This window comes from Microbacterium sp. OR21 (assembly GCF_047306785.1).
Lineage (GTDB): Bacteria > Actinomycetota > Actinomycetes > Actinomycetales > Microbacteriaceae > Microbacterium > Microbacterium esteraromaticum_E.
Map to the genome: position 1 here is coordinate 739,620 of NZ_JAZEXJ010000002.1, position 57,671 is coordinate 797,290.

At 69.7% G+C, this 57,671-nt stretch carries 47 protein-coding genes and 1 pseudogene (2 of these 48 cut by a window edge); 22 read left to right on the forward strand and 26 right to left on the reverse strand.

The window, feature by feature from the left end:
- Together V2S04_RS08060 and V2S04_RS08065 are read right to left on the reverse strand one after the other, a co-directional pair.
- Positions 1 to 184 carry the 5' end (the start) of a LacI family DNA-binding transcriptional regulator gene (locus V2S04_RS08060; protein ID WP_413637997.1) on the reverse strand. It extends 815 nt beyond the left edge of the window, so only the first 184 of its 999 coding nucleotides appear in the window; the start codon lies at positions 182 to 184; its stop codon lies off the left edge, out of view.
- Positions 185 to 224: 40 nt separating this feature from the next.
- A complete protein-coding gene (locus V2S04_RS08065) occupies positions 225 to 1,643 on the reverse strand; it encodes a GH1 family beta-glucosidase (RefSeq protein ID WP_413637998.1) in 1,419 nt (472 codons plus the stop codon).
- Positions 1,644 to 1,719: 76 nt separating this feature from the next.
- On the opposite strand from V2S04_RS08065, the gene V2S04_RS08070 reads away from it, so the two are divergent.
- Entirely contained in the window at positions 1,720 to 2,238 is a 519-nt protein-coding gene (locus tag V2S04_RS08070; protein ID WP_413637999.1) for an adenine phosphoribosyltransferase, read from the forward strand.
- Positions 2,239 to 2,248: 10 nt separating this feature from the next.
- Here the strand turns inward: V2S04_RS08070 and V2S04_RS08075 are convergent, their stop codons facing one another.
- Entirely contained in the window at positions 2,249 to 3,244 is a 996-nt protein-coding gene (locus V2S04_RS08075; protein ID WP_413638000.1) for a cation diffusion facilitator family transporter, read from the reverse strand.
- The gene (locus V2S04_RS08080; protein ID WP_413638001.1) at positions 3,241 to 3,717 is read right to left on the reverse strand and encodes a substrate-binding periplasmic protein; all 477 of its coding nucleotides are present in this window, start codon (positions 3,715 to 3,717) and stop codon (positions 3,241 to 3,243) included. Before V2S04_RS08080 ends, V2S04_RS08075 begins: the two co-directional genes overlap by 4 nt.
- Before the next feature lie 129 nt (positions 3,718 to 3,846).
- On the opposite strand from V2S04_RS08080, the gene purS reads away from it, so the two are divergent.
- Positions 3,847 to 4,095, forward strand: a complete 249-nt coding sequence (gene purS / locus V2S04_RS08085; RefSeq protein WP_099196545.1) for a phosphoribosylformylglycinamidine synthase subunit PurS — start codon at positions 3,847 to 3,849, stop codon at positions 4,093 to 4,095.
- Positions 4,092 to 4,799: a phosphoribosylformylglycinamidine synthase subunit PurQ gene (gene purQ, locus V2S04_RS08090; protein ID WP_099196546.1), complete on the forward strand. Its 708-nt coding sequence runs from the start codon at positions 4,092 to 4,094 to the stop codon at positions 4,797 to 4,799. Before purS ends, purQ begins: the two co-directional genes overlap by 4 nt.
- 42 nt (positions 4,800 to 4,841) lie before the next feature.
- Here purQ and V2S04_RS08095 read toward each other — a convergent pair whose 3' ends face one another.
- The 6 genes from V2S04_RS08095 to V2S04_RS08120 all read right to left on the reverse strand — a co-directional run bounded on the left by V2S04_RS08095 (position 4,842) and on the right by V2S04_RS08120 (position 10,321).
- Positions 4,842 to 5,291 carry a DUF1761 domain-containing protein gene (locus tag V2S04_RS08095; protein ID WP_413638002.1) on the reverse strand — a complete coding sequence of 150 codons (450 nt, stop codon included), beginning with the start codon at positions 5,289 to 5,291 and terminating at the stop codon, positions 4,842 to 4,844.
- A gap of 65 nt (positions 5,292 to 5,356) precedes the next feature.
- Entirely contained in the window at positions 5,357 to 6,310 is a 954-nt protein-coding gene (locus tag V2S04_RS08100) for a siderophore-interacting protein (RefSeq protein ID WP_413638004.1), read from the reverse strand.
- Positions 6,300 to 7,100, reverse strand: coding sequence for an ABC transporter ATP-binding protein (locus tag V2S04_RS08105; protein WP_413638005.1), 801 nt, complete (start codon positions 7,098 to 7,100; stop codon positions 6,300 to 6,302). The genes V2S04_RS08100 and V2S04_RS08105 overlap by 11 nt, the downstream gene beginning before the upstream one ends.
- Positions 7,097 to 8,167 carry a FecCD family ABC transporter permease gene (locus V2S04_RS08110; RefSeq protein ID WP_413638124.1) on the reverse strand — a complete coding sequence of 357 codons (1,071 nt, stop codon included), beginning with the start codon at positions 8,165 to 8,167 and terminating at the stop codon, positions 7,097 to 7,099. Before V2S04_RS08110 ends, V2S04_RS08105 begins: the two co-directional genes overlap by 4 nt.
- Before the next feature lie 47 nt (positions 8,168 to 8,214).
- Positions 8,215 to 9,264 carry a FecCD family ABC transporter permease gene (locus V2S04_RS08115; protein WP_413638006.1) on the reverse strand — a complete coding sequence of 350 codons (1,050 nt, stop codon included), beginning with the start codon at positions 9,262 to 9,264 and terminating at the stop codon, positions 8,215 to 8,217.
- Positions 9,265 to 9,292: 28 nt separating this feature from the next.
- On the reverse strand, positions 9,293 to 10,321 hold the full coding sequence (locus tag V2S04_RS08120) for an iron-siderophore ABC transporter substrate-binding protein (RefSeq protein ID WP_413638007.1): 1,029 nt from the start codon (positions 10,319 to 10,321) through the stop codon (positions 9,293 to 9,295).
- Between the two features lie 114 nt (positions 10,322 to 10,435).
- Here V2S04_RS08120 and V2S04_RS08125 point away from each other — a divergent pair, with 114 nt between their 5' ends.
- From V2S04_RS08125 to nhaA, 8 genes and pseudogenes are all read left to right on the forward strand, one after another.
- Positions 10,436 to 11,362 (forward strand): 2-hydroxyacid dehydrogenase, encoded by a 927-nt coding sequence (locus tag V2S04_RS08125; protein WP_413638008.1) that lies wholly within the window; start codon positions 10,436 to 10,438, stop codon positions 11,360 to 11,362.
- 22 nt (positions 11,363 to 11,384) lie between these two features.
- Entirely contained in the window at positions 11,385 to 13,046 is a 1,662-nt protein-coding gene (locus tag V2S04_RS08130) for an alpha-amylase family glycosyl hydrolase (protein WP_413638009.1), read from the forward strand.
- A gap of 30 nt (positions 13,047 to 13,076) precedes the next feature.
- Positions 13,077 to 14,081 (forward strand): LacI family DNA-binding transcriptional regulator, encoded by a 1,005-nt coding sequence (locus V2S04_RS08135; protein WP_413638010.1) that lies wholly within the window; start codon positions 13,077 to 13,079, stop codon positions 14,079 to 14,081.
- Between the two features lie 99 nt (positions 14,082 to 14,180).
- Positions 14,181 to 15,641, forward strand: a complete 1,461-nt coding sequence (locus V2S04_RS08140) for an alanine/glycine:cation symporter family protein (protein ID WP_413638012.1) — start codon at positions 14,181 to 14,183, stop codon at positions 15,639 to 15,641.
- Positions 15,642 to 15,862: 221 nt separating this feature from the next.
- Positions 15,863 to 17,905: an APC family permease gene (locus V2S04_RS08145; RefSeq protein ID WP_413638125.1), complete on the forward strand. Its 2,043-nt coding sequence runs from the start codon at positions 15,863 to 15,865 to the stop codon at positions 17,903 to 17,905.
- Between the two features lie 35 nt (positions 17,906 to 17,940).
- Positions 17,941 to 19,383, forward strand: a pseudogene (locus tag V2S04_RS08150) (ATP-binding protein); the annotation flags it as partial.
- Positions 19,380 to 20,060, forward strand: coding sequence for a response regulator (locus tag V2S04_RS08155; RefSeq protein WP_413638013.1), 681 nt, complete (start codon positions 19,380 to 19,382; stop codon positions 20,058 to 20,060). The pseudogene V2S04_RS08150 and the gene V2S04_RS08155, both read left to right, overlap by 4 nt.
- Before the next feature lie 100 nt (positions 20,061 to 20,160).
- On the forward strand, positions 20,161 to 21,441 hold the full coding sequence (gene nhaA, locus V2S04_RS08160) for a Na+/H+ antiporter NhaA (protein ID WP_413638014.1): 1,281 nt from the start codon (positions 20,161 to 20,163) through the stop codon (positions 21,439 to 21,441).
- Positions 21,442 to 21,501: 60 nt separating this feature from the next.
- Here nhaA and V2S04_RS08165 read toward each other — a convergent pair whose 3' ends face one another.
- A complete protein-coding gene (locus V2S04_RS08165) occupies positions 21,502 to 21,705 on the reverse strand; it encodes a cold-shock protein (protein WP_363478389.1) in 204 nt (67 codons plus the stop codon).
- A 283-nt stretch (positions 21,706 to 21,988) separates the two neighbouring features.
- On the opposite strand from V2S04_RS08165, the gene V2S04_RS08170 reads away from it, so the two are divergent.
- Positions 21,989 to 23,203 (forward strand): amidohydrolase, encoded by a 1,215-nt coding sequence (locus tag V2S04_RS08170; protein WP_413638015.1) that lies wholly within the window; start codon positions 21,989 to 21,991, stop codon positions 23,201 to 23,203.
- Between the two features lie 9 nt (positions 23,204 to 23,212).
- Here the strand turns inward: V2S04_RS08170 and V2S04_RS08175 are convergent, their stop codons facing one another.
- Positions 23,213 to 23,791, reverse strand: coding sequence for a TetR/AcrR family transcriptional regulator (locus V2S04_RS08175; protein WP_099196888.1), 579 nt, complete (start codon positions 23,789 to 23,791; stop codon positions 23,213 to 23,215).
- A 96-nt stretch (positions 23,792 to 23,887) separates the two neighbouring features.
- Here V2S04_RS08175 and V2S04_RS08180 point away from each other — a divergent pair, with 96 nt between their 5' ends.
- Positions 23,888 to 24,730 (forward strand): alpha/beta fold hydrolase, encoded by an 843-nt coding sequence (locus V2S04_RS08180; RefSeq protein ID WP_099196889.1) that lies wholly within the window; start codon positions 23,888 to 23,890, stop codon positions 24,728 to 24,730.
- Between the two features lie 88 nt (positions 24,731 to 24,818).
- Here the strand turns inward: V2S04_RS08180 and V2S04_RS08185 are convergent, their stop codons facing one another.
- Together V2S04_RS08185 and V2S04_RS08190 are read right to left on the reverse strand one after the other, a co-directional pair.
- The gene (locus tag V2S04_RS08185) at positions 24,819 to 25,487 is read right to left on the reverse strand and encodes a GTP pyrophosphokinase family protein (protein ID WP_099196890.1); all 669 of its coding nucleotides are present in this window, start codon (positions 25,485 to 25,487) and stop codon (positions 24,819 to 24,821) included.
- Between the two features lie 55 nt (positions 25,488 to 25,542).
- Positions 25,543 to 26,427: a 3,4-dioxygenase subunit beta gene (locus V2S04_RS08190; RefSeq protein ID WP_413638016.1), complete on the reverse strand. Its 885-nt coding sequence runs from the start codon at positions 26,425 to 26,427 to the stop codon at positions 25,543 to 25,545.
- A gap of 488 nt (positions 26,428 to 26,915) precedes the next feature.
- Here V2S04_RS08190 and V2S04_RS08195 point away from each other — a divergent pair, with 488 nt between their 5' ends.
- The gene (locus V2S04_RS08195; protein ID WP_413638017.1) at positions 26,916 to 27,503 is read left to right on the forward strand and encodes an NADPH-dependent FMN reductase; all 588 of its coding nucleotides are present in this window, start codon (positions 26,916 to 26,918) and stop codon (positions 27,501 to 27,503) included.
- A gap of 143 nt (positions 27,504 to 27,646) precedes the next feature.
- Here V2S04_RS08195 and V2S04_RS08200 read toward each other — a convergent pair whose 3' ends face one another.
- The 4 genes from V2S04_RS08200 to V2S04_RS08215 all read right to left on the reverse strand — a co-directional run bounded on the left by V2S04_RS08200 (position 27,647) and on the right by V2S04_RS08215 (position 33,417).
- Positions 27,647 to 29,686, reverse strand: a complete 2,040-nt coding sequence (locus V2S04_RS08200; RefSeq protein WP_413638126.1) for a heavy metal translocating P-type ATPase — start codon at positions 29,684 to 29,686, stop codon at positions 27,647 to 27,649.
- Positions 29,687 to 29,791: 105 nt separating this feature from the next.
- Complete coding sequence (locus tag V2S04_RS08205; protein WP_413638127.1) at positions 29,792 to 31,987, reverse strand: heavy metal translocating P-type ATPase; 2,196 nt, start codon at positions 31,985 to 31,987, stop codon at positions 29,792 to 29,794.
- A gap of 92 nt (positions 31,988 to 32,079) precedes the next feature.
- The gene (locus V2S04_RS08210; protein WP_413638018.1) at positions 32,080 to 32,295 is read right to left on the reverse strand and encodes a heavy-metal-associated domain-containing protein; all 216 of its coding nucleotides are present in this window, start codon (positions 32,293 to 32,295) and stop codon (positions 32,080 to 32,082) included.
- 93 nt (positions 32,296 to 32,388) lie between these two features.
- Positions 32,389 to 33,417 carry a diguanylate cyclase gene (locus V2S04_RS08215; protein ID WP_413638020.1) on the reverse strand — a complete coding sequence of 343 codons (1,029 nt, stop codon included), beginning with the start codon at positions 33,415 to 33,417 and terminating at the stop codon, positions 32,389 to 32,391.
- A 155-nt stretch (positions 33,418 to 33,572) separates the two neighbouring features.
- Between V2S04_RS08215 and V2S04_RS08220 the strand changes: the two genes are divergently transcribed.
- On the forward strand, positions 33,573 to 34,286 hold the full coding sequence (locus V2S04_RS08220) for an EAL domain-containing protein (protein WP_413638021.1): 714 nt from the start codon (positions 33,573 to 33,575) through the stop codon (positions 34,284 to 34,286).
- Here V2S04_RS08220 and V2S04_RS08225 read toward each other — a convergent pair.
- Both V2S04_RS08225 and V2S04_RS08230 read right to left on the reverse strand, forming a co-directional pair.
- Complete coding sequence (locus V2S04_RS08225) at positions 34,248 to 34,451, reverse strand: hypothetical protein (RefSeq protein ID WP_313366267.1); 204 nt, start codon at positions 34,449 to 34,451, stop codon at positions 34,248 to 34,250. The two genes, V2S04_RS08220 and V2S04_RS08225, sit on opposite strands and share 39 nt — an antisense overlap.
- Complete coding sequence (locus V2S04_RS08230; protein WP_413638023.1) at positions 34,448 to 35,875, reverse strand: glycosyltransferase; 1,428 nt, start codon at positions 35,873 to 35,875, stop codon at positions 34,448 to 34,450. Before V2S04_RS08230 ends, V2S04_RS08225 begins: the two co-directional genes overlap by 4 nt.
- Before the next feature lie 248 nt (positions 35,876 to 36,123).
- Between V2S04_RS08230 and V2S04_RS08235 the strand changes: the two genes are divergently transcribed.
- The 3 genes from V2S04_RS08235 (at position 36,124) to V2S04_RS08245 (ending at position 39,446) form a co-directional block, all read left to right on the forward strand.
- A complete protein-coding gene (locus tag V2S04_RS08235) occupies positions 36,124 to 37,443 on the forward strand; it encodes an ABC transporter substrate-binding protein (protein ID WP_413638024.1) in 1,320 nt (439 codons plus the stop codon).
- Between the two features lie 216 nt (positions 37,444 to 37,659).
- Positions 37,660 to 38,523: a carbohydrate ABC transporter permease gene (locus V2S04_RS08240; protein WP_413638128.1), complete on the forward strand. Its 864-nt coding sequence runs from the start codon at positions 37,660 to 37,662 to the stop codon at positions 38,521 to 38,523.
- Positions 38,520 to 39,446 carry a carbohydrate ABC transporter permease gene (locus V2S04_RS08245; RefSeq protein ID WP_413638025.1) on the forward strand — a complete coding sequence of 309 codons (927 nt, stop codon included), beginning with the start codon at positions 38,520 to 38,522 and terminating at the stop codon, positions 39,444 to 39,446. The genes V2S04_RS08240 and V2S04_RS08245 overlap by 4 nt, the downstream gene beginning before the upstream one ends.
- 75 nt (positions 39,447 to 39,521) lie before the next feature.
- On the opposite strand, the gene V2S04_RS08250 is transcribed toward V2S04_RS08245, so the two are convergent.
- Positions 39,522 to 41,276, reverse strand: a complete 1,755-nt coding sequence (locus V2S04_RS08250; protein WP_413638026.1) for a glycoside hydrolase family 35 protein — start codon at positions 41,274 to 41,276, stop codon at positions 39,522 to 39,524.
- A gap of 97 nt (positions 41,277 to 41,373) precedes the next feature.
- On the opposite strand from V2S04_RS08250, the gene V2S04_RS08255 reads away from it, so the two are divergent.
- The gene (locus V2S04_RS08255) at positions 41,374 to 42,405 is read left to right on the forward strand and encodes a LacI family DNA-binding transcriptional regulator (RefSeq protein ID WP_413638028.1); all 1,032 of its coding nucleotides are present in this window, start codon (positions 41,374 to 41,376) and stop codon (positions 42,403 to 42,405) included.
- Positions 42,406 to 42,489: 84 nt separating this feature from the next.
- Here the strand turns inward: V2S04_RS08255 and V2S04_RS08260 are convergent, their stop codons facing one another.
- Entirely contained in the window at positions 42,490 to 46,263 is a 3,774-nt protein-coding gene (locus tag V2S04_RS08260) for an endo-alpha-N-acetylgalactosaminidase family protein (protein WP_413638030.1), read from the reverse strand.
- A 266-nt stretch (positions 46,264 to 46,529) separates the two neighbouring features.
- On the reverse strand, positions 46,530 to 48,044 hold the full coding sequence (gene putP / locus V2S04_RS08265; protein ID WP_413638032.1) for a sodium/proline symporter PutP: 1,515 nt from the start codon (positions 48,042 to 48,044) through the stop codon (positions 46,530 to 46,532).
- Positions 48,045 to 48,151: 107 nt separating this feature from the next.
- On the opposite strand from putP, the gene V2S04_RS08270 reads away from it, so the two are divergent.
- Positions 48,152 to 48,817 (forward strand): DNA alkylation repair protein, encoded by a 666-nt coding sequence (locus tag V2S04_RS08270; protein WP_413638033.1) that lies wholly within the window; start codon positions 48,152 to 48,154, stop codon positions 48,815 to 48,817.
- A 246-nt stretch (positions 48,818 to 49,063) separates the two neighbouring features.
- Here the strand turns inward: V2S04_RS08270 and V2S04_RS08275 are convergent, their stop codons facing one another.
- Positions 49,064 to 50,113 carry a DUF998 domain-containing protein gene (locus tag V2S04_RS08275; RefSeq protein ID WP_413638035.1) on the reverse strand — a complete coding sequence of 350 codons (1,050 nt, stop codon included), beginning with the start codon at positions 50,111 to 50,113 and terminating at the stop codon, positions 49,064 to 49,066.
- Positions 50,114 to 50,263: 150 nt separating this feature from the next.
- Here V2S04_RS08275 and V2S04_RS08280 point away from each other — a divergent pair, with 150 nt between their 5' ends.
- Complete coding sequence (locus V2S04_RS08280) at positions 50,264 to 51,298, forward strand: FUSC family protein (protein ID WP_413638036.1); 1,035 nt, start codon at positions 50,264 to 50,266, stop codon at positions 51,296 to 51,298.
- 48 nt (positions 51,299 to 51,346) lie between these two features.
- On the opposite strand, the gene V2S04_RS08285 is transcribed toward V2S04_RS08280, so the two are convergent.
- Complete coding sequence (locus V2S04_RS08285) at positions 51,347 to 54,910, reverse strand: alpha-L-fucosidase (RefSeq protein WP_413638037.1); 3,564 nt, start codon at positions 54,908 to 54,910, stop codon at positions 51,347 to 51,349.
- Positions 54,911 to 55,093: 183 nt separating this feature from the next.
- On the opposite strand from V2S04_RS08285, the gene V2S04_RS08290 reads away from it, so the two are divergent.
- Entirely contained in the window at positions 55,094 to 57,607 is a 2,514-nt protein-coding gene (locus V2S04_RS08290; protein ID WP_413638039.1) for a DEAD/DEAH box helicase, read from the forward strand.
- Between the two features lie 13 nt (positions 57,608 to 57,620).
- Here V2S04_RS08290 and V2S04_RS08295 read toward each other — a convergent pair whose 3' ends face one another.
- Positions 57,621 to 57,671: the 3' portion of a glycosyltransferase gene (locus V2S04_RS08295; RefSeq protein WP_413638041.1), read on the reverse strand. 1,257 nt of this gene lie beyond the right edge of the window; the window shows 51 of its 1,308 coding nt (coding positions 1,258-1,308); its start codon lies beyond the right edge, outside the window — the gene reads right to left on this strand; its stop codon occupies positions 57,621 to 57,623.

Below are 57,671 nucleotides of genomic sequence, written 5' to 3' on the forward strand. Positions count from 1 at the left end.
GCGTCTGCCTGCTGGCCAGCGACCTGGCGGCGCGGTTGGGTGCGTACCCGAGCTCGGCGATCGCGGCCTGCACGGCGGCGAGCGCCTCGGCGCTGACCGCCGTCGAGCCGTTCACGACGCGCGACACGGTCGATCGGGAGACCCCGGCGCGGGCGGCGACCTCTTCGATCGTGGAGCGGGGCATCGGGCGTCCTTGCGGGATGGTCTCAGGCCGACGGGGCGACTCAGATCGCGCGGTCGGCGATGATGCGAGCGTACTCCCGGCCGCTCGGCTTGAGGGTGCGCTGCTGCGTCTCGTAGTCGACGCGCACGATGCCGAAGCGCTTGGCGTAGCCCCACGCCCACTCGAAGTTGTCCATCAGCGACCAGTAGAAGTAGCCGCGCACGTCGACGCCCTGCTCGATCGCGTCGAGCGTGGCCGCGACGTGCGCCCGCAGGAACTCGGTGCGCTCGACGTCGGCGACCTCGCCGTCGGGGCTCACCTCGTCGTCGTAGGCCGCACCGTTCTCGGTGACGTACAGGGGCACGTCGCCCGAGTAGTCGTTCGCCACGTGCACGAGCAGGCGGGTGAGGCCTTCGGGCTGCACCTCCCAGCCCATCCCGGTGCGCGGCAGGCCGCGCTCGACCCAGTGGATGCCCTCTTTCGACGGGAACGGCGAGCGCGTCTCGCGCTGCTGCCCCTCGGTCTGGTGCGGGTCGCCGCCGCCGGGCTGCGGATGCCCCGACAGCAGCTCCCCGTGGTAGTAGTTCACGCCCAGCGCGTCGAGCGGTGTCGAGATCACCTCGAGGTCACCGGGCTGCACGGCCGCCTGCCACTCGGCGATCGCGGCGGGATCCACCTCGCGGATGTCGCGGACGATGTCGGCCGGGTACTCGCCGTGGAAGAGCGGGCTGAGGAACCAGCCGTTGAACTGCCCGTCGACGCGACGGGCCGCGTCGACGTCGACCGGGTCGTCGACGTCGGCGGGGTCGGCGACGGTGAGGTTGAGGGTGATGCCGAGGTCGAGCGAGGCATCGCGCTCGCGCAGCGCCTGCACGGCGCGACCGTGCGAGAGCAGCAGGTGGTGGGAGGCGAGCAGTCCGTCGCGGATGCTCGTGCGGCCCGGTGCGTGCACACCTGCGGTGTAGGAGAGGAACGACGAGCACCACGGCTCGTTCATGGTGGTCCAGTGCTGCACGCGGTCGCCGAGGGCGTCGTGCACGCTGAGCGCGTAGTCGGTGAACCGCTCGACGATGTCGCGGCTGGTCCAGCCGCCCTGCTCTTCGAGCGCCTGCGGCATGTCCCAATGGTGCAGCGTGAGCCAGGGCACGATGTCGGCCTCGAGCAGCTCGTCGACGAGGCGGCTGTAGAAGTCCAGGCCGGCGGCGTTGACCGGACCGCCATCGGGGCGCACGCGCGACCACGAGGTCGAGAACCGGTACGTCTGCAGCCCGAGCTGCTTCATCAGCGCGACGTCGTCGGCGTGCCGGTGGTAGTGATCGCAGGCGACGTCGCCGTTCTCAGCCCCCACGACAGCACCGGGAACACGGGCGAAGGCATCCCAGATGGATGCCGTGCGACCGTCTTCGAAGGCCGCTCCCTCGATCTGGTAGGCGGCGGTGGCGGCGCCGAAGAGGAAGCCCTCGGGAAAGGATCGCGTCATGAGGACAATGATGCCACGACTGACGTGGGAGCGCTCCCACCATGTCGCCCGCAAGCCGGTTCGGTACCCTTGACCGGTGAATCCCGAACTGGCCCGCGCCGAGTCCCTGATCGCGTCGATCGCCGATTACCCGCAGCCGGGCATCCTGTTCCGCGACATCGCACCGCTGCTCGCGGACGCGGGGGCACTGCGCGCGACGACCGAGGCGCTCGTCGCCCCCTTCGCCGGATCCTTCGACGTGGTCGCGGGCATCGAGGCGCGCGGATTCATCCTCGCCGGCGCCGCCGCGATCGCCGCCGGCGTCGGGTTCGCCCCGATCCGCAAGGCCGGCAAGCTGCCACGCCCGGCGGCGGCCGTCGACTACGCCCTCGAGTACGGCACGGCCACAGTCGAGATGCACGACGACCTGCCTTCCGGCACGCGCATCCTGCTCATCGACGACGTGCTCGCCACGGGCGGCACTCTCGCCGCCGGCCGCGAGATCGTCGAGAGCCTCGGCTACGTTGTCGCGGGCATCAGCGTGCTGTTCGAGATCGAGGGTCTCGGCGGTCGCGACGTCATCGGCGACCTGCACACCGTCTTCCGCTCCGCCTGAGCGGCGCCTCTCACTCGTTGCGCTCCGATTGGTGCGCGCGGCGTCCGCCGACCTCCTCGGGCAGCTGATCGATCGGCACGATGACGATGTCCTGCACCTTCCAGTCCAGGTCGAGGCAGGCATTGCGAGCCTCCATCAGATCCTTCAGCTTCGGTGTGCGTCCCCGGTGCGGCACGACGAACGACTCCACGTGCAGCACGTGGCCCTGGTCGCGCACCCGCGATCCGACCTGCTCGGTCCACGGCAGTCGGCGCAGCAGCTCGTCGATCTCGCCGGTCAGGGGATGCACCCGCCCGTCGTCGAACGTCGTCGCGGCGGTGTCCATCAGGTCGGTGATCGCCGCCCGCATGTTGCGGATGCCGTCCCAGAGGATGCTGCCCGCGATGAGCAGCGCCGCCACGGCATCCGTCCACCACCATCCGATGCCGATGCCGAGCACGCCGACGATGGATCCGACGGCAGTCTGCCAGTCGGCCTTGTTCATGTCGGCATCGGCGTAGAGCACCTTGTCGTGCAGCTCTTTCGCGAGGCGCATCTTCACCCGGCCGAAGTAGATCGGAAGCGGTATGGTGAGCGCCATCACGATGACCATCAGCCAGCCCAGCCAGATCGGCTGCCCGAACAGCACGACCGTGCCGATGGGCGGATGCTCGCCCCCGATCAGACCGGTGAGCGAGTCGATGATGAGGAACGCGCCCATGGCCATCAGCGCCACCGCAGCCACGAGGTGCGCCACGCCGACCGCGCGGTGGAAGCCGTACGGATAGCGTCCGCTGGGCGGCCGGTTGACGATGCGCACCGCGATGAGGAAGGCGATCGGCGGGGCGAGCGAGAGCAGATCCTCGATCCAGGCAGCTTTCATCGCCTGTGAGCTGCCCATCACCAGATAGACCATCGTGATGGCCACGGCGAGGAAGATCAGCGTGTACCACTCGAAGCGGATCGCCTTGCGCAGCGCCTGCTCCTGCCGCGGGGGCAGCTCGGCGCGCCCGAACCGGGTGGTCATGATCCGACCTCCTCGTGCAGGAACGTCTCGAGCTCGGTGAGCAGGGCGTTCTCGCCCATCCGCACGATCATCACGTGCTTCTGCGTGCCGTGCTCCGTGCTGCGCTCGGCGTACGGCCGCGTCACCGCGCCGCGATCGGTCCACGGCGTGTCGTCGAGGAAACCGCCGACGACCACATCGAGCTCGCCGCGCTCGAGCGCCGTGAGCAGATCGGCCTCGCTGCCCGTCGTCCACTCCACCGTGGCGTCGAGCTGCTCGGCGAACTCCTGAACCAGCTCGGGCTCGGAGCCGGTCGGCTCCCCGTCGTCGTGCACGTCGACCCAGGGCGGCTGCTCGGTGGCGCCCGCGCGCAGGGTGCCGCCCTCGATCCGCTCGATGCTGCCGTGCGGATCAGCGGGGATCCGCAGCCCGCAGCCCGTCAGCGCGACGAGCAGCACAAGCGCTGCCGCACCCGTAATCCGTCGTCTTCTCATAGCGCCGACCATAGCGAGGCGCCTGGGCGGCGACCACTTTCAGGCGCACCCTTGACAACGTTCAGGCCGCGCTTTCTCGCCCCGACTCACGCGGCATGGAGTGCGGCCGCATCGCCTAGAATCGGGGGTATGCCCACCATCGTCGTCGACGTCATGCCCAAGGCCGAACTGCTCGACCCGCAGGGGAAGGCCGTCTCAGGCGCCTTCGCCCGCCTGGGCGTCGAGAGCTTCAGCCAGGTCCGCATCGGTAAGCGCTTCGAGCTCACCGTCGACGGCGAGGTGACCGACGACGTGCTCGCCGAGGCGCGGCGCCTGGCAGAGGACGTGCTGTCGAACTCCGTCATCGAGGATGTCGTGGGAGTCGAGGTCGCGCCGTGAGCGTGCGCATCGGCGTCATCACCTTCCCGGGCTCGCTCGACGACCGCGATGCCCAGCGCGCGGTGCGCATCGCGGGCGCCGAGCCCGTCGCCCTGTGGCACGGCTCGCACGATCTGGAGGGCGTGGACGCGCTGGTGCTGCCCGGCGGGTTCAGCTATGGCGACTACCTCCGCTCGGGTGCGATCGCGGCACTCTCGCCGATCATGGCCGAGGTGAAGGACGCCGCGGCGAAGGGGATGCCCGTGCTGGGCATCTGCAACGGCTTCCAGATGCTCGTCGAGGCGCACCTGCTGCCCGGCGGCCTGATCCGCAACGACCACCAGCACTTCGTGCGCCGCGACCAGCGCCTGATCGTCGAGAACGCCGACACCGCGTGGACCAGCGCCTTCACGGCGGGCCAGGAGATCGTCATCCCGCTGAAGAACGGCGAGGGCGGCTACATCGCCGCCGATGACACCCTCGACCGGCTCGAGGGCGAGGGACGCGTCGCGTTCCGCTATGCCGGTGTCAACCCGAACGGGTCGCTGCGCGACATCGCGGGAATCACGAACGAGCGCGGCAACGTGGTCGGCCTCATGCCGCACCCCGAGCACGCGACCGAGGCCGGCTTCGGCCCCGACACCCGCGCCGCGATGCGCTCCGGCGTCGACGGACTCGGCTTCTTCGAGAGCGCCGTCGCCGCCGTCGCACGCGTCGCCGCGTAGGGCGGACCTCCCGCGGGCTCGCGCGGGTCAGCGGGTTGCAGGTCAGAGCGCTTGCGCCGACTGCCAGAGGGCTTCGGGCGGCCACGCCCCGATGATCAGCGCCATCACGACGACGGTGAGCAGCTCGTGCCCGATGTTGAGCGTGGTGAGCCGGGTCGAGCGCCCTTCGAACGCATCGTGCGTGATGAAGCGGGCGGCGGTGAAGCCGGCCCACAGCGTCACCGACGTGACGACGGATGCCCATAGGTACGAGCCCTCGTAGAAGTGCCAGGCGATCGTCGCCGCACCCGCGAGCACCCAGGCGGTCACGAAGCTCATCAGCACCGTCGTGATCATCGGCCACAGGGGCCGTCGGGACGGATGCTCGAGGTCGACGCCCGCGAGGCGAGCCCAGCGCTCGCCCATCACTCCCCTCGCGTACCAGACCGCTCCGATCAGCATGCTCGATGCGGTAGCGACCACCACCGCCCAGTAGTTGATCTCGGGAACCATGACGCCTCCTCGCTCGGTTGCGGTCAGGATACTCCCGGCCCGCGACCCGGCGAGGCGAGGCGAGTTCAGCCGCGCATGGCGACGCCGTGGCGCCAGTACCCCATGAACGCCACCTGTGCGCGGTCGACCCCGATGTCCTTGACGAGGTGACGGCGCAGCGTGGTCACCACTCCGCTCTCGCCGGCGATCCAGAAATACCGGTCGGCGGGAGCGTGCGTCGCGGCGATCTGCTCGCCGAGGCTGGAGTACGCCGGCGTCTCCCAGAGAAGGTCCTCGGTGTCGACATCGCGCACGTCGACGTGCGTGTGCGCGTCGCCGAGATGGCTGAGCACCGCCGGGATGAGCGCCGATCCGTGCGCGTCGCCGTCGGCGCGGGGCAGCCAGGTGATCTCCACGCCCGCGGGTGCTGCGATCTCGAGCACGTCGGCCGGCTCGGGCACCTCGATGAACGCGGTGCCCCGCAGGTCGCGCGGAGCGTCTTCGAGGATGCGCGCGATCGCCGGTGCCGCCGTCTCGTCACCGGCGAGCAGCACCGAGCGCGCTTCGCCGGGTGCGAACTCCGCGCCGCCGTGCTCGCGGGCCGACACCCCGCGGCGGGGGCCGACGATGAAGATCGGCTGCCCCACGCATGCGTCGGCCGCCCACTGCGAGGCCGGGCCGGTGAGGCCGGGGCTCAGGTGCAGCACGAAGTCGATGACGATCTCGGTGCCCTCATTCGTCACGGTCAGCTCACGCACCGAGTAGGTGCGCATCGACCCTCTCTCTCCCTCCGGAACGGCGAGGTACGACCCCCACCAGTCGTCGCCGTCACGGTCGATCGGCGGCACCGCATCCGGCCGGGGCGGGAAGATCAGCTTGATGCGAGAGTCGAACGTGTCGCCCGGGGTGCCGAGCTCGTCGAGGTCATCGCCGCCGAGGGTGATCCGCACGAAGTTCGGCGAGACGCGCTCGACAGCGCGCACCTCGGCGAGCGCCAGCAGGTAGGTGGGCCGGGTCTTCGTCGTGGTGTCAGCGGACATGATGCCTCCCGATGGGCGTGACCATCGGCTTGCCCGAGACGGGGTCGACGGTGATCTGATTGGCGAGGCCGAAGACCTCCTGGACGAGTTCTGCGGTGACGATCTCTTCCGGGGCGCCGACGGCGTGCACCCGGCCGTCCTTCATGGCCACCAGCTCGTCGCTGTACCGGGCGGCGAGGTTGAGGTCGTGCAGCACCATCACGATGGTGGTGCCGCGCGAGGCGCTCAGGTCGGTGAGCAGATCGAGCACCTCGACCTGGTGGGCGACGTCGAGGAACGTGGTCGGCTCGTCGAGCAGCAGGATGTCGGTCTGCTGCGCGAGCGCCATCGCGATCCACACCCGCTGGCGCTGACCGCCCGACAGCTCGTCCACGCTGCGATCGGCGAGATCGCTGATGCCGGTCGCATCGAGCGCATCGGCGACGACCGCGTAGTCCTGAGCGCTCCAGCGCGCGAGCATCCGCTGATGCGGGTGTCGCCCCCGCCCCACGAGGTCGGCCACCGCGATCCCCTCAGGCGCGACGGGCGACTGCGGCAGCAGCCCGAGAACGCGCGCGACCTCCTTCGACGGGCGCGCGTGCACCGAGGTGCCGTCGAGAACGATCCGACCGCCGGCGGGGCTGAGCAGGCGCGCCAGCGCCCGAAGCAGGGTCGATTTGCCGCATCCGTTCGCCCCGACGATCGAGGTGATGCGGCCGGGCGCGATCGACAGGTCGAGCCCCTCGATCACCGTGCGGTCGCCGTACGCGAGCGTGACGGATTCGGCCGCGAGAGTGTGCGCCGCGGTCACAGGGAGCCTCCCGAGCGGTTGGTGCGGATGAGCAGGTAGATGAGGAAGGGCGCGCCGAGCACGCCGGTGACGACCCCGACCGGATAGCGGGCACCGAGGGCGAACTGGGCGAGCAGGTCGCTGCCGAGCACGAGTGCCGCGCCGACGAAGGCGCTGGGCAGCAGCAGGTTCGCGCCAGGGCCGGTGATGCGCGCGGCGATCGGCCCCGCCATGAACGCGGCGAAGGCGATGGGTCCGGCGGCGGCGGTGGCGAAGGCGAGCAGCGCGACCGCCCCGAGGATGAACAGCATGCGCGTCGCGTTGACGCGCACCCCGAGGCCGGCGGCGGAGTCGTCGCCCAGCTGCATGGCACCGAGCGAGCGCCCCTGCGACAGCATCAACGGCATCACGATCGCGGCGGCGATCGCCATCGGCAGCACGCGCTCCCACGAGGCGTTGTTGAGGCTGCCGCTGAGCCACTGCATGGCGGTCTGGATGTCCCAGCTCGCCGCGCGCGAGAGAAGGTACGAGATCACGCTCTGCAGCACCGCGGCGACCCCGATGCCGATGAGGATCAGCCGGGTGCCCGCGAAGCCGCCTCTGATCGAGAGGGCGTAAATCGACGCGGCCGTGGCGAGCGCGCCGCCGAGTGCGAGCAGCGACACCGCCGGGCCGTCGAGTGAGAGCACGATGATGCCGATCACCGCTGCGGCACCGGCGCCGTGCGAGATGCCGATGATGTCGGGCGAGGCGAGCGGATTGCGCAGCAGCGTCTGGAACGTCACGCCAGCCGTCCCGAAGCCGAGCCCGGTCAGCACCGCCAGCACGGCCCGGGGCAGCCGCAGCTCGCCCACCGTGAACGAGGCCCCCGGCACCGATTCGCCGAGCACGACCCGCACGATCTGATCGGGAGTGTAGAACCGGTCGCCGACCATGAGCGCGACAGCGAAGAGCACGCACACCAGAGCGCCCAGCAGGATCGTGGCGACGGCGTGGCGACGGTGGCGCGCGCGGCGGCCGGCGATGATGCGCACGACGCGCTGCGCGCCGGTGTCGGCCGGCCGCTCGAGCGTGTGCGCGGTCGGGATGCTGGTCTCGATCGGGGCATGTGCGCCTGCCGTGCGCTCGCGTGTGCTCACAGCTCGCGCACCTTCTGCCTGCGCACGATCCAGATGAAGAAGGGCGCCCCGACGATCGCCGTGATGATGCCGACCTGGATCTCCTCCCCGGACGGGGCGATGACGCGGCCGATGACGTCGCTCGCGGTCAGCAGCACCGCTCCCGCCATCGCCGAGAACGGCATCAGCCAGCGATGGTCGGTGCCGATCAGCATCCGGCACACGTGCGGCACGACCAGACCGACGAAGCCGATAGGGCCGGCGATCGCGGTGGCGGCGCCGGCGAGGATCACGGCGCCGAGCGCTGCGAGCATCCGCGTGCGGGCGACGTTCTCGCCCAGGCCCCTGGCCATGTCGTCACCGAGCGCGAGCGAGTTCATCCCCCGTGCGCTCAGCAGGCAGATGAGGGCGCCGAGCGCCAGCACGGGCGCGGTGACCGCGATGCGCGGCCATTCCGCACCGCCGACGCCGCCCACCTGCCACGACTGGAACGTCTGCAGCAGATCGACTCGCGGCAGCATGATCGCACTGATCAGCGAGGCGAAGGCGGCCGAGGTCGCCGCACCCGCGAGGGCGAGCTTGAGCGGGGTGGCACCGCCACGGCCCAGCGAGCCGACCGCGTACACGAAGACCGCCGCGCCCGCGGCGCCCGAGATCGCGAAGGCCATCTGCCCGAACGGGTCGCTCAGCCCGAACGAGGCGATGCCGACGACCACGGCGAGGGAGGCGCCGTTGGAGACGCCGAGGATGCCGGGTTCGGCGATCGGGTTGCGGGTGACGGCCTGCATGGCCGCGCCCGCCATGGCGAGCGCGGCACCGATCAGCAGGGCCAGCGCGGTGCGCGGCATCCGCTTGATGATCGCGGCCTGCTCGATCGTCTCGTTCTGCCCCGACAGCGCGGCGAGCAGATCGTCGATCGTCACCGCCCGCACGCCGAACGAGATCGACAGGATGCTGAGCACGACCAGCGCCGCGACGCCCGCCATCAGCCACGACGCGCGCACCAGCACCGGCCGGCGCAGGTGCGCGGCGGCCGGTGCTGGTGCGGCGGTGGTGGTGGAGGTCACGAACGGGGTCTCCGCAAACGGAAGGGACTTACTTCGCCAGCGGCGCGGCGAGGATGTCGAAGTAGTCGTTCAGGCCCCACGGGATCGACAGCGGCGACGGGTTGGCGGATGCGGCGATCGGCGTCGCGTCGGGCAGGATCGCAATGCGCCCCTCGGCGATCGCGGGGATCTTCGACAGCAGCGGATCGGCTTGCAGGGTTGTCACGGTGGAGTCGTCGCCGTAGGTGACGAACAGGTCGACGTCGTCGAACCGCTGCGCCTCCTCTGCCGACACCTCGAGGTAGAACTGGTCGCTGTCCGCGCTGTCCTCGACGATCTGCGGCAGCGGCAGGCCGAGCTCGTGCAGGTAGCCGGGGCGGGTGTCGGCGGCGGTGTAGTAGCCGATCTTCGACAGGTCGCTCATGTCGAAGTAGCCGAACAGCACCTTCGCGTCCTTGAGCGCCGGATGTTCGGCGAGCGCGGCCTCCGCGTCGGCGTCGAGCTGCTCGATGAGGGCGTCGCCCTCCTTCTCGAGGCCGAGCGCCTCGGAGTTCATCTCGATCATGTCCTTGACCGAGGTGCCCCATGCGACGTCGTGGTATGCGACGACGGGAGCGATCTTCGACAGGGTGTCGTATTCCTCCTGGGTGAGCCCGGAGTACGCGGCGAGGATCACGTCGGGGGCGGTGTCGGCGACGGCCTCGTAGTCGATGCCGTCGGTCTCGTCGAACAGCACCGGCGGCTCGCCGCCGAGCTCGTCGAGCTTCTCCTCGACCCAGGGCAGGATGCCGTCGTTGTCGTCGTCTCCCCAGGTGGCCTTGCTCATGCCGACCGGGACGATGCCGAGCGCCAGTGGCACCTCGTGGTTCGCCCAGGCGACGGTCGCGACCCGCTCGGGCTTGGCGTCGATCACGGTCTCGCCGTAGGCGTGCTCGATGGTGACGGGGAACGACTCGCCCGACGACCCGGCGGAGGCGCTCGAGTCGTCGGAGCTGTCATCGGCTGCGGAGGCGCAGCCCGCGAGACCGACGGCGAGGGCTGCGGCGGCTGCGAGGGCGAGGAGACGGGAAGATCGCACGGGCGTTCCTTCGGGTGGGTGGCAGCGTCACACCGAGATCCGGTGCGCACTTTGGTAAGGCTTGCCTAAGGTAGCACGCGAACCTCGGAGGATGCACGCCGGTAGGGTCGAAGCGTGAGCCTTCTCGTCACCGTGCCCACCGACCGTCTCGCCGCGGGCCTCGGCAATCTGCCCGACGGTGTGAAGCTGGAGGTCTGGGATCTGCGTTCCCCCGCCCCAGCTGAGCGCATCGACATCGTCGTACCGCCGTACATGGGCGGCAGCAGCGTGCTCAGCGCGCTCGAGGGCCTCGACGTCGGCCTCGTGCAGGGCCAGTCGATCGGCTACGACGGCGTGGCCGACTCACTGCCGGAGGGCATCCCGTTCGCGAACGCCGCGAGCGTGCATGAGGCCTCGACCGCCGAGCTCGCAGTCGGCATGATGATCGCCGCGCAGCGACAGCTGCCCCGATTCGTGCGCGCGCAGGAGCGGGGTGAATGGTCACCGGTCTTCGCCGAGAGCCTCGCCGACCGGCGGGTGCTGCTGGTCGGCTTCGGCGGGGTGGGCAAGGCCATCGCCCGGCGTCTGGCGCCCTTCGAGGTCGACCTGACCGCAGTGGCCCGCACCGCCCGCGCCGAGCAGGTCGACGGCGTGGGCGAGGTGAGGGTGCACGGCATGGACGAACTCGACGCCCTGCTGCCACAGGCCGAGATCGTGGCCCTGAGCCTGCCGGCCAGCGACGAGACGCACCATCTGTTCAACGCCGAGCGGATCGCCCGCATGGCGCCCGGCGCCCTGCTGGTGAATGTCGGCCGCGGGCCGCTGGTCGACACCGATGCGCTGGTCGCCGCCCTGAACGCGAACATGATCCGGGCGGCATCCGATGTCTTCGAAGAGGAGCCCCTGCCCGCCGGGCATCCGCTCTGGACCGCCCCCAACCTGCTCATCACGCCACATGGCGGCGGCGCATCGACGGCCATGAATCCGCGGATCGCGCGACTGATCCGACGCCAGATAGACCGGATGCTGGCGGGCGAGCCGCCGGTGAACATCGTCCTGTAAGCGCTTGCATTAGGGTAGGGGCATGGCACAGCGAGAGCAGATGGCAGCACCCGGTTCCGAGTGGTGGCGCACCGCCGTCATCTACCAGATCTACCCCCGGTCCTTCTCCGACGCCTCTGGCGACGGGATCGGCGACCTGCCGGGCATCACCAGCCGGCTGGATGATCTGAAGAACCTCGGCATCGACGCCATCTGGCTGAGCCCGTTCATGACGAGCCCGCAGCGCGACGCCGGCTACGACGTCGCCGACTACCGCGACGTCGATCCGCTGTTCGGCACGCTCGACGACTTCGACGTCATGCTGAACGCGGCGCACTCCCGCGGTATCCGGGTCATCGTCGATCTCGTGCCGAACCACTCCTCCGACCAGCACGTCTGGTTCCAGGAGGCGCTGAAGGCGGGCCCTGGCAGCCCCGAGCGCGCCCGCTACGTGTTCCGCGACGGCCGGGGCGAGAACGGCGAGCTGCCCCCGAACAACTGGCAGAGCGTGTTCGGCGGCGGCATGTGGGAGCGCGTGACCGAGCCCGACGGCACTCCCGGCCAGTGGTACCTGCACATCTTCGACGCCACCCAGCCTGACTTCGACTGGACGAACGAAGAGGTGCGCGAGGAGTTCCGCAGCATCCTGCGCTTCTGGCTCGACCGCGGCGTCGACGGATTCCGCGTCGATGTGGCGCACGGGATGATGAAGGAGGCGGGGCTGCCCGACTACGCCCCCGTCGCCGACGCCGACTCGATGGGCGGCGGCGAGGAGAACGTGCCGTACTGGGGTCAGGACGAGGTGCACGACATCTACCGCGACTGGCACAACGTGCTCGCCGAGTACGACGGCGACCGCGCGCTGTGCGGCGAGGCCTGGCTGCCGACGCTGAAGAAGACCGCACTCTGGGTGCGTCCCGATGAGATGCACCAGACCTTCAACTTCCCCTACCTGATGACGCCGTGGGATGCCCAGGAGCTGCGCCTCGTCATCCGCGAATCGCTCGACGCGTTCGGAGCGGTGGGCGCACCCAGCACCTGGGTGCTGTCGAACCACGACGTGATCCGGCACGCCTCGCGTCTCGCGCTGACCGCCGACAGCCCGCAGGGCGACGGCATCGGCCCGAACTCGCAGGGCAAGCCCGACCCGGCCGTCGGTCTGTCGCGCGGCCGCGCCGCGACCACCGTGATGCTCTCGCTGCCCGGCTCGGCGTACGTCTACCAGGGCGAGGAGCTCGGCCTTCCCGAGGCGATGGAGATCCCCGACGAGTTCCGACAGGACCCGACGTGGTTCCGCACGAACGGCGAGCGCTACGGTCGCGACGGCTGCCGCGTTCCGCTGCCGTGGACGGCCGAGGGCCCCGCGTTCGGATTCAACGACACCGGCGCCTCGTGGCTGCCGCAGCCGGCGGAGTGGGCGAGCTTCGCGCGCGATGCCGAGGAGCGCGAGCCGGATTCGACGCTGAACCTCTACAAGAGGCTGCTCAACGAGCGCGCCGCGCGCGGCCTGGGCAGCGGATCGCTCGTGTGGGACGACGTGGCCGACTCGGCCGTGGCCTTCCACCGGGGCGAGCTGCACGTGGTCGCGAACCTCGGCGACGAGCCGATCGAGCTCGGCGACGACGTCACCTTCGTGGTGCAGAGCGAGCCGTTCACCGGCACCGCACTGCCGCCGAACACGGCCGCCTGGTTCACCCGCGCCTGATCGGGTCGACGGCCGGGATAGGCTGACGTCGTGGTGAGCATCGACGAGGTCGCAAGGCACGCCGGAGTGTCGACGGCGACCGTATCGCGTGCGCTCAGCGGGCGCGGACACGTGTCGGAGCGCGCCCGGGAGCGTGTGAGATCCGCGGCCGACTCCCTCGGGTACGTGGTGTCGTCGCGGGCGTCGAGCCTGGCATCCGGACGCACGCAGAATGTCGGGGTCATCGTGCCCTTCCTCGACCGCTGGTTCTTCAGCACGGTGCTCTCCGGCGCGACCAGCGCGCTGATGCGCGCCGGCTACGACGCCACGCTGTACAACATCACGGCCGATGCCGCCGTACGCCGGGAGGTCTTCTCGACCTTCCTGCGGCGCCAGCGAGTGGATGCCGTGATCGCCGTCGCCATCGAGCTCGACGAGCACGAGACCTCGCAGCTGCGGGGTCTGGGCCTGCCGGTGATCGGCATCGGCGGCCCGACCCCGGGCCTGCGCACACTCTCCCTCGATCAGACCGCGCTCGCCCGCCTGGCCACCGAGCATCTGATCGGCCTGGGGCACCGCGACATTGCGCACATCGGCGCCGCCGCCGAGTTCGAGGCGGACTTCCGGGTGCCGTCGCGCCGCCGGTCGGGTTTCGAGCAGGCGCTCGCCGAGGCGGGCATCACTCCGGATCCCGCGTTCTTCGAGCCGGCGGACTTCACCGTCGACGGTGGATACCGTGCGGCCGGGCGGCTGCTCGGCGGCGCCGGTCCCCGGCCGTCTGCGATCTTCGCCGCTTCGGACGAGATGGCCATCGGCGCGCTGCTCGCCGCCCGCGATCTGGGCATCCGCGTGCCGCAGGACCTCTCGATCATCGGCATCGACGGCCACGAACTCGGTGAGTTCTTCCGGCTGACGACGGTCGATCAGTTCCCGATCGCGCAGGGCGAGCGGGCGGCGTCGGCGATTCTCGCGCAGCTCGAGGGCGCTTCGGATGCCACGGCCGTGGCCGACTTGCCCTACGAGCTCATCGTGCGCAGCACGACCGCGCCCGTCTAGCGTCCACCCGCATCAGGCGGGAGCAGAACCAGACCCCGGTCTGGCCGATTCCGCTCGGCGTTGTCTCGATCCCGCGCCGCTGCACGGAATACTGGTCGGATGGACGCGCTCAACGACTTCGTGCTCTTCTTCGGCGACAAGCTCTGGACGTGGGCAGTGCTGCCCATCCTGGTGCTGCTCGGCCTCTACTTCACGTTCCGCTCCGGTGTCGTGCAGTTCCGGCTGATCCCCGAGATGTTCCGCACGCTCACCGACCGCACCCCGACGGATGCCGAGGGCCGGCCGCAGTCGGTGTCGGCCTTCCAGGCGTTCACGATCTCGGCGGCCTCCCGGGTCGGCGTCGGCAACATCGCCGGCGTCGGCACCGCGATCGCGATCGGCGGTCCCGGAGCGGTGTTCTGGATGTGGACGATGGCGTTCATCGGCGGCGCATCCAGCTTCATCGAATCGACGCTCGGCCAGACGTTCAAGGTGCGCGACCAGGACGGGTTCCGCGGCGGACCGGCGTACTACATGCAGTACGGCCTCAAAGCTCGGTGGATGGGCATCGTGTTCGCCGTCATCCTGATCCTCTGCTTCCCGTTCTCGTTCAACTCGCTGCAGGCGAACACCATCAGCGCCACCGTTTCGGGCAGCTTCGGCGGCGAGGTCGGCTGGATCCCGTGGGTGGTCGGCGCCGTGCTCGCGATCCTCACCGCCCTGGTGATCTTCGGCGGCGTGCGCCGCATCGCCAGCGTGTCGTCTGCGGTCGTGCCGCTGATGGCGCTGGTGTACCTGCTGCTGGGTCTCGTGATCGTCGCGATCCACATCGAGCGACTGCCCGAGGTGTTCGCCTCGATCTACACGCAGGCGTGGGGCACGAAAGAGGTAGCCGGCGGCGCCCTGGGCACGATCATCATGGTCGGCGCGAAGCGCGGCATGTTCTCGAACGAGGCCGGTCTCGGCTCGGCCCCCAACGCCGGCGCCACCGCCGCGGTCACGCACCCCGTGAAGCAGGGCCTGGTGCAGACGCTGGGCGTGTACTTCGACACGTTCCTGGTCTGCTCGATCACCGCCTTCATCGTGCTCGTCGCGACGCCCGACCTCGCGAACGCCGAGCAGGGCATCGTGCTCACGCAGAACGCGCTGGTCAGCTCGCTCGGCTCCTGGTCGAACATCGTGCTGAGCGTGATCATCTTCCTGCTCGCGTTCAGCTCGATCCTCGGCAACTACTACTACGGCGAGTCGAACATCGAGTTCATCCGGGCCAAGCGCGGCGTGCTGCAGACCTACCGCGCGCTCGTCGTGGTCGTCGTGTTCCTGGGCTCGATCGCCTCGGCAGACCTGATCTGGAACACCGCCGACAGCATCATGGGCGTCATGGCGATCGTCAACCTCATCGCGATCGCGCTGCTCTCGGGCGTCGCGTTCAAGCTGCTGCGCGACTACCTCGATCAGCGTCGGGCGGGCCTCGACCCGGTGTTCACCCGGGAGCGGATGCCCGAGGTCGCGGGCATCCAGTGCTGGGAGGACGCGCTGAGCGTCACCGGACCCATCCCGGTGGCCGCCCGGAAGCGGTGAGCGAGGCCGGAAGCGCCGAGCCGGCCGTAAGGATCGTGTGAGGACGCCGGTCCGACCCGTAGGGAAAGCGTGAGGATCCGAGATCGGCGACGCGGGCGCGCGTAGCGTCTAGGGCCGTGGATGGAAAAGACCGCTCCGAGGCGCCGCAGATCGCGAAGCGCCTGGTCATCGGCGACCCGCTCACCAGTGAGCAGGTCGACGAGCAGCTGCTGCCCAAGCGCATGGCGCTGCCGATCTTCGCGTCCGACGCGCTGAGCTCGGTGGCGTACGCCCCGCAGGAGCTGCTGATGATCCTCGCCCTCGGTGGGCTGGCTTTCCTCAGCTTCACCCCCTGGGTGGCGGGTGCCGTCGTCGTGCTGCTGACTGTCGTGGTGCTGAGCTACCGGCAGCTCATCAAGGCGTACCCGTCTGGCGGCGGTGACTACGAGGTGGCGTCGAAGAACCTGGGCGAGATCCCCGGCGTGACGGTCGCCGCGGCGCTGCTGGTCGACTACGTGCTCACGGTCGCCGTGTCGGTGGCATCCGGAGTCGACAACATCATCTCCGCCCTCCCCGCCCTCGACCCCGCGCGGGTCGAGCTCGCGGTCGGGTTCGTCGTGCTCATCGTCGTCATCAACCTGCGAGGTGTGCGCGAGGCGTCTCTCGTGTTCGCGATCCCCACCTACGTGTTCATCGGCTCGGTGGGGATCATGATCGTCACCGGCCTGATCCGCACGTTCCTCGGCGATCCGCCGGTCGCCTCCAGCGCCGAGTTCGGTGTGCAGGCCGAGGACCTCAGTCAGGCCGCCGTCATCCTGCTCGTGCTGCGGGCGTTCTCGAGCGGATGCTCGGCGCTCACCGGCGTCGAGGCCGTGTCGAACGGCGTTCCCGCCTTCCGCGCGCCGAAGGTGCGCAACGCCCAGATGACGCTCACCCTGATGGGCACCATCGCGATCTGCCTGTTCGCCGGGCTCACCGCTCTCGCGCTCATCTCGGGGGTGCACTACGCCGAGAACCCCTGCGAGCTGATCGGCTTCGACTGCGACTCACCGCAGCCGAGCCTGATGGCGCAGGTCGCCTCGGCGACGTTCGGCGGCGGGAGCATCCCGTTCTATCTCATCCAGGCGGCGACCGCGTGCGTGCTGCTGCTGGCCGCGAACACCGCGTTCAACGGGTTCCCCCTGCTCGGGGCGGTGCTCGCCCGCGACGGCTACGCCCCGAAGGCGCTGAACACTCGCGGCGACCGTCTGGTGTTCTCGAACGGCATGATCCTGCTCGGCATCGGCGCGATGGCGGTGCTCGTCGTGTTCCGCGCACAGCTGACCACGCTCATCCAGCTGTACATCATCGGCGTGTTCGTGTCGTTCTCGCTGGGGCAGATCGGCATGGTGCGGCACTGGCGACGCCTGCTGCGCGAGACCCGCGACCTCTCGACGGACGAGGCGACGATGACGCGGCGCTCGGCTCGAACCGGCCTCGTGATCAACTCCGCCGGTGCGACGCTGACCGTCCTGGTGCTCGTGATCGTCACGATCACGAAGTTCACGCACGGCGCCTATCTGGTGTTCTTCGCCATCCCGATCCTGGCGCTGCTGATGATGGGAGTGAAGCGGTACTACCGCGACGTCGAGCACGAGATCGCGATCGACGACTCCGTCCACTTCGGATCGAGCGGCGACGTCGCGCTGATCCTCGTCAATCGGCTGCAGAAGCCGGTTCTGAAGGCGATCGACTACGCCATCGCGGCCGAGCACTCCAAAACCCTCGCGGTGCACGTGGCACTCAATGCCGAAGACGGCAAGCAGCTGCAGCGCGAGTGGCGGGAGCGCCGGATGCCGGTGCCGCTGGTGATCCTCGATTCGCCGTACCGCTCGTTCGCGCAGCCGGTCGCCGAGTTCATCGACAGGTATCGCGAGAAGCACGGCTCGAGCGTGGTGACGGTGTACCTGCCGCAGTACATCGTGGGGCACTGGTGGGAGGCGCTGCTGCACAACCGCCGCGCGCGGCGGCTCGCGAGCCAGCTGATGCTCGTGCACGGGGTGTCGATCACGCTCGTGCCGTGGCTGCTCGACTCGTCCGAGCTGATCTACGGCCGACGCTCCCGGCCGGTGCCCGGTCAGGAGCGGGCCGGGCGCCCGATCGTCGCGTCCGGCCGCCGGGTGCAGCGCCCCGCCGGTCCGCCGGATGCCGGAGAGCGGTCGGATGCCGGGCATCAGGATGCGGGTGCGGATGCCGCGCGCGCGACGAGGGAGCGCGCGTCTAGTATTCGAACGGGAGGGCACTGATGAGCAGCGGGAGCGGTCTCGGCGCGCTGGGCATCCTGCCTCAGGTGACCCGCGACGCCCTGGGCTGGCGTCGTCAGGCGGCCGGCTTCGCGGTCGCGCTGATCGGCGGGCCGCTGCTGACCTGGATGCTGTTCCTGCTGCGCAGCCCCGAGTCGATCACGGCCGAGGTGCTCTGGTACCAGCTGCTCGTCGTCGTCGTCGCCCTGATCGGAGGCCTGTTCCCGGCCGTCTTCGCGGCCGTGCTCTCGGGACTCACGCTCGATCTGCTCTTCGTCGCCCCGCAGTTCTCGATCACCGTCGCTCACCCGCTGCACGCCGTCGCGCTCGCGCTCTACGTGGTGATCGCGGTGCTCGTCGGCCTGATCGTGAGCGTCGCCGCCCGTCGCGGCCGTGCCGCGGTGCGCGCGACTGCCGAGGCCGAGCTGCTCGTGTCGGTCGCGGGCAACGTGCTGCGCGGCGAGCACGCCGTACAGGCGCTGATCTCCCGCGCCCGCGAGGCATTCGGACTCAGCGGCGTGCGCCTGGTCTCGCGCAGCGGCGAGGTGATCGCCGCTGACGGAGAGCCGGTGCGAGACGGCCGCTTCACCAGCGTCGACGTCGGCCGCGACGCCCGCGGAGCGCCCGAGGCGGTGCTCGAGCTGCACGGCGGCCCCCTCGACGCCCCCGCCCGACGCCTGCTCGAGGTGATCGTCGCGCAGCTGGGGGCCGCGATCGAGCACACCGACTTGAGCGCCACCGCGCAGCGGGCCGAAGCGCTGGCCGAGACCGATCAGGTGCGCAGCGCCCTGCTCTCCGCCCTGAGCCACGATCTGCGCCGCCCCCTCGCGTCGGCCATGGCGGCCGTGGGCGGTCTCCGCGCCGCGCACGGCCTCTCGCCGGCCGACCGCGACGAGCTGCTCGCGACCGCCGACGAGAGCCTCGCCACCCTGTCGACCCTGATCACGGATCTGCTCGATGTGAGCCGGGTCGAGGCCGGGGTGCTGGCCGTGTCGCTGAGCGACACCGATGCCGAGACCACGGTGCTCGCCGCCCTCGACGAGCTCGGTCTGCCACCGTCCGAGGTCGAGCTGCAGCTCGATCCGACCCTCGCTCCGCTGCGCGCCGATCCGGTGCTGCTGCAGCGGGTGATCGTCAATCTGCTGGCGAACGCGCACCGGCACGCTCCGGAGGGCCGGCCGGTCGTGGTCTCGACTGCACGACGTGGCGGATACGGCGAGATCCGGATCATCGATCACGGCCTCGGTGTGCCGGCGGTGAAGCAGGAGCGGATGTTCGCCCCGTTCCAGAGGCTCGGCGACACCGACAACAACACCGGCCTCGGGCTAGGCCTTGCGCTGTCGAAGGGCTTCACCGAGGGCATGTCGGGAACGCTCATTCCCGAGCAGACGCCCGGCGGCGGGCTGACGATGGTCGTCTCGCTGCCGCTGGCCGCGGCATCCTCATCCCGCAGTGCATCCCGCGGAGAGGACACCGAGTGAAGCTGCTCATCGCCGACGACGATCCGCAGCTCGTGCGCGCGCTGCGGATCACCCTGGCCGCGCACGGCTACGACGTGATCGCCGCGTCGGACGGCGCCGAGGCGGTCACCCTGGCCGCGCAGTCGCACCCCGACATCATCCTGCTGGATCTCGGGATGCCCCGGCTCGACGGCATGGAGGTGATCCACGCGCTGCGCGGCTGGACCCGGGCGCCCATCATCGTGGTCTCCGGCCGCACCGGCTCGGCCGACAAGATCGACGCGCTGGATGCCGGTGCCGACGACTTCGTGACCAAGCCGTTCCAGGTCGATGAGCTGCTGGCGCGGCTGCGCGCCCTCGCCCGCCGCGTCACGCCCACGGGCGAGGCGACGGATTCGGTGGTGCGGTTCGGCGACGTGGTCGTCGACCTCGCCGCGACCCTGGTGACGCGCGGCGGGTCACCCGTCCACCTCACCCCCACCGAGTGGCGGATGCTCGAGCATCTGTGCCGGCATCCGGGAGCCCTCGTCACGAGGCTCGAGTTGCTGCGCGAGATCTGGGGCAGCGACCAGGTGACCGACTCGGGCTACCTGCGGCTGTACATGTCGCAGCTGCGCAAGAAGCTCGAGCGCGAGCCCGGCAGGCCGGAACACCTGCTCACCGAGGCGGGCATGGGCTACCGGCTGGTTCTCGGGTGAGCCGACGACAGCACCGCCTCCGGTCGTCGCCAAGGTAAACTGGTCGAGGAGTGTCGGGAAGCCTGGTCGACGTCATCGTCCGTCGACCGGAAAGAATCCCATGACACGCTCCCCGTCGCGGTTGCGCCGCACCCTGTTCCCTCTGTCGTCCCGTGCGGAGTCCGCACGCATCGGCGAGATCCTCCGCAAAGAGACCGTCGGAGGCCTGCTCCTCGTCGTCGGCGCCGCGCTCGCCCTGCTGTGGGCCAACTCCCCATGGGCAGAGGGATACTTCGCGCTTCGCGACGTGGAGTTCGGCTATGAGCCCTGGCACCTGCGGCTGACCATCGGGCAATGGGCGGCAGACGGCCTGCTGGCGATCTTCTTCTTCCTCGTCGGGCTCGAGCTGAAGCGCGAGTTCGTCGCCGGCGATCTGCGCCGGTTCAGCACGGCGATCGTCCCGGTCGTGGCCGCGCTGGGTGGAGTCGCGGTGCCGGCGCTGATCTATGTCGCCGTCACCTCCGGCACCGCCGGTGCGGCGAAGGGCTGGGCCATCCCGACCGCGACCGACATCGCGTTCGCCGTGGCGGTGCTGGCGATCATCGGCTCGCACCTGCCGTCGGCGCTGCGCATCTTCCTGCTCACCCTCGCCGTAGTCGACGACCTCGTCGCCATCGCTATCATCGCGATCTTCTACACCGAGAGCATCCAGATCCTGCCCCTTCTGCTGGGTCTGGCGGCCATCGCGGTGTACGGCGCGATCGCCCAGCGATACCGGCGGTTCTTCCATCTGCGCCCGTCGGCGGCGTGGTTCATCCTGCTTCCACTCGGCTTCGTCGCCTGGGCGCTGGTGCACGCATCCGGTGTGCACGCGACGATCGCCGGCGTGCTGCTCGGCTTCACGATCCCCGTGCTGCACCGCCGGAGCGACCGGCGAGACGACAGCGACCCCGGTCTCGCCGAGGTGTTCGAGCACCGCTTCCGGCCGATCTCCAGCGGCATCGCCGTGCCCGTCTTCGCCTTCCTCTCCGCCGGAGTGGCGATCGGCGGCGCCGACGGATTCGCGTCGGCGCTCGGCGACCCGGTCGTGCTGGGCATCATCGCCGGCCTCGTCGTCGGAAAGCCGCTCGGCATCGCCGCAGCGACGTGGTTGGTGACCCGTGCGCGAGGGATCGATCTCGATCCGTCGCTGCGATGGATCGACCTGATCGGCGTGGGGCTGCTCGCAGGCATCGGCTTCACGGTCTCGCTGCTCGTCGCCGAGCTGAGCTTCAGCGTCGACGACCCGCATCACGACCAGGCCAAGGTGGCGATCCTCACCGCGTCGGTGGGCGCCGCGCTGCTGGCATCCGCTCTTCTCGGTCTGCGCAACCGCCGGTACCGCAGACTCGACGCGGACTGATCGCAGACGCAGAACCGGCCGGGACCCCATGGGTCCCGACCGGTTCGCGTGTCTCTGAGATCAGAGCGGGCGGATGTTCGCCGCCTGCATGCCCTTGGGGCCGCGCTCAGCGTCGAATTCGACCTTCTGGTTCTCGGTGAGCTCCTTGTAGCCGTTGCTCTGGATCGCCGAGAAGTGCGCGAACAGGTCGTCCGAGCCGTCATCGGGAGCGATGAAACCGAAGCCCTTCTCCGAGTTGAACCATTTCACAGTGCCAGTGGCCATGTGCTTCTGCTTTCTTTCGATGGGGCCGCTGTCGCAGCCGAAGTGCCCCCGCTGAATTGTCCGGCGGGTACGTTATGACGATGCCGATGAGGTGACGCGATGCGTGCGACCCGACGGGATCGTGGGGATCCTGTTCCGCGGAACTCACACGCGGGATGGGATCGGGGTGATGGGCTGCAGCGAGATTCGCGAGCCTTGTGAGAGTGGGCCCTCCGGCGGAGGGACACCTCACCGTACCACGCCCGACGGCTCTCCCGGCAGTGCCCCCGGCTAGGCTCATCGCATGACCGTCGACCTCGAAGCGCTCTACATCGATCTGCACAGGCACCCCGAGCTGTCGTTCCAGGAGACGCGCACCGCCGGCATCGCCGCGACGCACCTGCGTGATCTCGGGCTCGAGGTGACCGAAGGTGTCGGCATCACCGGCGTCGTCGGTGAGCTGAGGAACGGCGAGGGGCCGACCGTTTGGCTGCGCGCCGACATGGATGCCCTGCCCGTCGTCGAGGAGACCGGGCTCGCCTATGCGTCGACCGCGACCGGCGTCGACCCCGACGGCAACACCGTGGGCGTCATGCATGCCTGCGGGCACGACATGCATGTGACCGCCATGATCGGCGCGGTCGAGCGGCTGGTCGCCGAGCGCGAGCAGTGGAGCGGCACGGTGGTTGTCGTGATCCAGCCCGCCGAGGAGTACGGCGCGGGTGCTCGCGCGATGCTCGACGACGGTGCGCTCGACCGCTTCCCGCAGCCCGACGTGGTGCTCGGCCAGCACGTCACTCCCCTGCCGGCGGGCACGATCGGGGTGCGCCCCGGGCCGCAGATGTCGGCATCCGACGGCATCCAGGTCGTGCTGCACGGTCGCGGCGGTCACGGATCGCGCCCGCACTCGACGGTCGACCCGATCGTCATGGCCGCAGCGACGATCATGCGGCTGCAGACCGTCGTCTCACGCGAGGTCGACCCGCGCGACCTCGCCGTCGTGACGGTCGGCGCAATCCACGCCGGCACGAAGAACAACATCATTCCGGCCGACGCCACGCTGCAGCTCAGCCTGCGCTATCCCGACGAGCAGCTGCGCGAGAAGGTCCTCGAGCGGGTCGAGCGCGTCATCCGCGCCGAGGCCATGGCATCCGGGGCCGAACGCGAGCCCGAGATCTCGACCCTGCACCGGCTGCCGGCGACCATCAACGACGCCGACGCCACCGCCCGGGTGGTCTCGGCGTTCCAGGGCGTCTTCGGCGAGCAGTCGGTGATCGATCCGGGGCTGTTTACGGGCAGCGAGGACGTGTCGTGGTTCGCCCGCGACGCCGGCGTGCCTCTGGTGTTCTGGTTCTGGGGCGGCGTCGACCCGAAGGTGTACGCGGATGCCCTGGCCGGCGGCACGGTGGACAAGGACGTCCCCACGAATCACTCGCCGTTCTATGCCCCGGTGATCCACCCCACGATCGAGGTCGGCGTCACCGCCATGGCGACCGCGGCGCGGGCGTTCCTCGACTGACGACTTCCGTCAGGCCCGCGCGCTCGACGAGCTGAGAGCGGCGTCGATGAGCACCTCTGCTGCGGCTCGCGCCTGAGCTGCGACCTGCGGGTCTGCGGAGATCGCCGCGGTGCTCTGCGCGCCCTCGGCGAGGATCGAGAGCTGAGCGGCGAGCGCGGCGCTGCCACCGGATTCGGCCGCGAGGGTCGCCATCTGACTCTGGAACGACGCCTTGTGCTCTCTGACCAGCCGGGCCACGACAGGGTTCGTACCGCCCAGCTCGCCGAAGGCGTTGATGAACGCGCAGCCGCGGAAGTCGTCGGCGCAGAACCAGTTCTCGAGGTAGGTGTAGACCGCGAGCAGCCGGGCGCGCGGGTCGTCGCCCGCATCGGCCACCGCGGCGGCGAGTGTCGTCTCCCACTCCTCGTGCTTGCGCTGCAGCACGGCCGCGATGATGTCGTCTTTCGACGGGAAGAGCGCGTACAGCCGGCGCAGCGACACGCCGGCGGCGGCCCGCAGCTCGTCCATGCCCACGGCCGCGTATCCCTTGCGGTAGTAGAGCCGTTCGGCGGCGGAGAGAACCTGCTCGCGTGCGTCATCTGCGGTCATGTGACGAGTCTAGTTGACACGAGAACGATCGTTCCCCTATGGTTGAGCACAGCAGCGAGAACGACCGTTCTCACTCCCACTGGAAAGGATCTCATCATGGGCACCATCACCGTTGGCACCGAGAACAGCACCCCCATCGAGCTCTACTACGAAGACCAGGGACAGGGTCAGCCCGTCGTGCTCATCCACGGCTACCCGCTCAACGGCCACAGCTGGGAGCGCCAGACCCGCGAGCTGCTCGACCAGGGCTACCGCGTCATCACCTACGACCGCCGTGGCTTCGGCCAGTCGTCCAAGGTCGACACCGGCTACGACTACGACACCTTCGCCGCCGACCTCAACACCGTGCTCGAGACGCTCGACCTGCGCGACGTCGTGCTGGTGGGCTTCTCGATGGGCACCGGCGAGCTCGCCCGCTACGTCGCCCGCTACGGTCACGACCGCGTCGCGAAGCTCGCCTTCCTCGCCTCGCTCGAGCCCTTCCTCGTGCAGCGCGACGACAACCCCGAGGGTGTGCCGCAGTCGGTCTTCGACGGCATCGCGGCCGCGGCGAGGGGCGACCGCTACGCCTGGTTCACCGACTTCTACAAGGACTTCTACAACCTCGACGAGAACCTCGGCTCGCGCATCAGCCAGCAGGTCGTCGACGCGAACTGGAACCTCTCGGTCACCAGCGCGCCGGTCGCCGCCTACGCGGTCGTGCCCGCCTGGATCGAGGACTTCCGCGGCGATGTCGACGCCGTGCGCGAGGCCGGCAAGCCCACGCTGATCCTGCACGGCACGAACGACAACATCCTGCCGATCGACGCCACCGCCCGCCGGTTCCACCAGGCTGTGCCCGCCGCCGACTACGTCGAGATCGAGGGCGCCCCGCACGGACTGCTCTGGACCCACGCCGGCGAGGTCAACGCCGCACTGACCTCGTTCCTCGCGAAGTAAGACCCGCTTCACCCCTGAAGGACGATCGCGATTCTGAAGGATGCTGCCGCCCGCGGCATCCTTCAGAATCGCGCTCGTCCTGAATCCGTCAGACCTGGATCGCGCGCTGATTGCTCTCGTGCGCCTCGCGGTGCAGTCGCTCCATGCGCACGTCGAGCTCACCCGCCGCCTCGGCCGCGTCGGTCAGGCTCTGCACGAGGTGCGCGGGCACCCGGCCGGCGAATTTGTAGTGGATCTTGTGCTCGAGGCTCGCCCAGAAGTCCATCGCGATGGTGCGGAACTGCACCTCGACGGGGATCGCGACCGGTCCGGTCGAGAGGAACACCGGCACGTCGATGATCGCGTGCAGGCTGCGGTAGCCGTTGAGCTTGGGCGTGGCGATGTAGTCCTTCACCGTGCGCACGGTCACGTCGTCCTGCTGCGTGAGAAGGTCGAACAGGCGGTACACGTCGCTGACGAAGCTGCAGGTGACGCGCACACCGGCGATGTCGGTGATCTCCCGGCGGATCACCTCGAAATCCGGTTCGATGCCCTTGCGCGCGATCTTCTCGACGATGCTGTCGGGCGTCTTGACCCGGCTCTTGACGTGCTCGATCGGGTTGTACGCGTGCATGTGCGTGAACTCGTCGCGCAGGATCGAGATCTTCGTCTCGACCTCGCGCATCCCGAACTCGTACTCGCGCAGGAACCGCTGGAACGCGTCGCGCAGCTGCTTCGCCTCGGCGATCGCGGCGTCGTCGACGGGAAGGGTCGTCATGCCCTCGACGTTACGTCGAAGCGTTCGGAATCGGCTGGGCACGACGACCCCCCGCTCACACCGCGACCGACAGCGCGGCGGTGTAGCCCTTCTCGACCGACCCGGTCATCGTCGCCAGCTGCAGCACGCCGCCGTCGTCGCCGAACACCATGTCCTGGGTCAGCGTGACCTGGGACGCGTTGCGCACGCTCTTCTCGTAGCCCTCAGTCGCGTAGACCTTCGCGTTGGTCTCGTCGGGCAGCGCGATCTGCGACGTCTTCACGATCGGTCCGGTGGCCACCGCGGTGGCCACGTCGTCGTAGACCTCGAAGTGGATGTGCGGCCAGCGACCCGAATAGCAGGCCGGGTAGATGGAGGTGAAGCGCACTGTGCCCGTCTCGTCGGTCTGCTGCACGCCTCGCAGATAGTTCTCGTCCTTCGCGGCGTCCGAGTACAGCGAGTAGTCGCCGGATCGGTCGCAGTGCCAGAGGTAGACCCCGGCTCCGGTCATCGCCGCGCCGGTGGCGGCGTCGCGCACGGTCAGCACGATCTCGAGCGGCACGCCCTGCGCGGTCGTCGTCGACGATCCGAAGCTCGAGCGGATGTCGCTGCGCACGATGCCCGAGTCGTCGAGCACGTTCACGCCGTTGGAGCCGTCAGCAGGGTACGGGCCGGCGGTTTCGTCGGGCACCTCGCCGTCGAGCAGCTCGCCGGCGTCCTGCTCGGCTGGGGCGCCGCCGGGGCCACCCTGCGGCGGCTGTCCGGAGCCGGGTGCGCCCTCGGGAGACTCAGCGGATGCGGTGGGCGCGCACGCCGCGAGCAGCGCGGTCGCCGCGACGCCGCCGAAGATCCCCAGCGCGCGCCGCCGATCGATCAGCGTGCGGATGTCGTAGACGAGCCCGCGGTGGTCCTCGTCGATCTCGTGGCCGTCGGCGTCGATCCAGCGGGTGTCGGTGTTCATGGTGGGATCCTCTCGTCGGCCCGTTCGGCCATGGTGAGAGGCAACCAGCCCGCCCTGATCGATGCTCATGGCTGGGGCGGGAAGGTTCGATGAACGACCTGTGCTTCTTCTATGATCCGCATCATTGAATGAGGAACCACGCTGCCAGGGGGGGATCCCGTGCCGCAAAGGCTGTTCGCGCCGAGCGCCCGGGCGGTCCGCTCCGGAAAGGCAGACCTGTTGCGCCGAGGGCTCGGCGCTGTTCGCCCGCGGTGAGCATGTGGCATTCGCTGCGGTCAGACCCGCACGACCGGCCAACGCCGTCGGCGCCGTTGCCGTCGAGGATCCGTCTTCCCGCCTGCGCCTCGGGCGCCTCGCCGACTGCCTGCCCGCCTCCGACGCCTGAGCATCGCCCCGGCTGCACCGTATAGGCGCTCGCGCGCAACCCCCGTTGTCGTGCGCCCGCCGGGCGGGTAGACCTGAGGCACCCCCGAAGATCGGAGAACGACATGGTCCACCGCATCGGATACATCGTCGGCAGCCTCGCCGGCGACTCGATCAACCGCGTGCTCGCCGGCGCACTGGTTCGTCTGGCGCCCGACAGCCTCGAGCTGACCGAGATACCCATTCGCGATCTCCCGCTGTACAACCGCGACGACGAGCAGTCGCCGGTCGCCGCGGTCACCGATTTCAAGCAGGCGATCGAGGCATCCGACGGCCTGCTGTTCGTCTCACCCGAGTACAACCGCTCGATTCCCGGCGCCTTGAAGAACGCGATCGACTGGGGCTCGCGCCCCTGGGGCCACAACTCGTTCGCCCGCAAGCCCACCGGCATCATCGGCGCATCGACCGGCGCGATCGGCACGGCCGTCATGCAGTCGTCGATGCGCGGAGTGCTGAGCTTCCTCAACGCGCCGCAGCTGAACGCGCCGGAGGCGTACATCACCTTCAAGCCCGAGCTCTACGGCCCCGACGGCGAGGTGCACGACGAGGCGACCGCGAAGTTCCTGCGCCATTACATGGACGAGTACGCGGCATTCGTCGAACGTGTGCTCTCGAGCACACTGCCCGGTCACGTGGGCGACCGCGACGAGTGACCGCCCCCGCCCGCTCTCTCGCCTCTCCGACGTCGAGAGCACGGGACCTCGCCGAGTCCACCGCTTGTTCACGTGGATGAGCCGTGCACTCGGCGAGATGTGGTGCTCTCGACGCGCAGGCGGGGGCGGGGGTGCGGGGTGGGTCAGGCGCGTGCGGGGCGCAGGTCGAGCCGGCGCAGCGTCTGCGCGTTGAGCGCCACGACGATCGTCGACAGGCTCATCAGCACGGCGCCGACCGACATGGGCAGCACGAAGCCGACGGGCGCGAGCACGCCCGCGGCGAGCGGCACCGACATCAGGTTGTAGCCGGCGGCCCACCACAGGTTCTGCTTCATCTTGCGGTAGCCGGCCCGCGACAGCTCGATCACCGAGACGACCGCGCGCGGGTCGTCGGATGCCAGGATCACCCCGGCCGATGCGATGGCGACGTCGGTGCCGGCGCCGATCGCGATGCCGACGTCGGCCTGCGCGAGCGCCGGAGCGTCGTTCACCCCGTCGCCGACCATCGCGACCTTCTTGCCCTCATGCTGCAGCTCGGCGACCTTCGCCGACTTGTCTTCCGGGCGCACGCCCGCGAAGACGCGATCGATGCCGAGCTCTCCGGCGACCGCATGCGCCACGGCCTCGGCGTCGCCCGTGATCATCACGACCTCGACGCCCCTGTTCTGCAATGCGGCGACCGCCTTGCGCGACTCGGCGCGGATCTCGTCTGCCAGCTCGAGCCCGCCGATCACCCGTCCGTCGCGCACCACGTGCAGGATGATAGCTCCCTCCGAGCGCCAGCCGGCGGCATCCGGGATCTCGGCCTCCCCGACGTCTTCGAGCAGTCGCGGGCCGCCGACGCGGATCTCGTGACCGTCGACCGTCGCCGTCACGCCGACCGCAGGAGACGACGTGAACCCCGTCGCCCTCGCGATCGTCAGGTGCGACGCCGCGCGCACGATCGCCTTCGCGAGCGGGTGCTCGCTGTCGGCCTCCGCGGATGCGGCGAGCGCCAGCACCTCGTCAGAGCTCCAGCCATCGACGGGCGCGACCGCGGTGACGGTCGGCTCGCCCTTGGTGAGGGTTCCGGTCTTGTCGAAGAGCACGGCGTCGATGTCGCGCATGCTCTCGAGGGCGAGGCGGTCCTTCACCAGAACGCCGGCACGTGCCGCGCGCTCGGTGGCGATCGAGACCACGAGCGGGATGGCGAGGCCCAGCGCGTGCGGGCAGGCGATCACGAGCACCGTGATGGTGCGGATGACGGCCTCATCGGGCGTCCCGGACACCGTCCAGACCAGCGCCGTGATCACGGCGGCGCCGAGCGCGAACCAGAACAGCCAGGCGGCGGCGCGGTCGGCGAGGCGCTGCGCGCGCGAGCTCGACGCCTGAGCGTCGGCGACCAGCTTGCGGATGCCCGCCAGCGCCGTGTCGTCGCCGGTCGCGGTGACCTCGACGCGCAGACCGGAGTCGGTCGCGACGGTGCCGGCCGTGACCTGATCGCCCGTGCCGCGGCTGACCGTGCGGGATTCGCCCGTGAGCATCGACTCGTCGAGATCGGCGCGGCCGTCGACGATCACGCCGTCGGCCGGGATGCTGCCCCCTGGCCGCACGATGACGATGTCGCCCCTCTGCAGGTCGGCCGGGCTGACCTTCGTGATGTCGTCGCCGTCGACGCGCTCGGCCTCGTCGGGCAGGAGAGCGGCGAGGGAGTCGAGCGCCGAGGTGGTCTGCGCGAGCGAGCGCATCTCGAGCCAGTGACCGAGCAGCATGATCACGATGAGCAGCGCCAGCTCCCACCAGAACTCGAGCTCGTGATGCAGGATGCCCAGGCTCGCACCCCACGAGGCGAGGAACGCGACGGTGATGGCCAGGCCGATCAGCAGCATCATGCCCGGCTTGCGCGTCTTCAGCTCCGCGACCGCGCCGGTGAGGAAGGGCCGGCCGCCCCACACGTACATGACGGTGCCGAGCAGCGGCGCCACCCAGCGCGCCCACCCGGGGACCTCGTAGCCCAGGATCATCGCGAACATGCCGCCCGTGGCGACCACCGGGATCGCGATCAGCAGGTTGATCCAGAACAGCCGGCGGAACTGCGCAACATGATCGCCGTGACCGCCGTGGCCGCCGTGACTGCCGTGGCCGTGTTGATCACCGTGGCCATGCCCCGCGTGGTCACCCGATCCGGAGGAGTTCTCCTGGATTGCAGGAGCTTCCGCGCCGGCTCGTCCTGCGTTTCGAGAGAACTCCTGCGTTCCGCGCGCGTGGTGCGGGTGGTCTTCGTGCGAGTTCACGATGGATCCTCCGAATCAGCGGAATGTGCGCAGCCGCAGGCTGTTACCCACGACGAACACGCTCGAGAACGCCATCGCGGCGCCGGCGAGCATGGGGTTCAGCAGCCCGAGGGCCGCGAGCGGGATCGCCGCGACGTTGTACGCGAACGCCCAGAACAGGTTGCCCTTGATCGTGCCCAGGGTGCGCCGCGAGAGGCGGATGGCATCGCCGGCGGCCCGCAGGTCGCCCCGGACGAGGGTGATGTCGGATGCCTCGATCGCGACGTCCGTGCCTGTTCCCATCGCCATGCCGAGGTCGGCCTGGGCGAGCGCCGGCGCATCGTTCACGCCGTCGCCGACCATCGCGACCACTCGGCCTTCGCCCTGCAGCCGGGAGACGAGAGCGACCTTGTCGGCGGGCAGCACTTCGGCGATGACCTCGTCGATGCCGACCTGAGCGGCGATGTGCCGCGCCGCGGCCTCGTTGTCTCCGGTGAGCAGCACTGGCCGCAGGCCGAGGGCCTTGAGGGAGGCCACAGCCTCGGCGCTCGTCGCCTTGACCTCGTCGGCCACGACGATCGCGCCCTTGGCAGCACCGTCCCAGGCGACCAGGATGACCGTCTGCCCCGCCCGCTCGGCATCGGCCTTCGCCGCCAGCAGCTCGGCCGAGGGCTCGATGGCCCAGTCCTCGAGCAGCGACAGCCGCCCGACCACCATGGCGTGGCCCTCGACGACGCCCGTCACGCCGCGGCCGTCGTGATTCTGGAACGAGTCGACCGCAAGCAGGCCGTGCGACGCGGAGTCGGTCGCGGCAGATGCGATGGCGCGGGCGATCGGATGCTCGCTGGCGTGCTCGACGGCGCCGGCGAGCAGCAGCAGCTCATCGGCATCCGTTCCCTGCTCCGGCATCACCCGGACGACCGACATGCGCCCCTCGGTGACCGTCCCGGTCTTGTCGAGCACCACCGTGTCGACCCGGCGGGTCGACTCGAGCACCTCGGGCCCCTTGATCAGGATGCCGCGCTGCGCTCCCCGCCCGGTGCCGACCAGCAGCGCCGTCGGGGTGGCGAGGCCCAGCGCGCAGGGGCAGGCGATGATGAGCACGGCGACGGCGGCGGTGAAGGCGACGGATGCCGGGAAGCCGGCCACCAGCCAGCCGACCAGCGCGGCGACCGCGATGACGAGGACGACCGGCACGAAGACGCCCGCGATGCGGTCGGCGAGCCGCTGCACCTCGGCCTTGCCGGTCTGCGCGTCCTCCACCATCCGCGCCATCTGAGCCAGCTGCGTGTCGGCGCCGACACGGGTGGCGCGCACGACCAGCCGACCGCCGTCGTTCATGGTCGCCCCGGTGACGGCATCCCCCACGCCGACGTCGACGGGCACCGACTCGCCGGTGATCATCGACCGGTCGACGGCCGATGCACCCGAGGTGACGACTCCGTCGGTGGCGATCTTCTCGCCCGGACGCACGACGAACTCGTCCCCCACCCGCAGCTCGGCGATCGGGATGCGCGTCTCCGCACCGTCTCGAAGCACCGCGACGTCCTTCGCGCCGAGTTCCATCAGGGCGCGCAGCGCCGCACCCGCCTGCCGCTTGGCGCGCTTCTCGAAGTAGCGGCCGGCCAGCACGAACATCGTGACTCCGGCGGCGACCTCGAGGTAGATGTTGCCGGCCCCGTCGCTGCGGGTGATCGCGAACGAGAAGCCGTGCGTCATGCCCGGGTGCCCCGCGGTGCCGAGGAAGAGCGCGTACAGCGACCACAGGAACGCGGCCGATGTGCCGAGGCTGATCAGCGTGTCCATCGTCGCGGCGCCGTGGCGCAGGTTGACCCACGCCGCCCGGTGGAAGGGCCAGGCAGCCCAGACGACGACGGGGGCGGCGAGCGCAAGTGACGCCCACTGCCAGTAGGTGAACTGCAGCGCGGGGATCATGGCGAGCAGGATGACGGGCACCGACAGCACGACCGACCCGATCAGCCGCTGCCTGAGCGCGCGCAGCTCGGGGTCGACCGCGGATCCGGCATCCGGATGCTCGGAATCCTCCGCGGGCGGCGCGGGCAGCGTCGCCGAGTATCCGGCGTTCTCGACCTCGGCGATCAGCGCTGCGGCGTCGACGGGACCGTCGACGACGACCTGCGCCTTCTCGGTCGCATAGTTGACGCTCGCGCTGACGCCGTCGAGCCTGTTCAGCTTCTTCTCGATGCGCATCGCGCACGACGCGCACGTCATGCCGGCGATCTCGAGATCGATGCGGGTCTGCTCAGCGCCGGTCGGCGCCGTGTCGGTGCTCACGATGTGCTCCTCAGCGGATCGGCCGCGCCTCAGCGGCCGACCGGCACCGCCTTGTACCCGGCTTCATCGACGGCGGCGACCACGGCGTCGGTGTCGACCTCAGCGGCGGACGTGACGACGAGGCGTCCGGTCTGCGCGCTGACGTCGATGCTCTCGACGCCGGCGATCTTCTCGACCTCTTCGCGCACGGACATCTCGCAGTGACCGCAGGTCATCCCGGTCACCTGGAACTGGCTGGTGCTCATGGTGTCTCCTTCACTCGGGTACCCCCAAGGGGTACTCTCACCAGAGTACTACCAGATACCCCACCGGGGTATTCCAGCGTCGTGCGATCGCGCTCAGCGATCGCGCTTGTGGCGATACATCTCGGCATCCGCACGACGAAGCGCCGATTCGAGCGTGTCGTCGGCCCGCACCTGGGCGACACCCCACGACCATGGGTGCGTGGCGTACTGTCGCATCCGGCCAACCATCGCCATCGCCCCGGCCTCGGCGGTGTCGGGCAGCAGCATGACGAACTCGTCGCCGCCCAGCCGGGCGACGAGATCGCGCTCGCGTGACAGCGATATCCACTGCGCGACGAGCGTCTTCAGCACGGCGTCACCGGCCTCGTGCCCCTCGCCGTCGTTCACGGCCTTGAAGTCGTCGAGATCGAGCACCGCGATGCTCAGCGGTCTGCCCGAGCGCTGCGCACGGCGCAGCTCCTCATCCATCCGGTGGTTCAGCCCGCGGCGGTTGAGCGCTCCGGTGAGCGGGTCGGTGTGCGCCTCCACGCGCACCCGGTGGCGCACGAAGAAGCCGATCTCGAGGCACAGCCAGCTCATCGCCACGACACCGAACACGTTCGACAGGCCGAACAGCCCCGGCGCCGCAGCGCCGGGAACGGCGTCGCCGCCGAACGGGCCGACCACCATCGCCGCGCCCACCGACAGCAGGATGACGAGCTCGACGACACGGCCGATGCGTGCCCCGTAGAACCAGGCGAGGAAGATCGCCATCACGGGCAGCTCCTGGATGCTGGCGACCGCGTTCTGCCGCTCATCCGAGAACCCGATGTAGTAGACAGCGACCAGCGCGTGCAGCAGCACGAGCAGCAGGCCGCCCCATCTCGGCAGACGCCGCCCGAACACCAGCACCGCCGCCCCGCAGCCGAACCCGCCCACCATCAGGACGGCCGAGAGCAGGATCTCGAAGAGCGAGATGTCGGTCTCGAAGAGCTCGAGCAGCAGCAGCATGGAGAAGAACACGCAGGCAACGGCGGTGGCGATCGAGTAGATCGACGTGCGCGCCCGCGCGCGTCTCAGCCAGGAGGCGTTCAGCCACCCCAGCTCCTCGGCGTCGGCAGCGCGGATGCCCTGTACGACCACGATTCCCCTCTCTTCCCCGTCGCTCCGGCCGACTCCGACCGGTGCGTCCCCCGGTTTCAGGCTACCCCGGTATATCGCACCACTCCCAGAGATCCCGTACGGCATACACTGAACCGTGATCTCCCCCCGAGCAGTGACGTCGAAGCCGAAGTCCGATGACTGACGCCGTGAGCGCGCGAGCGCACTTCCAGCCCATCGTCGACGTGCCGCGCATGCGCGTGGTCGGCTTCGAGGCGCTCGCCCGGTTCGACGACGGTGTATCGCCCCTCGAGCACCTGCGCGTCGCGGAAGAGGAGGGTCGTCGCGAGCAGCTCGAGCTGCAGCTCATCGAGGCCGCCGTCGACGCCGCCGCCGCTCTGCCCGCCGAGGGCTTCGTCACGCTGAACGCCTCGGGCCGGACGATGTCCTTCCCCGAGCTCGCCGAGCTGCTGCGCCGCGTCGAGCGCTCGTGGGGCCTCGAGCTGTTCGAGGGCGCCGAGCCTCGTGAGTGCCGAGCGGTGCGGGAGCAGGTCGACCGCCTCGGCGGTTTCCTGCTGATCGACGACGCCGGGGCCGGCTTCGCCGACGAGACGCGGATCCGCGATCTGCGTCCCGACATCGTCAAGATCGACCGCGCCCTGTTCTGGGAGTCGCTGTCCGGCTCCGAGGGCCGGCGCCGCATCGAGAGCATTCTCGCGACCGCTCGCGAGGTCGAGGCGCGCACCCTGGTCGAGGGGGTGGAGGATGCCGAGCAGCTCGACGCCGTGCGGGAGCTGGGGGCCGATCTCGCTCAGGGCTACCACCTGGGCCGGCCGACCGCCGTGGATGCGGTCGCCGAGATGCTCGCCGACCTACAGCGGGGCGTCGGGGTGGATGCTGCGGGTCTCTGACCTGCGGCTCGCTCCCAGATGCGCGGGGCGGCGCCACTGCGGCAGCACCTTGATCAGGCCGAGCACGACGTAGATCAGCGTGTTGATCGCCACGAAGGTGGCGAGCACCCCGAACCAGTCGCCGTACAGGATCGACTCGGGCAGCAGGATTCCGGTGCGGATCACGCCGACACCTCCTTCTTGCTGTGATCGACGTGCTTCCAGGTCGCGCTGCGCCCGAAGGCGATCTCGAAGACGCCCTTGAGGAACGCGAGGTTGAGGAAGCAGTCGTAGACGAGCTCGGGGAAGACGAGAGCCGCGACCACGCGTGCCCGCCAGCCGCCCTTCCAGGCGGTGACCACCCGCTCGACGGCGAAGAGCAGCCCGATCAGGATCCAGAACGGGAACCACACCCAGGTGTCCATCGCGAGGATCATGATGATCAGCAGCGCGAAGTAGGCGAACAGCGCCAGCACGCCGTAGCCGATGCCGATCTGCTGAGCCCAGTAGCGCATGGTCTGCGGGGTGACGCCGTAGGCGCCGAGGTTCTCGAGCGCGCCGCGCTGCCAGCGCAGACGCTGCGCCCACAGCATCCGCCAGGTGGGCATCAGCTCGGTGATGACGCTGCACGCGGTCGGCGAGATGGTGAGTCCGCCGAGCGACTTGATCGCGATGGTGAGCTCGTTGTCCTCGGTGAGGGCGAGGGTGTCGTACACCTCGCCGGGGATGCCGGGCAGGTGCTTCCCGCGGGCGGCGGCGACCTCGCGCAGCGCTGCCGAGCGGAACACGGATGCGGTGCCGGTGAGCACGAAGACGCGTCCGCGGCGCCGGCGGATCTCACGCTGGTAGCGGATGTACTCGTTGCGCTGGAACTGCCCGATCAGCCCGTGCCCGTCCTCCCCCTCGAAGAGCCCGCCGACGGCCATGAGCGCACGGTCGTCGGTGAAGCGCCGCGCGGCCTCGGCGAGGAAGTCCTCGCCGATCTGACTGTCGGCGTCCATCACCATGACCGTGTCGTTGTCGCCGAGGGTGGGCAGCAGATCGGTGAGCGCCTGGTTGAGCGCACCGCCCTTCTTGTGCGTGTTCCCGACGGTCTCGAACACGTCCGCGCCGTGGCGGCGTGCGACCTCGACGGTTCCGTCGGTGCAGTTGTCGGCCACGACGATCACTCGCTGCGGCGGGCGCGTCTGCTGCTGCAGCGAGGTGAGCGTGTGCGGCAGCGAGCTCTCTTCGTTGTGCGCGGGGATCAGCACGGTGACCGACACCTCGCCGGCGAACACACCGCGGGTGCGGGCCATGACCACGCGCGGGGCGAGGGGCAGCTCGGTCACGTCGGCGCCGGCGCGGCGGTAGCGCGCTGCGACGACGCGCTCGCTGATGACGACGAAGGCGACGAAGAGCAGGGCGAGCCCCAGAGCCACCGCCATCACGCCGACGTTCGGCAGGTCGGCGCTGTAGAACAGGCGCCAGGCCCCGGCGAGGGAGACCTGCACCGGATGCCAGAGCTGGGGCGGATCGGTGACGGCGATGCCCCACCAGAGCAGTGCGGCGGCGGCGAGGACCACGACGATGACGACGAGCCCCACGGCGCGCTGGAAGAACCGACCCACGACATCCCTTTCCGCTCCCCAGCGTCCTCCCACTCTAACGGCGGCGGCCGACAGAGGCACCCCCGAGGCCGATATCGGGCCGAGCTCGTCGGGCGCGCTCCTGGCAGCGCAATCGACGGCGTGCTCAGGAACACGGAAAATCGCATCCGCCGAGGTTGTGAGCGCAAACATTCTGAGGTTTAATGGCTTCCAGGCCGTCAAACCCGTGACGGTCCCCACCCTCATCTGACCTCAACGGGGAGCACAGCATGGCATCCACGTCCCGCACCATCCGCACCGCAGCCGTCATCGCCGTCGGCGCCATCTCGGCCTTCGGGCTCGCCGCCTGCAGCAGCGGCGACACCGGCTCGGGCGACGCGCCCGCAGACGGCGAGGCGATCACCATCGAGTACATGCACCGACTGCCCGACGGCAAGGACATGACCGCCGTCAAGGACATCGTGCAGCGCTGGAACGACGAGAACCCGTCCATCCAGGTCAAGGCGACGAAGTTCGACGGCGCCTCGAGCGACATGATCCTCAAGCTCGAGACCGACGTGAAGGCGGGCAACGCACCGTGCCTGGCGCAGACGTCGTACTCCGAGGTTCCCCAGCTCTTCGTGAAGGGCATGCTGCAGGACGTCGCCGACGAGGCGAAGAAGTACGAGGACGACTTCTCGGCCGGTGCGTTCAGCGGCATGAAGGTCGGCGACGCCATCGTCGGGCTTCCGCAGGACACCGGCCCCCTGGTCTACTTCTACAACGAGGCCGCGTTCACCGAGCTCGGCCTCGATGCGCCGGCAACGCTCGACGACCTCGTGGCCGACAGCGCGACCGCCGCCGCCGCCGGCAAGTTCGTCACCGCCTTCACCCCCGACGAGGCCTCGAACTGGCTGTCCGCCCAGTCGGCCGCCGCGGGCGACACCTGGTTCTCGAGCGCGGGCGACAAGTGGAAGGTCGAGACCGAGGGCGAGGGCTCGCAGCGCGTGGCCGCGTTCTGGCAGGGCCTCATCGACAGCAAGCAGACACTCACCACCGAGCGCTGGGGCGAGGGCTTCACGGCCGCTCTGAACGACGGCAGCCTCATCGGCCACGTCGGTGCCGCCTGGGAGGCCGGCTTCCTGCTCGACTCGCTCGACGGCACCCCCGCCGAGGGGCAGTGGCGCGTCGCGCAGCTGCCCGACTTCGGTGCGGGCGAGATGAGCGGCCCCGACGGCGGATCGGGCGTCTCGGTGCTGAAGGGCTGCGAGCACCCGGCCGAGGCGATGAAGTTCAACGCCTGGTTCAACACGCAGGTCGACGACCTCGCCTCGCAGGGTCTCGTCGTCGCGGCCAAGGGCGAGGTCGAGACGCCCGAGAAGATGCAGCGCCAGTTCGGCGGTCAGGATGTGCTCGCCGAGCTCGCCACCGCGACCGAGAACCTCAACCCGGACTTCCCGTACGCTCCCGGCTTCTCGACGCTGTCGAAGATGAACGAGGTCGCCGCGGGCGCAGCCGACGGCTCCGTGCCGGTCGCCGACGTCTTCGCCACCGCGCAGAAGACCGCCGTGGCCTCGCTGAAGGACCTGGGTCTGCCGGTCGCCGAGTGACCGGCGAGCACCACACAGTATGACGCCGACGGCGGAGAGCACCCAGTGCTCTCCGCCGTCGTCCTGGATCAGGAGGAATGAGCCGTGACCGACACAGCCATCGCACCGCCCGCGGCGGCAGCAGGCACCGCTGCACCGGGGCGCTCCGGGCCGAAACGCTCGGCGAAGAGAGGACGACGGGGCACGGGCATCCGCCGCGAGGGTCTGACCGGGTGGATGTTCCTCGCCCCGTTCGCGATCCTGTTCGCGATCGTCTTCATCGTGCCGATCATCGTCTCGATCCGGGCGTCGTTCTTCGCCCAGCTCCCGTCCGGCGAGGGACTGTACGGCGGGGGCGAGCTGGTCGACACGTTCGTCGGCTTCGACAACTTCGCGCTCGCCATCGGCAACAGCGCGTTCTGGGCCGGCATGGGCCGGGTCGTGCTCTATGCGGCGTTCCAGATCCCGGTGATGATCATCGTCGCCCTCGCCCTCGCCCTGCTGCTCGACTCGTTCATCGTGCGCCGGCCGGGCCTGTTCCGGCTGTCGTTCTTCCTCCCCTACGCCGTGCCGGGCGTGATCGCGGCGATGATGTGGCTCTACCTGTACACGCCCGAGGTCTCGCCGTTCCTGCCCTTCCTGCCCGAGGGGACGAACTTCCTCGCGCCGAGCACGGTGCTGCTGTCGATGGCGAATATGACCACCTGGACCTACACCGGGTACAACATGCTCATCTTCCTGTCGGCGCTGCAGGCCGTGCCGCGCGACCTCTACGAGGCCGCGCGCATCGACGGCGCCAGCGGCTGGCAGATCGCGACGCGCATCAAGGTGCCGATGGTGCGCGGCGCCGCGCTGCTCGCGGTGCTGCTGTCGATCATCGGCACCATCCAGCTGTTCAACGAGCCGGTCGTGCTCGAGAGCCAGAACCAGTGGATGGGCAAGGACTTCACGCCGATGATGCTGACCTACAACTCGATGATGGGTGAGATCTCGCCGTCGGGCAGCGGCCCGGCATCCGCCTACTCGCTGCTGATGGCCGTGATCGCCGGCGTGCTCGCGATCGTCTACGCGCTGCTGCAGCGCCGCAAGGGGGACGCATGACCACCACGACACTGATCGCCGCCGAGACCGCGGCGACACGACGTCCGCGCCGCCGCTCCCAGCCGCCGGCCGACCTGCCTCCCCGCTCCATCGCGCCCGGCCGGCTGGCGCGCACCTTCGGCGTGATCGCCCTGGTCGTCGCGATGCTGTACTTCCTCGTGCCGGTCTTCTGGCTGCTCGTGGCCTCGACGAAGAACAACGCCGACCTCACCTCCACCTTCGGCTTCTGGTTCGCCGAATGGAACCTCGGCGCGAACTACGACAGCCTGATGGGCTGGACGCAGGGGCTGTTCTGGCGCTGGGTGGGCAACTCGCTGCTCTACTCGATCAGCGCGGGGGTGATCGGCACGCTCGTGGCCGTGATGGCCGGGTACGCGATCGCGAAGTTCGCCTTCCCCGGTCGGCGGATCGCGGTCGGCGTGATCATGGGCGGGCTGCTGCTGCCGGTCGCGCTGCTCACTGTGCCGCTGTACATCGAGTTCCACGCGCTGGGGCTGACGAACACGATCTGGGCCATCATCATCCCGTCGGCGGTGTCGCCGTTCGGCGTCTTCCTCGGCATGGTCTTCGCTCAGTCATCGGTGCCCACCGAGCTGCTCGAGGCCGCACGCATCGACGGCGCAGGCGAGATCCGCATCTTCTTCACGATCGTCCTGCGGCTGCTGGGCCCCGCGATGGTGACCATCTTCCTGTTCATCTTCGTCGCGACCTGGAACAACTTCCTGCTGCCGCTGCTGATGGTCTCCAGTGCCGAGCTCAAGCCCGTCACGCTCGGCCTGTACGGGATGATGAGCTACTTCTCGCCCGACAAGGGCGCGGTCATGCTCGGTGCGCTGCTGGGCGTGGTGCCGCTGGTCATCCTGTTCTTCTCGCTGCAGCGCTACTGGCGCTCGGGTCTGACGGCAGGCGCCGTGAAGGGCTGATCCGCGCCCTCTGAACGAAAGAGAACCTCCCCCGCGCGGTGCGCGGGGGAGGTTCTTCTTCGTCTGTGGGGCGGATCAGGTGCCGATGAACTCCTCGGTCGGGCCGAAGTCCGGCTGCTCGCGGATCTCGACGCGCGACGGCAGGTTGTCGGTGTCGAGCACGACGATCTCGTTCTCGCCGGCGCGCCACAGCGGAGCGGGAGCGTAGAGGGTCACCTGAGGACCGCGCTCCCAGTAGCGTCCGAGCAGGAACCCGTTCAGCCAGACCATCCCCTTGGCCCCCTCGGGGAAGGCGAGCCAGGCGTCCAGCGGCTCGTCGACACTGAGGGTCGCGGTCGCGAGCCCCCGTCCGGTCTGCGTCGGCGCAGTGCTTCCGGCCGTGGGGATGCCGTCGCCGAGCACCCGGTGCGTCCAGCCGTGCTGGTAGCGACGTCCGTCGATCACCACACCGCCGAGGATGCCCTTGCCCTGGCCGGTGAGCGGACCGTAGTTGATGCGTCCGAGGCTCTCGACCAGGATCAGCAGGCGCCCGCTGCCGCCGGCGGCGGGCAGCGGGAGCGTGTGCTCGCCGTCGTGCTCGAGCGTGCCCAGCAGCTCGCCGTCGAAGAAGACGGTGGCGCGGTCGTGCAGCTGCCGGATGCCGAGGGTCGCACCCGCCGGGAAGACGAGGTCGCTCTCGTAGGCGACCAGGCCGTCCTCGGCGCCGAGCTCTTCGAAGGCGAGCGGCTGGGGCGCCTCGGCGCGCACCGGTGCCGCCGCGATCACGTCGAGCAGCTCGGCGGCGATGCGGAGGTCTGCGGATGCCGCGGACTGGCGGCGCGGGGCATCCGGAACCGCCGGCAGCTCGCCGTCGTGGAAGCGCGCGAACCGCTCGCGCAGCGCGTGGAACTTCTCGTTCAGCGTGCCGTCCTCGCCGATCGGGGCGTCGGAGTCGTAGCTGGTGACGGTCGGCTGGATCACGCCGTCGTGGTTCGAGCCGTTCCACAGGCCGAAGTTCGTGCCGCCGTGCGCCATGTACAGGCTCACCGAGCCGCCCGCCTCGAGCAGCTCGTCGACGGTGCCGAGCATGCTCGCCGCCGAGCGGATGTGGTGCTGCTCGCCCCAGTGGTCGAACCAGCCGCCCCACAGCTCGCTGCACATCAGGTGCTCGCCGTCGCGCTGCAGCTCGCGGGCGCGCGCGACGCCGGTGCCGAAGGTGAAGGTGCTCATCGCCCCGGGCACGCTGCCGTGCTCGATCATGTCGGAGGTGATGCCGTCGGCGGTGGTGAGCATCTCGACCATGCCCCGCGAGCGCAGGCCGTCGCGCAGGTGGGCGAGGTAGCCGGCATCGGTGCCGAACGAGCCGTACTCGTTCTCGACCTGGATCAGCCGGATCGGCCCGCCGTGCGCGGCCTGCAGGGGCGCCAGCTGCGGGATGAGCTGGTCGTACCAGGCGTCGACCGCGGCGAGGAAGTCGGCGTCGACGGTGCGCAGCGCGCGGGTGCGACCGCTGAGCCAGAACGGGATGCCGCCGTTCGACCACTCGGCGCAGATGTACGGGCTGGGGCGCACGAAGACGTCGAGGCCCACCTCGCCGGCGATCCGGATGAAGCACGCGACGTCGCGCCAGCCGGTGAAGTCGTACTCGCCCTCGACACGCTCGTGGAAGTTCCAGGCTACGTAGGTGTCGACCGTGTTGGCCCCCATCGCCGCCAGCCGGCGCAGCCGGTCCTCCCACTGATCGGGATGCACGCGGAAGTAGTGCACGGCGCCGGAGAGGATGCGGTGCGGGCTGCCGTCGCGGATGATCTGGCCGTCGCGCCAGCTGAGGGATGGGGTGGGGGTGGACATGCTGCTCCCGGTCGAAAAAATGTTTGCGCTCACATTGTCTCACATGCGGTCAGCGGAACGCCCTGATGACACCCCAACTCATCGTTATCATTGCCTCATGTCACCTCGTCGCCCCAGCCCGGATCGCGCGCCGAATCAGATCGACGTTGCGCGTGCGGCGGGGGTCAGCGCGCAGACGGTCTCGCGCGTGCTGTCCGGTCACCCGAACGTGCGCCCCGAGACCGCCCGTCGCGTGCACGCGGCGATCGAGTCGCTCGGCTATCGCATCCACGCCGCCGCGGCGTCGCTGGCATCCGGCCGCACCCGCATCCTCGGCATGATCCTGGTCTCGAACGACCGGTACTCGTCGGCGGCGCTCGGCGCCGGTGTCGAGTCCGCCGCCGCGGCGAACGGCTACACGGTGACCACCGCCGCGGTCGCCGACCACGCGTCCACGTCGGCGTTCCTCGAGGCCTTCGACCGCCTCGAGCGCCAGGGCGCCGAGGGCATCATCCTGAACGTTCCCGTCGAGCTCGACAGTCCCGCGATGGGCGCACGCACGCAGCGCACGCCCACGATCCGCAGCGAGCTCGCCTCGATGCAGCCCGACGCGCCGCTGATCGTCGACCAGCACGCGATCGGTCGCCTCGCCGTCGAGCACCTTCTCGACCTCGGCCACCGCACGGTGTGGCACGTCGGCGGCGACGAGTACTGGATCGAGGGCAGGCACCGCCGGGAGGCGTGGGAGCAGGTGCTGGGCGAGCGCGGCATCGTGCCGCCGCCGGTGATCCCCGGGGAATGGACCCCGGAGTCGGGGTACCGGGCGGGGCGCACCATCGCCGCCATCCCCGACGCGACGGCGGTGTTCGCCGCGAGCGACGAGATGGCCTTCGGGCTCATCCGCGCACTGCACGAGGCGGGCAGGCGGGTGCCCGAGGACATCTCGGTCGTGAGCGTCGACGACATCGCGCTGGCCGCCTATGCGTCCCCGGCGCTGACCACCGTGCGACAGCCGTTCGAGGACATGGGTCGCGCCGCCGCGCTGCGGCTCATCTCGCACATCGAGGAGTCCGACGCCGACGAGGCGGTTCCCGACCTGCATCCGGAGCTGATCATCCGCTCCTCCACCGCGCCGCCGCGCGGGCAGTGATCCGCGGTCGCGCGAGCCGCGGCTCGCGCAGACACGACAGAGGGGCGGATGCCGCGTTGCGCGGCATCCGCCCCTCCCGTCATCTCACGAACCGCAGGTGAACGTCGCGTCCGCCCAGTCGGCGTGGTCGTTGCCGTTGCCGTCGCCGCCCTCGCCGACGACGAGCTCGACGAACTGGCCGCCGGTGACGTCGGCGGTCAGCGCGAACGTCTCGCTGGTCGGCTTCATCAGCGGCGAGGTGACGACGGTCTTGCCGTCGACCTTCACCGAGAAGCCCACCGATCCCCGCGTGGGCTGCGCGTCGTCGATGCCGACCTTGGCGGTGAACGTGGTGCACTGCCCGCCCAGGAAGTACTTCACGTTGCTGGGCGCATGCGCGCCGAGCCCCTTCTCGAACACGACGCCGTTCAGCGTGAGCGGCGTGCCGTCGCCGGCGCCCTGCGGGCCGTTCGACAGGTCGCGCTCCACCGGGCCCCAGCCGTTGCTCGCCGACACCCACTCGTGGTCACTGGCGAACACCGTGCCGGTCGGCGCCTGCGGCAGCGTCTTGACCGTGGTGGCGGTCGTCACCGTGCGCGGCCCGACCGGGTCGACCGTGGTCGTGTAGGTCGCCGTCGATCCGATCTCGTACGACCCGTCGGCATCAGCCGGAGCGGTGAGGCGCCACTCGGTGACGAGGGTGCCCTCCGGGCCGACCGTGGCGGCGGTCGCCGGGGTCACGGCCTCGGCCGTCCAGCCCTCGGGCAGGTCGAGCGCGACCTTCACGTCGGTGATCGGCGCCGCCTCGTCCGACACGAACGTGGTGGTGAACGTCGATGCCTCGCCCTGCTGCACCACGTCACCGCTCAGCCTGCCGCTCAGCTGCGCGCACGCCGGGATGGCGTCGGACGCCCCGAGGTCCTCGACCATGAAGTCGTCGAGGATGAAGTCCGCGTCGCCGCCGGCGATGCGCTCCAGGCCGACGAAGGTGTCACCGCAGGTGCTCGCGTCGACGATCTGCTCGAAGCGCGTGGTCTCGTGCACCTCGCCGATCGCCGTGCGGCGCGTCACCAGCGGGCCGGTGGCCGAGTCGTAGCCGGTGACCCAGTTGTAGTTGCCGGCGAGTGTCGACTGGTGATCGAACGAGACGCGGTAGCGGTGGCCGGGCTCGAACGGCACGGTGTACTCCGACGTGCGGTAGACCAAGCCGGCGTTCTCCTGGTGGGCCATCAGCGAGTACTCGCCGTTGAGGATGTTGTCGATCTTGCGACCGTTCCAGCCCTTCTGGGTGTACTCGTTGCGCTTGGCGATGTGCGTGCGGGGGTCGTTGCTGCCGCCCGCCGCGCCCTTGAAGAACGGGCCCCATCCGGCATCCGTGTCCTCGAAGTCCTCGCTGGCGATCACGCCGTCACCGAGCTTCGGCGCCTTCGCCTCGATGATGCGCACGTCGTCGACGCGCACCGCGGCGTCGCCGTCGGCGACCTTCACGCTGAAGACCGGCGTCGCACCACCGCGCGGAACGGTGAAGTGCACCTTCAGCCGCTGCAGGGTGGTGTCGTGCCATTCGTCGGCGCCGATGCGGTTGACGGCCGTCGACGAGTCGATGGTCACCGCGGCGTCATCGCCCTTCTTGCCCAGCTCGACCCCGAGCGTCGTCTCGCGCGTCTTGCCGGCGTCGACGCCGACCCACGCGCTGGCGGTGTACTCGCCCGCGGGCAGGCGGTCGAGCTTCTGCGAGATGGATGCCTTGCCCGCGCCGAACAGCGCCGAGCGGCGTCCCTTGTCATCGCGCTCGATCTTCACGTCGCCCTGCGGGTTCCATGCGTCGAGATCGGTGAGGTTGAACCCCGGGTCGGTCACCGGAGTGCCCTCGCCGAAGGCGACCTTCTTGGGCAGCGCGCTTGCGGCATCCGCCTTCTTGCCGGCGGTCAGCACGTACGCCTGACCGGCTTCGGCCTCGATGGTGACCTTGCCGTCGACCACCGGCACGTCCGCGACCTCGGTGCGGCCGCCGTCGCCGAGCTGGAACAGCTGCAGCGTGCGGTTCTTGGCGAACTGCTCGGTGAGCGTCCAGGTGGTCGATCCACCGGCCGGGTTGTAGTGGTAGAGCTTGTCGGCCTTCTTGCCCGGCTTCGACGCCCAGGGCAGCAGGTAGCTCTCACCGTGCAGCACCTCGGTGCCGTCGACGGTGATCGAGCGGTCGGCGGCCGTGGTGCCGGTCACGCGCACGCCGTCGGCGAGGTCGATGGCCTCGTCGCTCCAGCGCACGATCTCGTGGTGCTGCAGGAACTTGGTCGGCACGTTCGCGCTCCACACGTTCTTCAGGAACGCGTTGAAGTCGTTCTGGCCCGTCCAGCCCTCGAACTCGACGATGTGGCTGGTGCCCAGCCGCGGGTCGGGGTTCCACACGTCTGCCTTCGTGTTGTTCACGAAGCGCAGGATCTGCGAGTTGACGCCCTTGTTCGACGAACCGCCGTACTTCTCATCGTTCGCCCAGTGCGACCAGGTGTTGTTCTCGCTGAGCTTGTCGGCCCACTCCGAGGTCACCCGGAAGTCGTTCGCGATCAGCGAGTCCTGGATGGCCTCGGCGATCCAGCCGTACGGGTAGAACACGTCGACGTAGACGAAGTCGAGGTTGTCGTGGGTCGCATCGGCGAGCTGCTCGATGCGCTTGTCGATCTGTCCGCTGACGCGGTCGTACCGCTGATCGATGTAGTACGACTGGTCGAGCCAGTTCCAGCCCTTCGCGGTCGGATCCATGATCTCGTCGCTGAACGAGTTCGCCTCGGGGTAGATCTCGGTGGCGTTGATGTGCACGCCGAACGACGCGTTCCACTTCTCGCCGGCCTTCAGGGCGGTGTTCAGCTCGTCGAGACCGCCCGCGCGCTCGTTGAAGTTGTCGCCGTAGTCGGTGTTCGCCGAGTCGTGCCCCTCGCTGGTGTAGCCCTTGAGCATGGCGGCCTGCCCGAGCCCGTCGGTGTTCTGGGCGATGCGCTTGACGTCGTCGAGCGTGCGCAGGAAGGGGTGGGTGGCCTGGGATGCGAAGTTGAACGGGATGTGCGTGATGACCTTCTCGGGCACTTCCTCGCCCTTGAAGGGCGCCACGCGCAGGTCGCGCAGGGCGATCGCGCCGTCCTGCCAGTCGACGGCGCCGTCGTCGTTGGCATCCGGCGTGATGGCGACCTTGACCCAGGGCAGCTCCTCGGTCTTCGGGGAGTCCTTCGGACGGTACAGCCACTGGCCGCTCGAGATGCCGGTCTCGACCTCGTCGCCGTTCTTGACCGTCTGCCGCCAGAACCGGCCGGCGTCCTTGACCGCGGGGCCCGACGACTCGTCGTACATCGAGTTGGTCGTGAACGCCGCCGCCAGCTGCGAGGTGTTCGCGATCACCGTGTTCGTCGACACCGGCTTGGCGTCGACCGGGGTGTCGGCGGTGACGTCGATGTGCTTGTCGCCGGACTTGTTGCGGTCGACCGAGAGATCTGCGGTGGCGACGTGCGCGCCGGCCTCGGCGGACGACACGGTGACGAGGTCGTGCCCGGGGATGCGCAACGTGACGACCTTCTTGGCCGGGTCGACGATCTCGGTGAAGGCGACGGTGACGACGTTCTTCTTGACCGAGAGCGAGACCGTGAACTCGACGCCGTCGAGCGACGTGGGAGTGATGGTGTACTCGGCCGACGATCCGTCGATCTTCTTCGAGCGCACCTCGACCGGCTGCGCCTCTCCGTTGATCTCGAGGGTGGTCAGTGCGGTGTCATTGCCGTGCATCACCGCACCGCTGCTGCGGTCGGTGTACTGCACCACCTGGGGGAACGCGCCGGAGGCACGCACTTCGAGGGCTCCGGTGCGAAGCACGATGTCGGAATCGGCGCCCATGGCGGGCGCTGCGGTGAAGGCTGAGAGGCCGGCCGCCACGACTGCACATGTGAGGCCCACCCCCGTCCATCGTCGTTGGTTGCTCATTCTGCTCGTTCTCCTTCGAATCGGCGGGCGACGGGAACGATGATTCCAGATGATGTTTGCGAAAACAACTGCAGATTTCGCCATTTTTTGCTTTCGCTGATTCTCGCGGTCGTGACGATCCGCACAGCGAAAGGGGTCCCGGTCGGCGACCGGGACCCCTCGATATCAGGCAGACAGCGTCAGGGAGTGTCGCCGACGGCGTGCGGACGCGGCAGGGTCAGCATCGTGCCGGTCTCGGTGAACTCCTGTTGGATCTCGTCGTTGTGCCGGTACGTGAGCAGGCTGACCACGACCGCGGCGACGCCGGCCAGCACGAACGCGGGCAGCAGCTCGTACAGGCCGGTGTTCAGCGCCTTCCAGATGAACACCGTCGCGGCTCCGACGAACATGCCGGCCAGGGCACCCCAGTTGGTGAGCTTGCGCCAGAACAGGCTGAGGATGATGATCGGGCCGAAGGCCGCGCCGAAGCCGGCCCACGCGAACGAGACCAGCCCGAGGATCGAGTCGTTGGGCGTGATCGCGAGCACGATCGCGATGATCGCGACGACGAGCACCGCCATCCGGCCCATCAGCACGAGGCGCTTCTGCGACGGCGGGGTGCGCTGCGCGACCTTGTAGAGGTCTTCGACGAGCGCCGACGAGCACACCACGAGCTGGCTCGAGATCGTGCTCATGATCGCCGCGAGCACGGCGGCGAGGATGAGACCCGCGACGAACGGATGCATCAGCGTCTGCGACATCAGCAGCACCACGGTCTCGGGGTTGTCGAGCTCGATGCCCTGCTTCGCCATGTACGCGATGCCGACCAGACCCGAGATGACGGCGCCGAACATCGACACGACCATCCACGAGATGCCGATGCGGCGCGCGCTCTTCGCCTCCTGCGGCGAGCGCAGCGCCATGAAGCGCACGATGATGTGCGGCTGGCCGAAGTAGCCGAGGCCCCACGCGAGAGCCGACACGATCGCGAGAATGGTCCCGCCCGTGACGGCACCGCCGCCGAGCAGCGAGAGGTGCCCTGCGCCGGCGTTCTCGGCGATGAGCGTGCCGGTCTCGCCGAACCCGCCGATCGCGATGATCGCGGCGACCGGCACGACGATCAGCGCGACCACCATCATGAGGCCTTGCACGACGTCGGTGAGCGAGGCGCCGAGGAACCCGCCGAAGAGGGTGTAGAGCAGCGTGATGCCGCCGACCAGCAGCATCCCGAACAGATAATCGCCCTTGAAGGCGCTCTCGAAGAAGACGCCGGCGGCGACCATCCCCGACGAGATGTAGAGGGTGAAGAAGATCAGGATGATCAGGCCCGAGACGATGCGCAGCGAACGGCTTCGATCGCGCAGCCGATTCTCGAAGAAGCTGGGGATGGTGATCGAGTTGCGTGACACCTCGGTGTACGCGCGAAGGCGCGGAGCGACGAGCAGCCAGTTCAGGTACGCACCTATGGTCAGGCCGATCGCGATCCACGCCTCGATGAGACCGGTGAGGTAGATCGCACCGGGCAGGCCCATGACGAGCCACCCCGACATGTCGGCGGCGCCCGCGCTGATCGCGGCGACCCACGGCGGCAGATTGCGCCCGCCGAGCATGTAGTCCTCGTGGTCGTCGGTGCGGCGGAACGCGAGATAGCCGATGAGCAGCATGCCCGCGAAGTACAGTGCGAGTGCGACGTAGGTGAAGATCTGAGCGGACATCTTCTGCCTTTCCGCGGCGGGCGTCGCCGCATTGTGCCGTCCGAGGATGACACAGGGTTTTCCCCGTTTCCAGACTGACTCGCGGGCGGCCCGGGTACGATCTCGGGATGCCGAACTCGACCGTCGACGAGATCCGCTCCGCGCTGGCCGCCCTGGAGGATCCGAAGGCGCGCGCCGTGAACGAACGGCACGGCGACGCGCACGGCGTGAATCTGTCGAAGCTGCGTGCCGTGGCGAAGCGGGCCGGCATGTCGACCGACCTGGCGCGCTCACTCTGGGCGACCGACGAGGTGGCCGCGCAGCTGGTCGCACTGCTCGTGGCCAAGCCGCGTGAGCTCTCTGCCGACGAGATCGACGGGATGCTGCGCTCGACGCGCAGCGCGAAGGCGCACGACTGGCTGGTGAGCTACATCGCGAAGAAGTCGCCGCTCGCCGAGGAGCTGCGGCTGCGCTGGATCGACGATCCGGATGCCGACGCCCGCGCGGCCGCATGGTCGCTGACCTCGGTGCGGGTGCAGAAGACGCCCGAGGGGCTGGATCTGGACGCCCTGCTCGACCGCATCGAGCGCGAGCTGCGCGACGCACCCAGCCGCGAGCAGTGGGCGATGAATGAGACGCTGGCGTACATCGGCATCCATCACCCGGCGCTGCGCGAGCGCGCCGTCGCGATCGGCGAGCGTCTGCAGGTGCTCGCCGACTACCCTGTGCCGCCGAACTGCACCTCGCCGTTCGCTCCCGCGTGGATCGCCGAGATGGTGCGCCGGCAGGGCTGAGCGGCCGTCGCCGGGCTGCGCGGACCGCGCGGGCTCGCGGCGCCTGCGCGCGTCACCCGCCGGTCCCGAATGGCTGCCTCGCCGCCCGTGAGGCGACCATATGGGCCCACCCGAGCAGGGCGGCGGCGCAAGCGCGGGCCGCACCCGGCTGTCCGCAGGGCCTGAATGGCTGCCTCGCCGCCCGTGAGGCGACCATATAGGACCACCCGAGCGCGACGGCCGACGACGAGGACGCAGCGCCGCGGCTCAGGCGCGCAGCGGTGACCGGCGGGCCGACGGGCGCGACTCGTCGGGCGCCAGCACGCAGAGCAGCTGCACGAGAGTCGTGAGCCACAGCAGCACGAGGCCGACGATGATGCCCTCGAGCGCCGCGACAGACAGCATCCGCAGGGCGAAGGTCATCACCGCCGCGACCACGACCAGGCCGACGAACACGATCGTCAGCACCCGCAGCATCCCGACGTGCCGCAGCAGCAGCGTCGTCAGCACGGCCGCCGTGAGGATGAGGCCCAGTGTCGAGAACGCGGCCACCGCGTGAGCCGCGCGCACCCGATCGAGCGGCAGCAGGCCGACGGCGGCGAGCGCGATCCCGGCGCCGGCCCAGGTCGCCACGATGGCGGCGATCCGCGGCAGGGCCCGGTCGCCGAGCATCCGGTGCAGGTCGCGGCCGAGGTAGGAGCCGGTGGTCGCGATGAGCAGTCCCGCGATGATCACCGTGCCGTTGAACGCCCACCCGCCGGCGCCGATCCCGAGCTCTGAGAAGCTCCGCTCCCACCATGCCGGGTCGGTCGCGGTGAGCATCGCGAACAGCGTGCCGACCACGAGGAACGTCGACAACAGCGCGGCGATGTCCTTCGTCCTCAGCCGCATCCCGGTGCGGAAGGCGAGCCGGCCGCCCAGCGCCGACGCGACGCCGCAGAAGACCCCGCCGACCGGCGCGGGCAGGGTCAGGCCTTCGAGCCCGGTGGCCAGCACCTCACCGGCGAGCAGCACCCCGAGGGCGGTGACACCGGCGATCGCGGCGGTCACCGCCGCCGCGCTGACGTGCGAGACCCACTCCTGCCACGGCGGCATCGGCGCGGTCTCGCCGGCCCTGTGCATCCGGGTGCTGACGGTGAAGGCGGTGGCGGCGATCACCGCTGCGACGAGGGCGATCGGGATGATCACCGATCCGTCTCCGCTGAACGGCCGAGCCGCGCCCCACAGCACCCCCGTGCCGATGACTCCGCCCGCGACGAAGCAGATCGCCGTGACCCACAGCATCCGCTCCTGCTCGCGCAGCCGCTCGATCCTCATGCCCTCATCGAACCATCCGCGGCCGACAGCCCGGCCGAGGCCCGCGCGAATCGCAGGACTTCACGCGAAACGCAGGAGCCGGATGCCGGATTCGATCCTGCGTTTCGTGTGGACTCCTGCGCGTTGCGCGCCGACGGCTACCGTTGAGCCATGCGCTTCCCCGCCGCGATCCGCTCCGCACGCCGGGCTCCCCTGCTGCAGGTGCTGAAGTCGGCCGGGGCGACGATCGCGGCGTGGCTGATCGCGGGCTGGCTGATCCCCGGGCCGCTGCCGGTGTTCGCGGCGATCGCCGCGCTGCTGGTCGTGCAGCCGAGCGTGAACCAGTCGCTGTCGAAGGCGCTCGAGCGCAGCGCCGGTGTGATCCTCGGCGTCGTGATCGCCGTGCTGCTGAGCCTGCTGCTCGGTGCGCAGAGCTGGGTGGTGCTCGCCGCGGTCGTGGTGGCGATGCTCGTGGCCTGGTCGCTGCGGGCATCCACCGGCACGGGCAACCAGGTCGCGATCTCGGCGGTGCTCGTGCTCGCGCTGGGCTCGTCGAACCCCGACTATGCGCTCGACCGCATCCTCGAGACGCTGATCGGCGCGGCGATCGGATTCGTCGTGAACGTCGCGATCGTCCCGCCGGTGCTGTCGGCACCGGCGCGCCGCGACATCGGGATGCTGGGCCGCGAGCTCGCCGCATCCCTCGACCGTCTCGCCGATGCGCTTCCCACCACCCGCACCGCCGCCCAGCTGCAGGAGCTGATGCTCGAGGCGCGGCTGCTGCGGCCGATGAAGGATGCCGCCGAGGCATCCCTCACCGCCGCCACCGAATCCCTCTCACTGAACCCGCGCCGCGGTCGCCACCGTGACGACGTCGACGAGCTGCAGGCCGTCTACGAGCGGCTCTCGCCCGTCGTCACGCAGGTGATCGGCATGACCCGCGCGTACATCGATCACTACGACGACTCCCTCGCGACCGACCCGACGGTGCGGGCGATCGCCGAGCAGCTGCACCGGGCCGGGCACGATGTGCGGCTGGCGGTGCAGTCGGCCGACGGCGCCGAGCCGGATGCCCTGACCTCGGCCACCCCCGCGCTGACGACACCCCTGGTGGTGCGGCCACCGGCATCCGATCACTGGATCCTCGTCGGGTCGCTGATGGAGGATCTGCGCCGGATCCACGGCGAGCTGCGCGACGAGACCTGAGCGCGGCTGCACTCAGGTCTCGTCGCGGTTCAGGTCTCGTCGCGGTCGTCAGCGGCCGCTGCCGGTGCGCACGGTCAGCTGCTGCTCCGCACGCTGGCCGTCAGGACCGGTTGCGACGACGGTGTACTGACCGGGCGCGACGCCGGCGATGCGCAGCACCACCTCTGCCGCGCCGTCGTCGTTCGCGGTCACTGCTGCCGACGGTCGCTTCTTGCCGGCGAAGGTCACGCTGATCGGCGCTTCGGAGGTGAAGCCGGCGACCTCGACGGTGACCTGGCTGCCGACTTTCGCGGTGCCGTCGCCGACGCGGATCGTGGGGATCCGGTCGCTGAACGCGATCGTCCAGCCCTGAGCCTCGAGCGCGCCGAAGACGTCGCGCGCGGTGCGGTCGCCGAAGGTGGGCGCCTCGGTTCCGCCGAACAGGTCGACGACGATCGGGGAATCAGCGGTGCCGTACCCCCAGAACGGGGTGTCGGAGTCGGCGCACGCGGTTCCGGCTCGCAGGTGCACCGTCGCACCCGGGGCGATCTCGACGTCGCGGAACTGCTCGAGCGACGAGAAGGGGCGCTCCTTCGACCCGTCGCCGGCACGCTCGGCAGTGCAGTCGAGCCACACCTCTACGAGCCGACCAGGGTCCTGTGCGAGCGTCGGGTGCAGCGCCAGCTTCGAGAGGGCGAACGGGGCGCGTGCCGAATCGACCACCAAGCGGAATCGCTGAGCCGTCGTGGGCGCATCGAGCGTCACGATCCGGCTGACGCCGATCGTGCCGGCGCCGCCCACGCGCTTCCACGCGCCGTCGACCTCCGCCTCGATGTGGAAGGCATCGACGGTCTGTCCTGCCGTGGCGACGCCCTCCGACAGCGCGATCCGGCTGACCGTCCGGGGAGAACCCAGGTCGACGGTGAGAGTGCCCGTCGTCTTCCCGCTCTGCCACGCGGTGCGCAGGCTGCCGTCGGTCAGCGCGGTGGTCGCACCGTCGGGTGCATCGACGGGCAGTCCCAGCGCGACGTCGGCGCTGAAGGCCTTGCGGCGTTCGGCGGCGAACGACTCGAGCGAGGCGACGGATGACGGGGCGAAGGATCCGGCGGTCGTGGGCGGCGTGTTCAGCAGCATCACCGAGTTGCGCCCCACCGTGTTCAGGTAGTGGCTCAGAAGGGTCGGACCGCTCTTCGGCACGTCGTTCGGATGCGCGAACCACCCCTGGGTCAGCTTCATGTCGGATTCGGTGGGCCACCAGTGCAGCGCGTTCGCGCCGTTCGCCGCGGCAGCGACGAGGCTGTCGATGGTGCCGACCTGCTCGAACCCTCCACCGGTCATGTTCTCGAGCTTCCCGCCGTCCGCCGGATCGCGCACGGCCACGGCCGCCCATTCGTTCGCGCGGGCCACACCTGCCTCATTGCCGACCCAGCGCACGTCCCGGCCGCCGACGGCGACCACGGCATCGGGCTGGAGCTTGCCGATCAGGTCGTAGAAGGCGGGATAGTCGAACAGCTCCTGCTTGGCCGTGTTGCCGGCCGCCCCGTCGAACCAGACCTCGTCGATCTCGCCGTACTGGGTGAGGATCTCGTAGAGCGAGTTCAAGAAGTAGGCGCCGTAGTCGGTGGCGTCATAGGTGTACGTGGGGAGGTCCTGGCCGGCGCGGTCGTCACCCTCGACGAGGGTGGGGATGGTGCGCGGGGTCTTCGCGCTGCCGTTGCCGAAGCGGCCGTCGAGCTCCTCGTGCGAGTCGGCGGGCGACATGTACAGGCCGACCTTCATGCCGTACTTGCGTGCCGCATCGGTGAACTCCCGCACGATGTCGCCCTTGCCGTCCTTCCACGGCGTGGCCGCGATGTCGTAGTCGGTGTAGCGCGACGGGTAGAGCATGAAGCCGTCGTGGTGCTTCAGCGTGAGGATCGCCATGCGGTGTCCCGAATCGCGCAGCGCCTTCATCCACCCGTCGACGTCGACCTCGCCGGTCGGGTCGAACCGCGCCGGATCCTCTGTGCCGTGGCCCCACTCCTGGTTGTAGAAGGTGTTGATCCCGAAGTGCACGAAGCCGGTCAGGCCGAGCTCCTGCCAGCGCAGCTGCTGCGGCGTGGGCCGCACGAGCGTCGACTTCGCGGCGATGTTCTCGGCGCAGTCGTCGGCCGAGATGGCGACGTAGTTCGCCGGCTCCACGTCGCCCAGCGGCTGGCAGGGGACGATGGGCTTGAGCTGCTGGAACTCGAAGGACTTTGCACTGAACGGCTCGTTCAGCGTGGCGATGCGGGCGCGGTCGATGCTGCCGATGAAGGCGCGGCCGCCGATGCTGGGGATCTCATTTCCCAGCGCAGCGGTGCCCGTGTGAGCCTGGTTGCGCACCGAGCGCTCGGTCGCGGTGATCCGGGGCAGCTCGACCCCGTCGAGCCAGACGATCACCTCTGCGCCGCCGCTGTCGGTCGGCTGGTACGCCAGAGAGAGCGTGTGCGCCTTGCCGGTGGCGGGAACGGCCGCGGTGCCCATGTGGTCGACCCACTTGCCGGACTGGTTCGAGCTGAAGCCGTACTGCAGCCCGTCAGCGCGGTAGCGCACCGACAGGTTGCCGCCGACGGCGAAGAGTGTGGCGAGATCCTTCTGGGCGGCGTCGGCGGTGAACACCAGTTCGGTGACGAAGCCGCGATCCAGCGTCGCGCCGGTGAACACGGGTTCGGCCGCGGTGAAGTCGGCGGCCTGGCCGGATGCGGTGAGCTGCAGCCGGTCGGATGCCACGGCGGCGCCGCTGCGCATGGCGATCGTGCCGTCGACGTGCTCGGTGACATCCGGCGTGTACGCGCCGTTCGAGACCGTGCCCGAGAAGTCGGCGCGCAGCAGCGGCGTTGCCACCGGCGCGCTCTGGAACGTGTTCTGTCCGGGTGTGTACGCCGTGAGGCCGGAGGCGACCCGGATCCGACTCAGGTGCGCCTTGTAGCCCCGCGATCCTGCGGCGGGGTGCACGTCATTGCCGAAGCCGAAGGCGCTCGCCGCCGCGGCGTTGATCGCGGCGGGCGCGGCGGCGGCGATCGCCGGCAGCTCGACTCCGTCGAGGGAGACGTGCATCTCGGCACCGTCGTCGACGCGCACGTACTGCACCGACAGGTCGTGATCGACGCCGGGCGCCGGCGCCGGCGCGGCCTTGCGGTGCTTGCTCCACACTCCGGCGGTGACCGAGTCGAAGCCGTAGCTGAGTGAGCCGCCCTCCAGACGCACGAACATGTTCCCGCCGGCGGCGAACAGGGTCGCCATGTCGGCCTGCCCGCTCTGCGGGGTCAGCGAGAGCTCGGCGACGAAGCCCGTGGTGGCGCCCGGGTCGCCGAGGGTGAAGTCCGAGGCGTCGAAGCGGATGCCCTGCGTGCCGCCTCCGAGGGTGACGCCGCCCCCGGCTCCCTGCTCCTCGGCGCCGTCGAGGCGCCGCACCACCCCGCGCATCGTCTCCCCCTCGACGGTCGTGTACGCGGTGGTGCCCACCAGCGACCCGCCGAACGCGATGTCGAGGTCATCGGTCTCGGCGGCGGATGCCGCGGGCGTCATCGTCGTGCCGAGCAGGACGACGGCTGACAGCGCCGCGAGCGCTCCCAGCCGTCCGGTACGGGGAAAGGGACGGGGCGGTCGCATGCCATCAGCTCCATTGCGTCGAGGACCGTGAACGCGGCCGACCGTAGCAGAGATCCGATGTCTCAGGCAATACCTTTCACTATGCGCGTTCCGCAGCTGACTTCTGTCGCTATTGATCGGATTATTTGTGAGGCCTCGTGCTGTGTCCGCGGGCGTCGCTCCGCGACGTGAAAGGATCGACGGATGACCGCCCTGGATCCGAACGCCGTACGCGATGCCGATCCGGATGCCGTCTACCTGGCATTCGTGGAATGGGCGGAGTCGACCGGCATCCGGCTCTACCCCGCGCAGGACGAGGCGGTCATCGAGATCGTGTCGGGCAAGAACCTGATCCTCTCCACCCCCACGGGCACGGGGAAGTCGCTGGTCGCCATCGCCGCGCACTTCGCCGCTCTCGCCGACGGCCGGCGCAGCTACTACACCGCGCCCATCAAGGCGCTGGTCAGCGAGAAGTTCTTCGCACTCGTCGATGTGTTCGGCGCCGAGAACGTCGGCATGGTGACCGGAGACTCATCGGTGAACGCCGACGCGCCGATCGTGTGCTGCACGGCCGAGATCCTCGCGAACCTCGCCCTGCGCGAGGGGCCGGATGCCCAGGTCGGGCAGGTCGTGATGGACGAATTCCACTTCTACGGCGACCCCGACCGCGGATGGGCGTGGCAGGTGCCGCTGCTCGAGCTGCCGCAGACGCAGTTCGTGCTGATGTCGGCCACGCTCGGCGACGTGACCGAGCTCGCGGCCGATCTGACCCGTCGCACCGGGCGCGAGACCGCCGTCGTCACGGGCGTCGAGCGCCCGGTGCCGCTGCACTTCTACTACGAGACGACTCCGATCCACGAGACCATCGACGACCTGCTCTCGCCCGGCCAGGCGCCGGTCTACATCGTGCACTTCTCGCAGGCGGCGGCGATGGAGCGCGCGCAGGCACTGGCGAGCGCGAAGGTCGCGACCCGTGAGCAGCGGGATGCCATCGCCGAGCTCATCGGCGGGTTCCGCTTCACGACCGCGTTCGGCAAGACCCTGTCGCGGCTGCTGCGCCTCGGCATCGGCGTGCATCACGCGGGGATGCTGCCGAAGTACCGCCGCCTGGTCGAGCAGCTCGCGCAGCGCGGCATGCTGCGGGTGATCTGCGGCACCGACACGCTCGGCGTCGGCATAAATGTGCCGATCCGCACCGTGCTGCTCACGGCGCTGACCAAGTTCGACGGCAAGCGGATGCGGCAGCTGAACGCCCGCGAGTTCCACCAGGTCGCCGGTCGCGCCGGCCGCGCCGGGTACGACACCGCCGGGACCGTCGTCGCGCAGGCGCCCGAGCACGAGAGCGAGAACCTCGCGGCGCTGAAGAAGGCGGGCGACGACCCGAAGAAGAAGCGCAAGATCATCCGCAAGAAGGCGCCGGACGGGTTCGTGTCGTGGGGCGAGCCGTCGTTCCAGAAGCTCATCGCGTCGCAGCCCGAGACGCTGACCTCGCACATGCAGATCACGAGCGCGATGATGCTGAATGTGATCGCCCGCGGCGGTGACGTCTTCGCCAATATGCGCTCGCTGGTATACGACAATCACGAGACGAGGGCGAATCAGCGCCTGCTCGCGCTGCGCGCCCTGGGCATCTACCGCACGCTGCTGCAGTCGGGTGTCGTCGAGCGCGCCGACGGCACGGTGCGCCTGACGGTCGACCTGCAGCCGAACTTCGCGTTGAACCAGCCGCTCTCGCCCTTCGCGCTGGCGGCGTTCGAGCTGCTCGACCCCGATCCCGCGGCGGGTTCCGGTACCGGGCACTTCGCCCTCGACATGATCTCGATCGTCGAGTCGACCCTCGACGACCCGCGTGCGATCCTCAGCCAGCAGGAGTTCCAGGCCCGTGGCGAGGCGGTCGGCGCGATGAAGGCCGAGGGGATCGAGTACGACGAGCGCATGGAGCTGCTCGAGCAGATCAGCTATCCCAAGCCGCTCGACGAGCTGCTGAGCGCCGCGTTCGAGACCTTCAGCGCGTCGCAGCCGTGGATCCGCGACTTCGAGCTGCACCCCAAATCGGTCGTGCGTGACATGTACGAGCGAGCCATGTCGTTCGGAGAGTACGTCGCGTACTACAAGGTCGCGCGCTCTGAGGGCGTGGTCCTGCGCTACCTCTCGGATGCCTACCGCGCGGCGTCGCAGACCATCCCCGAGCATCTGAAGACCGACGAGCTGCGCGACCTCATCGAGTGGCTGGGCGAGCTCGTGCGCCAGGTCGACTCGAGCCTGCTGGACGAGTGGGAGGAGCTGGTCGCCGGCATCGACAACGGGGCCTTCGACCGGCACGACGAGCCGGTCGTGCCGCCCGCCCCGAAGCGTCTCACCGCGAACACCCGAGCGTTCCGCGTACTGGTGCGCAACGAGATGTTCCGCCGCGTGCTGCTCGCCGCCCGCGAAGACGTCGAGTCGCTGGCATCCCTCGACCCCGACTTCGGGGCCGACGGCTGGAACGATGCCCTCGACGCCTACTACGCCGAGCACGATGAGATCCTCACGGGTGCCGACGCACGCAGCCCTCGGCTGCTGCTCATCGAGCAGGGCTCACAGCAGTGGACGGTGCGGCAGATCATCGCCGACCCCGCGGAAGACCACGACTGGGGCATTTCGGCCACGGTCGATCTCGCGGCGTCCGACGAGGCCGGCGAGGCGGTCGTCACTGTGACGGGGGTCGACCGACTCTAGGCCCGCTCACCGGTCAGCAGAACGACTCGACACCGCCCCACCCGCCGACCCAGGCCTCGACCCG

Bases quoted from the DNA above. Each gene is read 5' to 3' on its own strand.
- V2S04_RS08065 (WP_413637998.1), bottom strand. From the start codon at position 1,643: ATGACGCGATCCTTTCCCGAGGGCTTCCTCTTCGGCGCCGCCACCGCC.
- V2S04_RS08075 (WP_413638000.1), bottom strand. From the start codon at position 3,244: ATGACCACCCGGTTCGGGCGCGCCGAGCTGCCCCCGCGGCAGGAGCAG.
- V2S04_RS08080 (WP_413638001.1), bottom strand. From the start codon at position 3,717: ATGAGAAGACGACGGATTACGGGTGCGGCAGCGCTTGTGCTGCTCGTC.
- purS (WP_099196545.1), top strand. From the start codon at position 3,847: ATGCCCACCATCGTCGTCGACGTCATGCCCAAGGCCGAACTGCTCGAC.
- V2S04_RS08095 (WP_413638002.1), bottom strand. From the start codon at position 5,291: ATGGTTCCCGAGATCAACTACTGGGCGGTGGTGGTCGCTACCGCATCG.
- V2S04_RS08100 (WP_413638004.1), bottom strand. From the start codon at position 6,310: ATGTCCGCTGACACCACGACGAAGACCCGGCCCACCTACCTGCTGGCG.
- V2S04_RS08130 (WP_413638009.1), top strand. From the start codon at position 11,385: ATGGCACAGCGAGAGCAGATGGCAGCACCCGGTTCCGAGTGGTGGCGC.
- V2S04_RS08140 (WP_413638012.1), top strand. From the start codon at position 14,181: ATGGACGCGCTCAACGACTTCGTGCTCTTCTTCGGCGACAAGCTCTGG.
- V2S04_RS08145 (WP_413638125.1), top strand. From the start codon at position 15,863: ATGGCGCTGCCGATCTTCGCGTCCGACGCGCTGAGCTCGGTGGCGTAC.
- nhaA (WP_413638014.1), top strand. From the start codon at position 20,161: ATGACACGCTCCCCGTCGCGGTTGCGCCGCACCCTGTTCCCTCTGTCG.
- V2S04_RS08165 (WP_363478389.1), bottom strand. From the start codon at position 21,705: ATGGCCACTGGCACTGTGAAATGGTTCAACTCGGAGAAGGGCTTCGGT.
- V2S04_RS08170 (WP_413638015.1), top strand. From the start codon at position 21,989: ATGACCGTCGACCTCGAAGCGCTCTACATCGATCTGCACAGGCACCCC.
- V2S04_RS08175 (WP_099196888.1), bottom strand. From the start codon at position 23,791: ATGACCGCAGATGACGCACGCGAGCAGGTTCTCTCCGCCGCCGAACGG.
- V2S04_RS08180 (WP_099196889.1), top strand. From the start codon at position 23,888: ATGGGCACCATCACCGTTGGCACCGAGAACAGCACCCCCATCGAGCTC.
- V2S04_RS08185 (WP_099196890.1), bottom strand. From the start codon at position 25,487: ATGACGACCCTTCCCGTCGACGACGCCGCGATCGCCGAGGCGAAGCAG.
- V2S04_RS08190 (WP_413638016.1), bottom strand. From the start codon at position 26,427: ATGAACACCGACACCCGCTGGATCGACGCCGACGGCCACGAGATCGAC.
- V2S04_RS08195 (WP_413638017.1), top strand. From the start codon at position 26,916: ATGGTCCACCGCATCGGATACATCGTCGGCAGCCTCGCCGGCGACTCG.
- V2S04_RS08205 (WP_413638127.1), bottom strand. From the start codon at position 31,987: ATGACGTGCGCGTCGTGCGCGATGCGCATCGAGAAGAAGCTGAACAGG.
- V2S04_RS08210 (WP_413638018.1), bottom strand. From the start codon at position 32,295: ATGAGCACCAGCCAGTTCCAGGTGACCGGGATGACCTGCGGTCACTGC.
- V2S04_RS08220 (WP_413638021.1), top strand. From the start codon at position 33,573: ATGACTGACGCCGTGAGCGCGCGAGCGCACTTCCAGCCCATCGTCGAC.
- V2S04_RS08235 (WP_413638024.1), top strand. From the start codon at position 36,124: ATGGCATCCACGTCCCGCACCATCCGCACCGCAGCCGTCATCGCCGTC.
- V2S04_RS08240 (WP_413638128.1), top strand. From the start codon at position 37,660: ATGTTCCTCGCCCCGTTCGCGATCCTGTTCGCGATCGTCTTCATCGTG.
- V2S04_RS08245 (WP_413638025.1), top strand. From the start codon at position 38,520: ATGACCACCACGACACTGATCGCCGCCGAGACCGCGGCGACACGACGT.
- V2S04_RS08250 (WP_413638026.1), bottom strand. From the start codon at position 41,276: ATGTCCACCCCCACCCCATCCCTCAGCTGGCGCGACGGCCAGATCATC.
- V2S04_RS08255 (WP_413638028.1), top strand. From the start codon at position 41,374: ATGTCACCTCGTCGCCCCAGCCCGGATCGCGCGCCGAATCAGATCGAC.
- V2S04_RS08260 (WP_413638030.1), bottom strand. From the start codon at position 46,263: ATGGGCGCCGATTCCGACATCGTGCTTCGCACCGGAGCCCTCGAAGTG.
- putP (WP_413638032.1), bottom strand. From the start codon at position 48,044: ATGTCCGCTCAGATCTTCACCTACGTCGCACTCGCACTGTACTTCGCG.
- V2S04_RS08270 (WP_413638033.1), top strand. From the start codon at position 48,152: ATGCCGAACTCGACCGTCGACGAGATCCGCTCCGCGCTGGCCGCCCTG.
- V2S04_RS08275 (WP_413638035.1), bottom strand. From the start codon at position 50,113: ATGAGGATCGAGCGGCTGCGCGAGCAGGAGCGGATGCTGTGGGTCACG.
- V2S04_RS08280 (WP_413638036.1), top strand. From the start codon at position 50,264: ATGCGCTTCCCCGCCGCGATCCGCTCCGCACGCCGGGCTCCCCTGCTG.
- V2S04_RS08285 (WP_413638037.1), bottom strand. From the start codon at position 54,910: ATGCGACCGCCCCGTCCCTTTCCCCGTACCGGACGGCTGGGAGCGCTC.
- V2S04_RS08290 (WP_413638039.1), top strand. From the start codon at position 55,094: ATGACCGCCCTGGATCCGAACGCCGTACGCGATGCCGATCCGGATGCC.